This is a genomic window from Mycobacterium sp. 23 (assembly GCF_048287075.1).
In the GTDB taxonomy this organism is placed as follows: Bacteria; Actinomycetota; Actinomycetes; order Mycobacteriales; family Mycobacteriaceae; genus Mycobacterium; species Mycobacterium gordonae_B.
Genome location: NZ_JBLVUX010000005.1, coordinates 5,187,482 through 5,245,152, shown reverse-complemented (window position 1 = coordinate 5,245,152; position 57,671 = coordinate 5,187,482). Strand labels below are relative to the sequence as shown.

General features: G+C 66.8%; 49 protein-coding genes, 1 tRNA gene and 1 pseudogene (2 of these 51 running past the window's edge). 29 read left to right on the top strand and 22 right to left on the bottom strand.

Going from position 1 to position 57,671, the window contains the following annotated elements:
• A protein-coding gene (locus tag ACNQS7_RS25475) for an acetyl-CoA acetyltransferase (RefSeq protein WP_418014719.1) crosses the window boundary here: on the bottom strand, positions 1 to 1,392 show its 5' portion. The gene continues 135 nt to the left of window position 1, outside the view; only the first 1,392 of its 1,527 coding nucleotides appear in the window; the start codon lies at positions 1,390 to 1,392; the stop codon falls past the left edge of the window.
• 148 nt (positions 1,393 to 1,540) lie between these two features.
• Between ACNQS7_RS25475 and ACNQS7_RS25470 the strand changes: the two genes are divergently transcribed.
• Together ACNQS7_RS25470 and ACNQS7_RS25465 are read left to right on the top strand one after the other, a co-directional pair.
• The gene (locus ACNQS7_RS25470) at positions 1,541 to 2,965 is read left to right on the top strand and encodes a PE family protein (RefSeq protein WP_418014718.1); all 1,425 of its coding nucleotides are present in this window, start codon (positions 1,541 to 1,543) and stop codon (positions 2,963 to 2,965) included.
• Positions 2,966 to 3,097: 132 nt separating this feature from the next.
• A complete protein-coding gene (locus ACNQS7_RS25465) occupies positions 3,098 to 4,429 on the top strand; it encodes a PE family protein (protein WP_418014717.1) in 1,332 nt (443 codons plus the stop codon).
• A gap of 66 nt (positions 4,430 to 4,495) precedes the next feature.
• Here ACNQS7_RS25465 and sucD read toward each other — a convergent pair whose 3' ends face one another.
• The gene (gene sucD, locus ACNQS7_RS25460) at positions 4,496 to 5,398 is read right to left on the bottom strand and encodes a succinate--CoA ligase subunit alpha (RefSeq protein ID WP_055576947.1); all 903 of its coding nucleotides are present in this window, start codon (positions 5,396 to 5,398) and stop codon (positions 4,496 to 4,498) included.
• Positions 5,399 to 5,414: 16 nt separating this feature from the next.
• A complete protein-coding gene (gene sucC, locus ACNQS7_RS25455) occupies positions 5,415 to 6,578 on the bottom strand; it encodes an ADP-forming succinate--CoA ligase subunit beta (RefSeq protein ID WP_306245904.1) in 1,164 nt (387 codons plus the stop codon).
• 253 nt (positions 6,579 to 6,831) lie between these two features.
• Here sucC and ACNQS7_RS25450 point away from each other — a divergent pair, with 253 nt between their 5' ends.
• Both ACNQS7_RS25450 and ACNQS7_RS25445 read left to right on the top strand, forming a co-directional pair.
• Positions 6,832 to 7,923 (top strand): M23 family metallopeptidase, encoded by a 1,092-nt coding sequence (locus ACNQS7_RS25450; RefSeq protein ID WP_418014716.1) that lies wholly within the window; start codon positions 6,832 to 6,834, stop codon positions 7,921 to 7,923.
• 3 nt (positions 7,924 to 7,926) lie between these two features.
• Positions 7,927 to 8,466 carry a hypothetical protein gene (locus tag ACNQS7_RS25445; RefSeq protein WP_418014715.1) on the top strand — a complete coding sequence of 180 codons (540 nt, stop codon included), beginning with the start codon at positions 7,927 to 7,929 and terminating at the stop codon, positions 8,464 to 8,466.
• A gap of 80 nt (positions 8,467 to 8,546) precedes the next feature.
• On the opposite strand, the gene pcrA is transcribed toward ACNQS7_RS25445, so the two are convergent.
• Complete coding sequence (gene pcrA / locus ACNQS7_RS25440; RefSeq protein ID WP_418014714.1) at positions 8,547 to 10,880, bottom strand: DNA helicase PcrA; 2,334 nt, start codon at positions 10,878 to 10,880, stop codon at positions 8,547 to 8,549.
• A gap of 54 nt (positions 10,881 to 10,934) precedes the next feature.
• The gene (locus tag ACNQS7_RS25435; protein WP_418014713.1) at positions 10,935 to 12,953 is read right to left on the bottom strand and encodes a PPE family protein; all 2,019 of its coding nucleotides are present in this window, start codon (positions 12,951 to 12,953) and stop codon (positions 10,935 to 10,937) included.
• A 365-nt stretch (positions 12,954 to 13,318) separates the two neighbouring features.
• Here ACNQS7_RS25435 and ACNQS7_RS25430 point away from each other — a divergent pair, with 365 nt between their 5' ends.
• Both ACNQS7_RS25430 and pgi read left to right on the top strand, forming a co-directional pair.
• Entirely contained in the window at positions 13,319 to 13,633 is a 315-nt protein-coding gene (locus tag ACNQS7_RS25430; protein WP_418014712.1) for a chorismate mutase, read from the top strand.
• A gap of 80 nt (positions 13,634 to 13,713) precedes the next feature.
• On the top strand, positions 13,714 to 15,375 hold the full coding sequence (gene pgi / locus ACNQS7_RS25425; protein ID WP_418014711.1) for a glucose-6-phosphate isomerase: 1,662 nt from the start codon (positions 13,714 to 13,716) through the stop codon (positions 15,373 to 15,375).
• Between the two features lie 74 nt (positions 15,376 to 15,449).
• Here pgi and ACNQS7_RS25420 read toward each other — a convergent pair whose 3' ends face one another.
• The 7 genes and pseudogenes from ACNQS7_RS25420 to cobF all read right to left on the bottom strand — a co-directional run bounded on the left by ACNQS7_RS25420 (position 15,450) and on the right by cobF (position 22,288).
• Entirely contained in the window at positions 15,450 to 16,199 is a 750-nt protein-coding gene (locus ACNQS7_RS25420) for an SDR family oxidoreductase (RefSeq protein WP_418014710.1), read from the bottom strand.
• A 16-nt stretch (positions 16,200 to 16,215) separates the two neighbouring features.
• Positions 16,216 to 16,701 carry a zinc finger domain-containing protein gene (locus tag ACNQS7_RS25415; protein WP_418016145.1) on the bottom strand — a complete coding sequence of 162 codons (486 nt, stop codon included), beginning with the start codon at positions 16,699 to 16,701 and terminating at the stop codon, positions 16,216 to 16,218.
• A 183-nt stretch (positions 16,702 to 16,884) separates the two neighbouring features.
• Positions 16,885 to 17,025, bottom strand: a pseudogene (locus ACNQS7_RS25410) (Fpg/Nei family DNA glycosylase); the annotation flags it as partial.
• A gap of 78 nt (positions 17,026 to 17,103) precedes the next feature.
• Positions 17,104 to 18,594, bottom strand: coding sequence for a PE family protein (locus ACNQS7_RS25405; protein WP_418014709.1), 1,491 nt, complete (start codon positions 18,592 to 18,594; stop codon positions 17,104 to 17,106).
• 167 nt (positions 18,595 to 18,761) lie between these two features.
• The gene (locus ACNQS7_RS25400; RefSeq protein ID WP_418014708.1) at positions 18,762 to 19,637 is read right to left on the bottom strand and encodes a PE family protein; all 876 of its coding nucleotides are present in this window, start codon (positions 19,635 to 19,637) and stop codon (positions 18,762 to 18,764) included.
• Between the two features lie 124 nt (positions 19,638 to 19,761).
• Positions 19,762 to 21,456: a PE family protein gene (locus ACNQS7_RS25395; protein ID WP_418016143.1), complete on the bottom strand. Its 1,695-nt coding sequence runs from the start codon at positions 21,454 to 21,456 to the stop codon at positions 19,762 to 19,764.
• A gap of 88 nt (positions 21,457 to 21,544) precedes the next feature.
• Positions 21,545 to 22,288, bottom strand: coding sequence for a precorrin-6A synthase (deacetylating) (gene cobF / locus ACNQS7_RS25390; RefSeq protein WP_418014707.1), 744 nt, complete (start codon positions 22,286 to 22,288; stop codon positions 21,545 to 21,547).
• 126 nt (positions 22,289 to 22,414) lie between these two features.
• Between cobF and ACNQS7_RS25385 the strand changes: the two genes are divergently transcribed.
• The 4 genes from ACNQS7_RS25385 to ACNQS7_RS25370 all read left to right on the top strand — a co-directional run bounded on the left by ACNQS7_RS25385 (position 22,415) and on the right by ACNQS7_RS25370 (position 26,500).
• A complete protein-coding gene (locus tag ACNQS7_RS25385; protein ID WP_418014706.1) occupies positions 22,415 to 23,320 on the top strand; it encodes an AurF N-oxygenase family protein in 906 nt (301 codons plus the stop codon).
• A 227-nt stretch (positions 23,321 to 23,547) separates the two neighbouring features.
• Positions 23,548 to 24,480: a DUF4873 domain-containing protein gene (locus ACNQS7_RS25380; protein ID WP_418016142.1), complete on the top strand. Its 933-nt coding sequence runs from the start codon at positions 23,548 to 23,550 to the stop codon at positions 24,478 to 24,480.
• Between the two features lie 331 nt (positions 24,481 to 24,811).
• Positions 24,812 to 25,576 carry an STAS domain-containing protein gene (locus tag ACNQS7_RS25375; RefSeq protein WP_055581149.1) on the top strand — a complete coding sequence of 255 codons (765 nt, stop codon included), beginning with the start codon at positions 24,812 to 24,814 and terminating at the stop codon, positions 25,574 to 25,576.
• Between the two features lie 54 nt (positions 25,577 to 25,630).
• The gene (locus tag ACNQS7_RS25370; RefSeq protein WP_418014705.1) at positions 25,631 to 26,500 is read left to right on the top strand and encodes a TIGR03619 family F420-dependent LLM class oxidoreductase; all 870 of its coding nucleotides are present in this window, start codon (positions 25,631 to 25,633) and stop codon (positions 26,498 to 26,500) included.
• 3 nt (positions 26,501 to 26,503) lie between these two features.
• Here ACNQS7_RS25370 and ACNQS7_RS25365 read toward each other — a convergent pair whose 3' ends face one another.
• Positions 26,504 to 27,319 carry an enoyl-CoA hydratase/isomerase family protein gene (locus tag ACNQS7_RS25365; RefSeq protein ID WP_418014704.1) on the bottom strand — a complete coding sequence of 272 codons (816 nt, stop codon included), beginning with the start codon at positions 27,317 to 27,319 and terminating at the stop codon, positions 26,504 to 26,506.
• A 56-nt stretch (positions 27,320 to 27,375) separates the two neighbouring features.
• Between ACNQS7_RS25365 and ACNQS7_RS25360 the strand changes: the two genes are divergently transcribed.
• Positions 27,376 to 28,293 (top strand): class I SAM-dependent methyltransferase, encoded by a 918-nt coding sequence (locus ACNQS7_RS25360; RefSeq protein ID WP_418014703.1) that lies wholly within the window; start codon positions 27,376 to 27,378, stop codon positions 28,291 to 28,293.
• Positions 28,294 to 28,408: 115 nt separating this feature from the next.
• On the opposite strand, the gene ACNQS7_RS25355 is transcribed toward ACNQS7_RS25360, so the two are convergent.
• Positions 28,409 to 30,346 (bottom strand): fumarylacetoacetate hydrolase family protein, encoded by a 1,938-nt coding sequence (locus ACNQS7_RS25355; protein WP_418014702.1) that lies wholly within the window; start codon positions 30,344 to 30,346, stop codon positions 28,409 to 28,411.
• Entirely contained in the window at positions 30,343 to 32,619 is a 2,277-nt protein-coding gene (locus ACNQS7_RS25350) for an ATP-dependent DNA ligase (protein WP_418014701.1), read from the bottom strand. The genes ACNQS7_RS25355 and ACNQS7_RS25350 overlap by 4 nt, the downstream gene beginning before the upstream one ends.
• 24 nt (positions 32,620 to 32,643) lie before the next feature.
• On the opposite strand from ACNQS7_RS25350, the gene ACNQS7_RS25345 reads away from it, so the two are divergent.
• The 4 genes from ACNQS7_RS25345 (at position 32,644) to ACNQS7_RS25330 (ending at position 38,099) form a co-directional block, all read left to right on the top strand.
• Positions 32,644 to 33,594: a carbohydrate kinase family protein gene (locus ACNQS7_RS25345; RefSeq protein WP_418014700.1), complete on the top strand. Its 951-nt coding sequence runs from the start codon at positions 32,644 to 32,646 to the stop codon at positions 33,592 to 33,594.
• A 4-nt stretch (positions 33,595 to 33,598) separates the two neighbouring features.
• Entirely contained in the window at positions 33,599 to 34,540 is a 942-nt protein-coding gene (locus tag ACNQS7_RS25340; protein ID WP_418014699.1) for a Ku protein, read from the top strand.
• 47 nt (positions 34,541 to 34,587) lie between these two features.
• A complete protein-coding gene (gene pstS, locus ACNQS7_RS25335) occupies positions 34,588 to 35,712 on the top strand; it encodes a phosphate ABC transporter substrate-binding protein PstS (protein WP_418014698.1) in 1,125 nt (374 codons plus the stop codon).
• A gap of 263 nt (positions 35,713 to 35,975) precedes the next feature.
• Entirely contained in the window at positions 35,976 to 38,099 is a 2,124-nt protein-coding gene (locus ACNQS7_RS25330; RefSeq protein ID WP_418014697.1) for a protein kinase domain-containing protein, read from the top strand.
• A 6-nt stretch (positions 38,100 to 38,105) separates the two neighbouring features.
• Here ACNQS7_RS25330 and pstA read toward each other — a convergent pair whose 3' ends face one another.
• The 4 genes from pstA to ACNQS7_RS25310 all read right to left on the bottom strand — a co-directional run bounded on the left by pstA (position 38,106) and on the right by ACNQS7_RS25310 (position 41,558).
• On the bottom strand, positions 38,106 to 38,972 hold the full coding sequence (pstA, locus tag ACNQS7_RS25325; RefSeq protein WP_055581169.1) for a phosphate ABC transporter permease PstA: 867 nt from the start codon (positions 38,970 to 38,972) through the stop codon (positions 38,106 to 38,108).
• Positions 38,973 to 39,013: 41 nt separating this feature from the next.
• Positions 39,014 to 39,985, bottom strand: a complete 972-nt coding sequence (gene pstC, locus ACNQS7_RS25320) for a phosphate ABC transporter permease subunit PstC (RefSeq protein WP_418014696.1) — start codon at positions 39,983 to 39,985, stop codon at positions 39,014 to 39,016.
• 12 nt (positions 39,986 to 39,997) lie between these two features.
• Positions 39,998 to 41,116 carry a phosphate ABC transporter substrate-binding protein PstS gene (gene pstS / locus ACNQS7_RS25315; RefSeq protein WP_418014695.1) on the bottom strand — a complete coding sequence of 373 codons (1,119 nt, stop codon included), beginning with the start codon at positions 41,114 to 41,116 and terminating at the stop codon, positions 39,998 to 40,000.
• Between the two features lie 76 nt (positions 41,117 to 41,192).
• Positions 41,193 to 41,558, bottom strand: a complete 366-nt coding sequence (locus ACNQS7_RS25310; RefSeq protein ID WP_418014694.1) for a hypothetical protein — start codon at positions 41,556 to 41,558, stop codon at positions 41,193 to 41,195.
• Between the two features lie 585 nt (positions 41,559 to 42,143).
• Here ACNQS7_RS25310 and ACNQS7_RS25305 point away from each other — a divergent pair.
• The 9 genes from ACNQS7_RS25305 to ACNQS7_RS25265 all read left to right on the top strand — a co-directional run bounded on the left by ACNQS7_RS25305 (position 42,144) and on the right by ACNQS7_RS25265 (position 50,051).
• Positions 42,144 to 42,566, top strand: coding sequence for a PIN domain-containing protein (locus ACNQS7_RS25305; RefSeq protein ID WP_418014693.1), 423 nt, complete (start codon positions 42,144 to 42,146; stop codon positions 42,564 to 42,566).
• 107 nt (positions 42,567 to 42,673) lie between these two features.
• Positions 42,674 to 43,465 carry an SDR family oxidoreductase gene (locus tag ACNQS7_RS25300; RefSeq protein WP_418014692.1) on the top strand — a complete coding sequence of 264 codons (792 nt, stop codon included), beginning with the start codon at positions 42,674 to 42,676 and terminating at the stop codon, positions 43,463 to 43,465.
• A gap of 10 nt (positions 43,466 to 43,475) precedes the next feature.
• Entirely contained in the window at positions 43,476 to 44,555 is a 1,080-nt protein-coding gene (locus ACNQS7_RS25295) for a diacylglycerol kinase (protein WP_418014691.1), read from the top strand.
• Positions 44,556 to 44,639: 84 nt separating this feature from the next.
• Entirely contained in the window at positions 44,640 to 45,347 is a 708-nt protein-coding gene (locus ACNQS7_RS25290; protein ID WP_310773762.1) for a flavodoxin family protein, read from the top strand.
• Between the two features lie 77 nt (positions 45,348 to 45,424).
• Positions 45,425 to 46,666 (top strand): Nramp family divalent metal transporter, encoded by a 1,242-nt coding sequence (locus tag ACNQS7_RS25285; protein WP_418014690.1) that lies wholly within the window; start codon positions 45,425 to 45,427, stop codon positions 46,664 to 46,666.
• The gene (locus ACNQS7_RS25280) at positions 46,667 to 47,737 is read left to right on the top strand and encodes a poly-gamma-glutamate hydrolase family protein (RefSeq protein WP_418014689.1); all 1,071 of its coding nucleotides are present in this window, start codon (positions 46,667 to 46,669) and stop codon (positions 47,735 to 47,737) included.
• A gap of 6 nt (positions 47,738 to 47,743) precedes the next feature.
• Positions 47,744 to 48,568 (top strand): LLM class F420-dependent oxidoreductase, encoded by an 825-nt coding sequence (locus tag ACNQS7_RS25275; protein ID WP_418014688.1) that lies wholly within the window; start codon positions 47,744 to 47,746, stop codon positions 48,566 to 48,568.
• Between the two features lie 49 nt (positions 48,569 to 48,617).
• A tRNA-Arg gene (locus tag ACNQS7_RS25270) sits at positions 48,618 to 48,690 on the top strand.
• Positions 48,691 to 49,073: 383 nt separating this feature from the next.
• Positions 49,074 to 50,051, top strand: a complete 978-nt coding sequence (locus ACNQS7_RS25265; protein WP_418014687.1) for a Rieske 2Fe-2S domain-containing protein — start codon at positions 49,074 to 49,076, stop codon at positions 50,049 to 50,051.
• Positions 50,052 to 50,108: 57 nt separating this feature from the next.
• Here the strand turns inward: ACNQS7_RS25265 and ACNQS7_RS25260 are convergent, their stop codons facing one another.
• The 3 genes from ACNQS7_RS25260 to ACNQS7_RS25250 all read right to left on the bottom strand — a co-directional run bounded on the left by ACNQS7_RS25260 (position 50,109) and on the right by ACNQS7_RS25250 (position 53,263).
• Entirely contained in the window at positions 50,109 to 50,858 is a 750-nt protein-coding gene (locus ACNQS7_RS25260; RefSeq protein WP_418014686.1) for a YoaK family protein, read from the bottom strand.
• A gap of 133 nt (positions 50,859 to 50,991) precedes the next feature.
• Positions 50,992 to 52,152, bottom strand: coding sequence for a fatty acid desaturase family protein (locus tag ACNQS7_RS25255; RefSeq protein ID WP_418014685.1), 1,161 nt, complete (start codon positions 52,150 to 52,152; stop codon positions 50,992 to 50,994).
• Positions 52,153 to 52,162: 10 nt separating this feature from the next.
• Positions 52,163 to 53,263: a ferredoxin reductase gene (locus ACNQS7_RS25250; protein WP_418014684.1), complete on the bottom strand. Its 1,101-nt coding sequence runs from the start codon at positions 53,261 to 53,263 to the stop codon at positions 52,163 to 52,165.
• A 165-nt stretch (positions 53,264 to 53,428) separates the two neighbouring features.
• Here ACNQS7_RS25250 and ACNQS7_RS25245 point away from each other — a divergent pair, with 165 nt between their 5' ends.
• The 5 genes from ACNQS7_RS25245 to ACNQS7_RS25225 form a co-directional block, all read left to right on the top strand.
• Entirely contained in the window at positions 53,429 to 54,550 is a 1,122-nt protein-coding gene (locus tag ACNQS7_RS25245) for a PucR family transcriptional regulator (RefSeq protein WP_418014683.1), read from the top strand.
• A gap of 99 nt (positions 54,551 to 54,649) precedes the next feature.
• Positions 54,650 to 54,880: a hypothetical protein gene (locus ACNQS7_RS25240; protein WP_055581727.1), complete on the top strand. Its 231-nt coding sequence runs from the start codon at positions 54,650 to 54,652 to the stop codon at positions 54,878 to 54,880.
• Between the two features lie 186 nt (positions 54,881 to 55,066).
• Positions 55,067 to 55,366 (top strand): PE family protein, encoded by a 300-nt coding sequence (locus tag ACNQS7_RS25235; protein ID WP_418014682.1) that lies wholly within the window; start codon positions 55,067 to 55,069, stop codon positions 55,364 to 55,366.
• Positions 55,367 to 55,374: 8 nt separating this feature from the next.
• On the top strand, positions 55,375 to 56,604 hold the full coding sequence (locus ACNQS7_RS25230; RefSeq protein ID WP_418014681.1) for a PPE family protein: 1,230 nt from the start codon (positions 55,375 to 55,377) through the stop codon (positions 56,602 to 56,604).
• A 310-nt stretch (positions 56,605 to 56,914) separates the two neighbouring features.
• Positions 56,915 to 57,671: the 5' portion of an acetyl-CoA acetyltransferase gene (locus ACNQS7_RS25225; protein WP_418014680.1), read on the top strand. It continues 473 nt past the right edge of the window; the window shows 757 of its 1,230 coding nt (coding positions 1-757); its start codon is at positions 56,915 to 56,917; its stop codon lies off the right edge, out of view.

Genomic DNA, 57,671 nt, shown 5'->3' with positions numbered 1-57,671 from the left:
AAGCCGGCCGATGATGACGCCGGTAGGACGGCCATTATCGCGGCGCACCGTGTAGGTCTCAATGGTGGCCGGGCCGTCGGGATTTTCGGTGACCGGCACCGTAGGGCCGCTGTTGACCTGCGCCTGCAACTCGGCGCTGCGATCCGGCTTCCACTGCGCCGGCGCTGTGGAGTAGATCCCGACCGAATACTTGCTCTGGATACCGCCGTTAGCCCCGACAAGGCCGAATTGACCTGGGGCAGCACGCATTCGATCGATGGTTTCGGCGATGCCGTGCATCGAGTAGTTGTTGCCGGCGCCTCCGAAGAACGGCAACCCACCCGTCAATGTCAACCCGCGTGGGTCATCGGGTGCGATACCCAGCCCGTCGCAGATGTTGAACACCGGCACTGGGAAGCAGCTGTACAGATCGAAGGTGGCGACATCGTCGACGCCGATGCCCGCGACCTCGAGAGCCTCGCGGGCGGCCAGCACCGCCGACGGCGCGTGCCCGAGGTCCGGACGTTGCATGAACGCCTGCGCTTCCAGGTCGGCGTGGCCGCGCAGATACACCCATTTGCCCTCGGGGACACCCAGGCGACGCGCGGCCGCTACCGACATCAGCACTGCCGCCGCACCCTGGTTCACCTGATCGCGGGCTACCAGCAACCGTGGATAGGGCTCGGCGATCATCCGGTTGCTCTCGGTGACGGTAATCAGTTCCTCGACCGTCCGCTCCACCGGCGCGGCGGAGAAGGGGTTGCCCGCGGCAACCTTGCTGAACGGCGCGAACAGCTCGGCCATCCGCCGCAGATACGCGGCCGGACCCAGACCGGTTGTGGCACGCCGGGCATTCTCCATCAGGGCGTACTGCGTCGGCGCATCCACCAGTCCGTGGATCACCGTGTAGCGCGAGATGTATTTCTCGATGCCCGGTCCGCGGTCTTCCAGGTCGCCGGCGACGGTTTCGCTGAAGTCCGGCTTGTCCTCGCGACCCGCGAAATACCGCAGAGTGGACGTGGCGTCGGAGCCGAAGACCAGCGCGACCTCGGATCGCCCGGCGGCAATCTCCCCGGCCAGTTCGGTGATCAGGTGCTGGGGCCCCTGGCCGCCGACGATCTCCAGGATCGCGCGGCGCGGTTCGGCGCCGATCCGCTTGGCCACCGAGCGCGGGTAGTTGTTGGACCGGCCCAGCGGTGCGTTGGCCACCGGTCCGGAGATCTCGAACTGCCGCAGGGCCGCGATGGTGTCGATGTCAGCGGCGACCGCGGTAGCGCCGCAATCATCAAGGGCGGCCTGGGCCGCGGCAGCAGCCAGCTCGACGGGCGACATGGCCCGGTAACCGGGGTCGTCGATACGCTCGGCAGCCTGCCCGACACCCACGATCACGGGCGTCCGCGGATCAAGATTCATAGCCTTACTATCTACCGGACCTGCCGCCGGACGCCTGCAGCGGGTCCTGCGAAACCGCGCCCACCTGCAGCGTCGCCGAGATACGCTGGGCGCCTCTAGAACATGCGTCTAGCAGGGACGCCTCATTCCCCATCGGGGAGGTGACCACATGTCATTTGTCACCACGGTGCCTGACTTCGTCACGGCGGCCGCCGCCGACTTGGCCAACATCGGCTCGACGATCAGCGAGGCCAACGCGCTGGCCCTCACCCCCACCTCGGCGGTGTTGGCCGCCGGCGCGGACGAAGTGTCGGCGGCCGTCGCCGCCTTGTTCGGGGCCCACGCCCAGTCCTATCAGGCGCTGAGCACGGCCGCCGCGGCGTTTCACAACCAATTCGTGCAGCTCATGAGCGGGGGCGCCGCGCAGTACACCGCCGCCGAGGCGGCGGCCGCTTCGCCGCTGCAACTGGTGCAACAGCAGATACTCGGCGTGATCAACGCGCCTACCCAGCTGCTGCTGGGCCGCCCGCTGATCGGCAACGGGGCCAACGCCGCGCCGGCGAGCGGCGCCAACGGTGGGGACGGCGGGCTGCTGTGGGGCAACGGCGGTGCCGGTGGGAGCGGCTCGACGCTGCGCAACGGCGGAAATGGCGGCGCCGCAGGACTTTTCGGTAACGGCGGGCCCGGTGGTAACGGCGGCGACGGCGGTAACGGCGGAAACGGCGGCGCGGGCGGTCTGCTTTTCGGCGCCGGCGGCGCGGGCGGCGTCGGCGGTGGTTCCCCGGCCGGCGGCATTCCCGGCGGCACGGGCGGGGCCGGCGGCGCTGCCGGGCTGTTCGGCATCGGCGGCGCGGGTGGCATCGGCGGGACCGGCCAAGTTGCCGTCGGCGGTATCGGGGGCACCGGCGGTGCGGGTGGCGCCGGCGGGGTGCTGTTCGGCGCGGGTGGCAGCGGAGGGGCCGGTGGAACCGGCGGGGTCGTTTCAGGGGTCGCCGGTGCCGGCGGGGCCGGCGGCAATGCCGGTCTGACCGGTTTCGGGGGCAGCGGCGGAGCCGGCGGCTTCGGCCCGCTGGGCAACGGCGGAGCGGGCGGTAACGGCGGCAACGGAGGCGCCCTGCTCGGCATCGGAGGCCACGGCGGCGACGGGGGCTCCACCCCGATCGCCAACGCGGGCTTCCGCGCCGGCAACGGCGGTGCGGGTGGCAACGGTGGTTTCGTCATCGGCATGGGCGGGGCCGGTGGGGCCGGTGGTGCCAGCGACGCCGGCGGAACGGGCGGGAACGGCGGCGCCGGCGCCATCTTGTCCGGCTCGGGTGGAGCCGGCGGCGCCGGCGGGTTCGGCACCACCTTCGGGGGAGCCGGCGGCAACGGCGGTGACGGCGGCATCCTCGCCGGCGACGGCGGCGATGCCGGTGCCGGTGGCAGGAAAGCCGCCCCTGCCGGCGTCTTCGGGGCGGGAGGCACCGGCGGTTCGGCCAAGGTGATCGGCAATGGGGGTAATGGCGGCAACGCCGGTGGCACCGGCGGTGTGGTCGGTCAGGGCGGCACGGCGGGTCTGCTCCTGGGCGCCGACGGGCTCCCCGGCCGGAACTGACGCGCGATTTCCTTGGGCGAGCAGACACAAACTCACCGCGGAGCACCCACTCCTGGGCGATTTTGCGTCTGCTCGGAACTGGGCCGAAACGTGCGTACGATTGAGCTGCCCTGAAGTTGGGGAGGTGGCCACATGTCATTCGTCACCACGGCGCCCGATACGGTCGCGGCAGCCGCGTCAGATCTCGCGTCCATCCAGACGGCGATCACCCGAGCGAATTCCGCGGTCCTGCCACCGACCACCAAGCTCTTGGCCGCCGGCGCCGACGAGGTCTCAGCCGCCGTCGCTGCGCTTTTCACCCGGTATGGTCTGGGCTACCAGGCACTGAGCGAGCAAGCGGCCGCATTTCATAGTCAGTTCGTCCAGCTTCTGAGCGCGAGTGCGGGGCAGTACGCCGTCGCCGAGGCGGCCGCCGCCACGCCGCTGCAAAGCCTTGAGCAGCAGCTGCTCGACGTCATCAACTTGCCGACCCAGTTGCTGCTGCGGCGTCCGCTGATCGGAAACGGTGCCAACGGTGCGCCGGGCGCCGACGGCCAGGCCGGCGGCTTGTTGATCGGCAACGGGGGCGCAGGCGGAGCGGGTACGGCCGCTCATCCCGCCGGCGGGAACGGCGGCGCCGCCGGGCTTTTCGGCAACGGCGGGGCCGGTGGACCCGGCAAGGTCAACAGCAATGCCGCCCCGGGCGGGAGCGGTGGGGCCGGTGGCCTGCTATTCGGCACCGGCGGGGCGGGCGGCACCGGCGGGTCCGGAATCGGGGGCACCGGCGGCACGGGAGGCGCCGCCGGTCTGTTCGGCACCGGCGGTGTCGGGGGCACCGGCGGGACGTCGGTCACCGGCTCTGCCGGCGGCACTGGCGGTGCAGGAGGCGCGGGCGGAATATTCGGCACTGGCGGCGCCGGTGGTCACGGCGGTGGTTCGCCAACCGGGTTGGGGCCGGGTGGTAACGGTGGCGCGGGTGGTGCGGGTGGCGCTGGCGGCATCCTGTTCGGCTCCGGCGGGGTCGGCGGGGCCGGCGGGGACGCGACCACGGTGGCTACTACCGGCGGCGCCGGCGGCATCGGTGGTCATGGTGGATTCCTCAATGGGGCCGGCGGTGCCGGCGGCACCGGCGGATTCGGCCCGACCGGCGGGGTTGGCGGGGCCGGTGGGGCCGGCGGCACGCTGTCCGGCTCCGGCGGGGCCGGCGGGTTCGGCGGTTTCGGCGGCGGGAGCGCCGGTGGTGCCGGCGGCGCCGGGGGCGACGCGGGCCTGCTGTTTGGCGACGGCGGGGCCGGTGGCTCCGGCGGACCTACCTCCGCTGCGCAACCCGGCGGCAACGGCGGCAAGGGCGGACGCGCTGGATTCCTCATCGGTTTCGGCGGCAACGGTGGAAACGGGGCACCCGGGACGCCGAACGGAACCGGCGGCCAAGGCGGCGACGGCGGGCAACTGATCGGCGTACCCGGCGCGCCCGGCCTCCCCTGACCCGCGTGAGCAGACGCAAACGCCCCTCATTTCGGCACGAAATGGGGGCGTCTGCGTCTGCTCGCGCTACAGCGTCTTCAGGATCTCCCGAGCCAGCGCCGCAGTCTCCGACGGCGTCTTGCCCACCTTGACGCCGGCGGCTTCCAATGCGTCCTTCTTGGCGGCCGCGGTGCCCGACGAGCCGGACACAATGGCGCCCGCGTGACCCATCGTCTTGCCCTCCGGCGCAGTGAATCCCGCGACGTAGCCGACGACCGGCTTGGTGACGTTGGCCTTGATGAAGTCGGCCGCGCGCTCCTCGGCGTCACCGCCGATCTCACCGATCATCACGATGAGCTTGGTGTCGGGGTCCTTCTCGAAGGCCTCGATAGCGTCGATGTGGGTGGTCCCGATGATCGGGTCGCCGCCGATGCCGATCGAGGTGGTGAACCCGAAATCGCGCAACTCGTACATCATCTGGTAGGTCAGCGTGCCGGACTTGGACACCAGCCCGACCGGACCGGGGCCGCTGATGTTGGCCGGGGTGATTCCGACCAGCGACTGCCCGGGGCTGATGATGCCCGGGCAGTTCGGCCCGATGATGCGGGTCTTCTGGCCTTTTTGGACGTTGTAGGCCCACGCATAGGCGCTGTCCTGCACCGGGATTCCCTCGGTGATAACCACCAGCAGCGGGATCTCCGAGTCGATGGCCTCGATCATCGCGTCCTTCGCGAACACCGGCGGCACGAAGATGATCGACACGTCGGCGCCGGTCTTCTCGATCGCCTCCACGACGCTGCCGAACACCGGCAACTCGACCGGATTCCCGTCGACGTCCTTGTGCGCGACCGTGGTGCCCGCCTTGCGGGCGTTGACGCCGCCGACGATCTGGGTGCCGGCCGCCAACATCCGCGCGGTGTGCTTGGTCGCCTCCGCGCCGGTGATGCCCTGGACGACGACCTTGTTCTCAGAAGTCAGGAAGATAGCCATTGCTGTCAGGGTCCTTTCAGGCGCTCGCCAGCTCGGCGGCTTTGTCGGCACCGGCGTCCATGGTCTCGGCCTGAATCACCAGCGGGTGGTTGGCCTCGGCCAGGATGCGACGGCCCTCTTCGACGTTGTTGCCGTCCAACCGGACCACCAGGGGCTTGTTGGCCTCGTCGCCCAGGATTTCCAGGGCCTTGACGATCCCGGCCGCCACCGCGTCGCACGACGTGATGCCGCCGAAGACATTGACGAACACGCTCTTGACTTCCGGGTCGCCCAGGATCACGTCCAGGCCGGCCGCCATGATCTCGGCCGACGCGCCGCCGCCGATGTCCAGGAAGTTGGCCGGCTTCACCCCGCCGTGCTTCTCGCCGGCGTAGGCGACCACGTCCAGCGTCGACATCACCAATCCCGCGCCGTTGCCGATGATTCCGACCTCGCCGCTGAGCTTGACGTAGTTGAGGTCGTGTTCCTTGGCCTTGAGCTCGAGCGGGTCGGTAGACGCGCGATCCTCGAACTCGGCGTGCCCGGGCTGACGGAAGTCAGCGTTGGCGTCCAGGGTGACCTTGCCGTCCAGAGCCAGGATCTTGTCGTCCGGCGTGCGCACCAACGGGTTGACCTCGACCAGAGTGGCGTCCTCGCCGACGAACACGCCCCAGAGCTTCTCGATCGTCACAGCGGCCGCGTCCAGCACGTCGGCCGGCAGGTGGCCCTGTTCGGCGATGGAACGCGCGAAGGCCAGGTCGACGCCCTTGACGGCGTTCACCGGCACCTTCGCCAGCCGGTCGGGCTTGGTGGCGGCGACCTCCTCGATCTCCATGCCACCCTCGACCGAGCACATCGCCAGATAGGTGCGGTTGGCGCGGTCGAGCAGGAACGAGAGGTAGTACTCCTCGGCGATGTCACTGGCCTCGGCGACCAGCAGTTTCTTCACGATGTGGCCCTTGATGTCCAAGCCCAGGATGTTCTTGGCGTGCTCGTAGGCTTCCTCGGCGTTCGCGGCGTACTTCACGCCACCCGCCTTGCCTCGGCCACCGGTCTTGACCTGAGCCTTCACCATCACGGGCGCGCCGATCTCCTCCGCGATGGCCTTCGCGCCTTCAGCGGTATCGGTGACCCGGCCCTGCGTGCCGGGTACACCGTGCTTGGCGAACAGTTCCTTAGCTTGATACTCGAACAGATCCATGGGGCGTCACTGCCTTTGCTCGGCTTGCTTGCTAGGGCCAACAGGGTGGCGGTGCCGGTACTTGGCAACTCGCACGGAGGAACTGTATCGACCCCGGAAATCAGCCCTGCCGCCGCATCCCACAGCTGTGGCATACGTCACGCCATGGCCGGGAACATGAAACGTGACCCAGGTCACAAAAATGGCCGGATTTGATACTGAGGTTGCCAGCCACCTACGTTTGTGGATACCTTCTCAAGGTCCAGATAACGTTATGGTCACGATCCGAGGACATTTCAGCTTGTCCCAGCACCTTTTCGCTCGCTCTGCCGCCGCAGTATCTGCGCGCGCATCCCGGGAACGCTGGCCCCATCACCGCAACGAAGTCACCGAGATCATCCCGTTAGACGGGTTTGATGAACTCGATGACATGGAGCTGGCCGACCTCGACGAGTTGGATTTCGGCGAGTCCGAGTTCGCGTTCGACGACCTGCTGCTGCAGGCCCCGGAGCTCGACGACCTCGACGACACCGACGATCTGACGCCGATGTGGCTGGCGGCCCCGGCCACCGAGGTCCTGCCCCGCGTCTCCGTTGCGACAGCGCACGCGATCACCGAGGTCATTAACGTCACGCCCGTCCCGCGTCGCGGCGGCAGCCACCGCAAGCAGCCGACCAGTGCCGCCAAGGGACGTCTGCTGATCGGCGCGATGGCCGCCGGGGCGGCAGCCGCCGCGACCCACACCGCCGTCAGCCAAACCGACAACAACACCAAGATCGAGACGGTGCTCACCGCCAACGCCTCGACGCTCACCGGTGGGTCCGGTAACGCCGGCGCCAGCACAGCGCGAGGCGTGCAGGTCATCGCCGCCCAGCCGGCCAATGCGGCGTTGCACAACGAGGAACTCGCCCGTGGCGTGGCCTTCGCGCAGGAGCGCGCCCAGCGCGAGGCGCGTCTGCAGCAGCCGCTGTACGTCATGCCCACCAAGGGCATCTACACGTCGAACTTCGGCTACCGCTGGGGCGTCCTGCACGCCGGCATCGACCTGGCCAACTCGATCGGGACCCCGATCTATGCGGTTTCCGACGGTGTCGTGATCGACGCAGGCCCCACCGCGGGCTACGGAGCGTGGGTCAAGCTGCTGCACGCCGATGGCACCGTCACGCTGTACGGCCACGTGAACACCACACTGGTCAGCGTCGGCGAACGCGTGATGGCGGGCGACCAGATCGCCACCATGGGCAATCGCGGCAACTCCACCGGCCCGCACCTGCACTTTGAGGTGCTGCTGAACGGCAGTGAGCGGATCGACCCGGTGCCGTGGCTGGCCAAACGGGGATTGTCCGTCGGCAACTACGCCGGCTGACCGGTGACCGGGCCGAACGATCCCCCTACCAGCGAGAGCCCGCCTGAGCCCACCGAGTCCCGGACCCGCATCATCCGGCGGGCCCCGACCGGCCCGCTGCCCCCGATAGTCGCTCAGCCGACCACCCAAATCCCGCGTGGCACCGGCCTTCCGCCGCTGCCCGCTGTCCTCCGGCACGAGCCGAGTCCCCGGACGGCGATAGCCGCCAGCGCCGTCAGCATCGTCAGCGGATGGGCCACCTCGGTGGTGACCACCGATCTGATCGCCGGCTGGTGGCAGACCGACCGCCTGTTCTGCATCGCAGTCGGATTCCTGGCACTGGTCTTCGCGCTCACCACGGTCTCGGGCGTCATCATGCTGCTGTTGCGCCGCCCGTTCGCCCGTTACCTGATCGTGGCAGGGGCAGTTGTTGCGCTGTTGACCTACCTCGGGGTGTTCATCGCGGGAGCGCGGGTGGGATGGATCGTGCATGCGCTGCCGCTGCTGCCGATCGCCAGCTTGGTGCTGGCGCTGCTGCCGGAAACCAAGCGCTGGGCCGAATAGACCCCGCCTATGCCGAAAGTGAACTGAGGGCTGCGTTTTCGCGATTTTGCCGCCCTGAGAGCACGCTCGGCGACGCCGACTCAGAGCTTGCTGATCGGCGCGTGGTTGTGCATCAGTTTGACCCGCCCGGCACTTCCGAAGTCGATCAGCGACATCGCGGATTCGCCGACGCCGGAGACCTCCTCGACGCGCCCCAGGCCGTATTTGTCGTGCGTCACCCGATCACCCGGCTCCAGCACCACCAACGGCCGCTTGCTCGCCCCGGAACGCGTGGGTGCCGACCGTGGGGTGCCGAACCGCCCGGCGCCGCTCACCGGCGCACTGAACGACGGCTTGGGCGCGACCCGGCGCCAGTCGATGAGTTGCTGCGGAATCTCGCGCAGGAAGCGCGATTCCGGGTTCAGCATGGGCTGCCCCCAGGATGACCGGACGATGGCCCGGCTCACGTACAGCCGTTGCCGGGCCCGGGTGATGCCGACGTAAGCCAGGCGCCGTTCCTCGGACAGCTCCATCGGGTCGTCCAGCGCCCGCATGTGCGGGAACATGCCGTCCTCCCAGCCCGTCACGAACACCACCGGGAACTCCAGCCCCTTGGCGGTGTGCAAGGTCATCAGCGTGACCATTCCGGCGCCGTGCTCCGGTATCTCGTCGGAATCGGCAACCAGCGACACCCGCTCCAGAAAGGCCGCCAGCACACCGGTGTCCGGGACATCCTCGTCCTCCGGCGCGTCTTCGGCCAGGGCGGCCGCGTTCGCCAGATCGGTGCTGAATTCGTGTGCGACGCTGACTAATTCGTTGAGGTTGTCCAGCCGCGCCAATTCCTGCGGATCGGTCGACGACTCCAGCTCGCGGCGGTAGCCGGTGCGTTCCAGCACCGCCTCGACCAGCTCGCCCAGGTCGTCATCGAGATGCCCGCGCAACTCGTCGAGCAGTTCGACGAAGCCGGCAATGCACTTCTCGGCGCGGGTGTTGAGCATCGGCACCTTGCCCTCGGCGGCCGCCTGCAGGGCGTCGGCGAAGCTGGCGCCGGTGCTCTCGGCATACACCGCGACGCATGCCTCGGCACGGTCGCCGATACCGCGGCGCGGGGTGTTGAGGATGCGCCGCATGCTGACCGCGTCGCCGGGGTTGTCCAGCACCCGCAGGTAGGCCACGATGTCGCGGATCTCCTTGCGCTCGTAAAAGCGCACGCCCCCAACGACTTTGTAGGGGATGCCGGCGCGGATGAAGACCTCTTCCAGCGAGCGTGACGAGTTGTTGGTGCGGTAGAAGACGGCGACGTCGTTGTAGGTGATCTCGCCACGGTCGGCCAGCGCGTCGATCTCGTCGGCCACGAACCTGGCCTCGTCGTGCTCGTTGTCGGCGACGTACCCGACGATCAGTTCGCCTTCGCCGGCGTCGGTCCACAATCGCTTTTCGCGACGCCCGGCATTGCGGGCGATCACCGAGTTGGCCGCCGACAGGATGTTCTGCGTCGAGCGGTAATTCTGTTCCAGCAGAATCGTTGTGGCGTCCGGATAGTCGCGCTCGAAGTCTTCGATGTTGCGGATCGTGGCACCGCGGAAGGCGTAGATGGACTGGTCGGCGTCACCGACCACACACAACTCGGCCGGCGGCACCTCGTCTTCCGCATCGACAGAGCCGTGCCCGACCAGCTCCCGCACCAGCATGTACTGGGCGTGGTTGGTGTCCTGGTACTCGTCGACCAGCACATGGCGGAACCGGCGCCGGTAGTACTGGGCGATGTCGGGAAAGGTCTGCAGCACCGCGACGGTCTCGCCGATCAGGTCGTCGAAGTCCAGCGCGTTGGCCGCCCGCAGCCGGCGCTGGTATTCGCCGAAGACGGATGCGACGGTGCGGGCCAGGTCGTCGGACTCGTCGGTGAGGTTGGACACCGCCTGATGCGGGTCGATCAACTCGTTCTTGAGGTTCGAGATGGCGTTGGCAAGCAGTCGCGGAGAGTATCGCTTGATGTCGAGGCCCATATCGCGGCCGATCATCTGCAACAGCCGCCGCGAATCGTCGGCGTCGTAAATGGAGAAGTTGGAGTTGAGCCCCTCGATCAGCGACGCCTGGTTGCGCAGGATCCGCACGCAGGACGAGTGGAAGGTGGACACCCACATGTAGCGGGCTCGGTCGCCGACCAGATTGACCACCCGCTCGCGCATCTCCGCGGCGGCCTTGTTGGTGAAGGTGATGGCCAGGATCTGCCCGACGCCGACGCCGCGTTCGGCGATCAGGTAGGCGATACGGCGGGTAAGCACCGCGGTCTTACCCGAACCTGCGCCGGCGACGATCAGCAGCGGCGAACCCTCGTGCACCACCGCCTGGCGCTGTTGTGGGTTCAGCCCGTCCAGGAGTTCGTCGACCGCGCTGGGACGGGGGTACTTGGCTTGGGTTACGTGCACACTCATGTCGGTCCAAACTTACCGCCGCCGGCTGACAGCCGACCGCCGGCCGTGCGCCCGCTACAGCTCAAAACCCGACTGGTTGGTGCCCGCGTGGTTACTGCCCGAATTCCTGGTACCTGAGTTGCCCCATCCGGAGTTGAGTGTCCCAGATTGACCGAAGCCCGAATTGTCCGTCCCGACATTCATGAAGCCGACGTTGCCGGTGACGCCGCCGTTGGCATAGCCGATGGCGAAACTGCCGGTGTTGGAGAAGCCCACCGCGTTGAAGCCCGAGTTGAAGAAGCCCGTGTTGCGGCTGTTCGTGTTCTGGAACCCGGTCTGGAAATTGCCGACGTTTCCGTAGCCCTCGCTGGAGTTGCCGGTGTTCTGGAATCCCGAGGTGCTGTTCCCGTTGTTGTTGAAGCCGGACGTGCCGACGCCCGTATTGCCGAATCCTGAACTGGACGCGCCCGTGTCGGTCGCTGCGCCAAAGCCCGTGTTGACGTCACCCGCGTTACCGGCGCCGGTGTTTATGCTGCCCGAATTCCAAAAGCCGGTGTTGGTGTTGCCGGAGTTTCCGAAGCCGGTGTTACCCGAGCCGGAGTTGAAGAAGCCCACGCTGCTGGCACCGGAGTTGAGGAAGCCCACGGATCCGCTCGAGCCCGAGTTGAAGGCGCCCACCGCGAAACCGCCACCGTTGCCGACGCCGACGTTGTTGCTACCGGCATTCCAGAACCCGACGTTTCCGTGGCCCGAGTTCCCGAAGCCCACATTGGTGTTGGTGGTGTTGACCCAACCCGTGTTGTGGTGACCGGAGTTCATGATGCCGGTGTTGATGTCGCCAGAGTTCGCCAGCCCGGTGTTGAAGTCGCCGGAGTTGCCGATGCCCCAGTTCCCGTGGCCAGAGTTGAAGAAGCCGACGTTGTTGTTGCCGGAATTGAACAGGCCGATGTTGCCACTGCCGGAGTTCAACCCGTTGAAGTTGATACCCACTTGATTCTCTCCGGTGAGGCCGATACCGAAGTTGTTCTTGCCCGAGTTGCCGAAGCCGATGTTGAACTCGCCGCTATTGCCCAAGCCGATGTTGAAATTGCCGAAGTTGCCCATACCGATGTTCGAGTTGCCGGTGTTGCCGAAGCCCAGGTTGGAGTTGCCTGCTGTGGGCACCGCCCCGGGACCGCTGTTTCCGAAGCCGATATTGGAGTTACCGAAGTTTCCGCTGCCGATGTTGAGATTGCCGGTATTGCCGTTCCCCCAGTTGCCGCTGCCGCTGTTGCCGCTCCCGACATTTCCGCCGCCGGTGCTCTGGGAGTTTCCGAAGCCGATGTTCCCGTTACCCCGGTTGCCGCCACCTAGGTTCCGGCTCCCGGTGTTGCCGCCTCCGAGGTTGAACGAACCGGTGTTGCCTCCGCCGAAGTTGAGGATCCCGTTGAGGTTCCCGTCACCGAAATTGAGGTTGCCTTTGTTGCCGTTACCTAAGTTGAGGCCACCGGTGTTACCGCTGCCCAGATTCAAGTTTCCGGTGTTTCCCAAACCCAGGTTCCCGGCGCCGACGTTGCCGACGGCGGAGAAGAGCTGCGGGACTAGCTGGTCCCACGACGGCAGCGCCTCGGCCACGGCTGACGCTCCGGTGAAGTAGCCCACCATGGCCGCGACATCCTGGGCCCACATCTCCTCGTACACGGCTTCGGCGGCCGCGATCGCAGGAGCATTCTGACCGAACAGGTTCGACAGCACCAGTTGCAGGATCTGAGAACGGTTGGCCGTCACAGCGATTGGCTGAATCATCGCCGACTGTGCGGCCTCGAACACGCCGGAGATCGCTCGGGCGTGCCCCGCCGCGTCCGCGGCCTGCGCCGCCGCCGCGCTGAGCCAATTCGCATAGGGTGCGGCCGCGACCGTCATCGCCTCGGCTGCCGGGCCCTGCCAGGCCTGGCTTGCCAGGCCCGCGGTGACCGAACCGAACGATGATGCCGCCGCGCTGAGTTCTGCAGCCAACCCGTCCCAGGCCGTCGCCGCCTCCAGCATCGGCCCCGGTCCGGCGCCACTGAACATCAGCAGCGAGTTGATTTCTGGCGGCAGCACCGAAAAATTCATCAACAGTCCTTTCCGAACTGCCTGAGCGACGCCTGAGTACGGCGAGTAGAGCGTACGACCATGCAATCGCCCGCAATGGCCATTTGCGCGAATTGCGTCTCGGTACCAGTTCGCTTGCCGCGCAACGCCGGAGAACCCCGGATCGCATCGGCTCGGGGTTCAGCGCAGAAGCCGTCGGTGCCGTTGCTGAAAGGCGCTTTTTGCACACGCACACCACTTGGTGGCACACTCGGAGCGTGCTCAACACGCAGCCCCGATTTTTCTATGGGTACCGGCCAGCGGTGCCCGTGGTCTAGCTGCTTTCGCAGAGCCCCGTGGTCCGCTTCCGGATTCGGGGCTCGTTTCTTGTGTGAGGCCGAAACCGGATGAGACCAGACCCACCACCTCACGAGAACGCGGAGATTGCAGAAATGAACACAGAGACGATCGGCGCAGATCAGCTCGGCATCGACGAGTTGCGCGCCGAGATCGACCGGCTGGACGCCGAGATCCTCGCCGCGGTCAAACGGCGCGCCGAAGTGTCCCAGGCCATCGGCAAAGTCCGGATGGCCTCCGGCGGCACCCGCCTGGTGCACAGCCGCGAGATGAAGGTCATCGAGCGCTACAGCGAGCTGGGTCCCGAGGGTAAAGACCTGGCGATGCTGCTGTTGCGTCTGGGCCGGGGACGACTCGGCCACTAGGCGCGGGCAGCTCCCCCGCGATCGGTACCTGCCGGAGCGCACCACGACCAACCCCCGTCGCCCGGCACTAGGGTCGAAATATGACCTCCGAATCCATTCCCGACATCACCGGCACTTCGGCGTGGGACGCCCTGCGCAAGCATCACGATCAGATCGGAGCGACCCACCTTCGCGAACTCTTCGCCGACGACCCGAACCGCGGCCGCGACCTCACCCTTACCGTCGGTGACCTCTATATCGACTACAGCAAACATCGCGTCACCCGCGAGACGGTGCGGCTGCTGATCGACCTGGCCCGTGCGGCCAAGCTGGAAGAGCGCCGTGACGCCATGTTCGCCGGGTCGCACATCAATACCTCCGAGGACCGCGCGGTGCTGCACACCGCGCTGCGGCTGCCCCGTAACGCGGAGCTGACGGTCGACGGTCAGAACGTCGTCAAAGACGTGCACGAGGTCCTCGACGCGATGGGCGACTTCACCGACCGGCTGCGCAGCGGTGAGTGGAAAGGCGCGACCGGCGAGCGCATCAAGACCGTGGTCAACATCGGAATCGGCGGGTCGGACCTGGGTCCGGTGATGGTCTACCAGGCGTTGCGCCACTACGCCGACGCGGGCATCTCCGCACGCTTCGTCTCCAACGTGGACCCGGCCGATCTGGTCGCCACACTGGCCGATTTAGAGCCTGCGACAACACTTTTCGTCATCGCGTCGAAGACGTTCTCCACGCTGGAGACGCTGACCAACGCGACCGCCGCACGTCGCTGGCTGACCGACGCACTCGGCGACTCCGCGGTGGCCAAGCACTTCGTCGCCGTCTCCACCAATAAGCGACTGGTCGACGAATTCGGAATCAACACCAACAACATGTTCGGGTTCTGGGACTGGGTCGGCGGGCGCTACTCGGTGGACTCGGCGATCGGGCTCTCGGTGATGGCCGTGATCGGCCGGGAGGCGTTCGCCGACTTCCTTTCCGGCTTCCACATCGTCGACGAGCATTTCCGCACTGCCCCGCTCGAGTCGAATGCGCCTGCGCTGCTTGGTCTTATCGGCCTGTGGTACAACAACTTCTTCGACGCTCAATCGCGCGCGGTGTTGCCGTACTCCAATGACCTGGCCCGCTTCGCCGCATATCTGCAACAGCTGACCATGGAATCCAACGGCAAGTCGACCAGGGCCGACGGCACGCCGGTCACCACCGATACCGGTGAAATCTATTGGGGCGAGCCGGGAACCAACGGCCAGCACGCGTTCTACCAACTCCTGCACCAAGGCACGCGGCTGATACCGGCGGACTTCATCGGCTTCAGCCAGCCCCTCGACGACCTGCCGACGGCCGAGGGCACCGGCAGCATGCACGACTTGTTGATGAGCAACTTCTTCGCCCAGACCCAGGTGCTGGCCTTCGGCAAGACCGCCGAGGAGATCGCCGACGAAGGCACCCCGGCCGACGTGGTGCCGCACAAGGTGATGCCCGGAAACCGGCCGTCCACTTCAATTTTGGCCACGAGGCTCACGCCGTCGGCGCTGGGCCAACTGATCGCGCTCTACGAGCATCAGGTGTTCACCGAGGGCGTGGTGTGGGGCATCGACTCGTTCGACCAGTGGGGCGTGGAACTCGGCAAGACGCAGGCCAAGGCGCTGCTGCCGGTGCTCACCAGTGACGCTTCGCCAGAGAAGCAATCGGACAGCTCGACCGACGCGCTGGTGCGCCACTACCGCGCCGAACGGGGCCGCGCCGGCTAACTTTTCACGGCGAGCAGACGCAAAGTCCCGCGTTTCACCGGCGTGTCGGGGGATTTTGCGTCTGCTCGGCGGGTTCAGGCGAAGCGCTTGGTCAGCGGCGGTGGCAGCACCCGCATCAGCTGAACCAGCGGCGCCCACGGCCACCACGGCACAGCCGCGCGGCCGGGTTCGCGCTCGATGGCGGCGACGAGCTTCCTGACACCAGTTTCGTTGTCCACCATCAACATTGTGGTGCCCGACTTGGCGGTCATCTCCGACTCGATGTAACCCGGCTCCATCACCGACACCTTGATGGGGCCTTTGGCGTATTCGGCGCGCAGCGATTCACCCAGCGAGCTGAGTCCGGCTTTGCTTGCGGCGTAGGCGGCCTTGACACCGGGCACGCCCTTGTTGCCCAGCACCGAGGAGATAAGCACCAGATGACCGGATCCGCGCTGGTTGAACATTTCCAGCGCAGCTTCGATCTGCACCAGCGCCGCGATGAGATTGGTTTTCAGGGTCGCCTTATTCGCCCATAACTTGCCGGAGCCGAGCCGCGCCCCCTTGCCGATGCCGGCGTTGACGATGATGCGGTCGATTCCGCCCAATTCGTCGCTCAACTCCCCGAACACTTTCGGCACCTGGTCATGGTCGTTGACGTCGAGCTGAGCCACAGCGATCTTGACGGACGGATACTGTTGCGAGAGTTCTGCTTTCAGCTCTTCCAACCGGTCGGTGCGGCGGGCGCAGAGCGCCAGGTCACGGCCCTGAGCGGCGAAGGCGCGGGCCATACCGGCGCCCAGGCCGGAACTTGCTCCGGTGATGAGGATTTTCTGGCGGGTCACCCAGGCAGCATAGCTATCACTTGAGCAGCCGCGACATGCGCCGGTCGGCCAGCACCTTGCCGCCGGTCTGACACGTCGGGCAGTACTGAAAAGACTTGTCCGCGAACGACACTTCCCGCACGGTGTCCCCGCACACCGGGCACGGCAACCCGGTGCGGGCGTGCACCCGCAGCCCGGAGCGCTTTTCGCCTTTGAGTGTGGCCGCGCCCTGACCGACGGATCGACTCACCGCGTCGGTCAGCACGGAGATCATCGCGTCGTGCAGGGTGGTGAGCTGTTCGGCGGACAGTTTCGCGGCGGTGGCGAACGGCGAGAGACGCGCGACGTGCAGGATCTCGTCGCTGTAGGCGTTGCCGATGCCCGCGATCACCTTCTGGTCGGTGATGACGGTCTTGATGCGGCCGGTGTTGCCGGCCAGAACGCGGGCGAGATCGTCGGGGCCGAGTTCCAGCGCGTCCGGGCCCAGGGCGGCGATCTGCGGAACCTGCTGTGGGTCGTTCACCAGCCACACCGCCAGCCGCTTCTGGGTGCCGGCCTCGGTGAGGTCGAAGCCCGGCGCCTCGCCGGGTGTGCCCAGGTGCACGCGCAGGGCGATTGGTCCCTTGCCGGGCCGCAGCGGCGCCGCGGCCAGCTTGTCCGACCAGCGCAACCAGCCCGCGCGGGACAGATGGGTGATCAGCCACAGATCGCCGGCCTGCAAGCCCAGATATTTGCCCCACCGGACGGCGCCGACGACGGTCTGGCCGTGCAGGGCGTTGATCGGCGGAGCGAAGGTCTTGAGCACCGACAGCGCGGCGACGTCGACGCGGCCGACCGTCAGGCCCACGGCGTGCCGGCGCAGGTGGTCGGCCAGCGCTTCGATCTCGGGGAGTTCGGGCACGTGTTCAGTGTGCCGGACGTGGCGTTATAGCGCGGCGCCCGGCGTGCCGGGCGTGCCCGAGATCTGGCCCTTGGTGCCCCCGGAGCCGGGGGTTAAGCCGTCGCCGCCGTCCCCGCCGTTGCCGTAGAGGGTGGCGTTGCCGCCCGCGCCGCCGTTGCCGTTGGTACCTGACACGGGATTCGGGAGGCCGGTCCCCAGGCCAGGCGGGCCGCCGTAGCCGCCGTTGCCGCCTGCGCCGCCATTACCGGTCAGCCCAGCGGCACCGCCGGAGCCACCGGAGCCGCCCGCACCGCCATCGCCCGCGACATTGGACAGCGCGGCAACGCCCATGGTCCCCCCACGTCCGCCGTCGCCGCCGAGCCCGCCGGCACCGCCGTCGCCGAGGAGGAACCCACCGCGCCCGCCCACACCACCGAAGCCGCCCGCTCCTCCGTCGCCGCCGTCGTAGTAACGGGCGCTCCCACCGAAACCACCAAGACCGCCGTCACCGCCTGCGCCACCCCTGCCGAACAGCCCGGCGTCACCGCCGGCGCCGGCGGTCAGACCGGCCGAGCCGCCGTTGGCACCTTTGAAGACCTGCGGCCCGCCGCCGACCATTCCGCCCCCGTCCCCACTGTCGCCGCCGTTGCCCCCGTTGCCGGACAGCCAACCGGCGTGGCCGCCGTTACCACCCAGACCGCCGCGGCCACTGATGCCGACAGCGGCATCCGGTGCGGCGGTCGTGGTGCCGGTCGCCTGTCCCCCGCCACCGCCCGCCGCGCCGTTGCCGCCATCGCCTAACAGCAGGCCGCCTCGGCCGCCGACCCCGCCATTGCCGCCCGCACCGCCATTGGCGCCCGGTCCGCCGGGACCACCGGCAAGTGCACCCGCATTTCCGCCGACGCCGCCGATACCACCCGCCCCGCCGTTGCCCCAGATCCAGCCGCCGGCGCCACCAGCGCCGCCACTGCCGCCGGCCAGACCCGCCGCACCCGCGGCCCCGTTCGCACCCGCTCCTCCTGCCCCACCGGCCCCGCCGTTGCCGAACAACCCGGCCGACCCACCGTTACCGCCGTTCTGTCCGGCGGCACCAACGGCTCCACTGCCTCCGTTGCCCCACAGCAGGCCGCCGTCCTGGCCGCTGGCACCCGCGGTCGCACCGTTGGCGCCGTCACCGATCAGCGGACGGTTCAGCACGGCCTGAGTGGGCGCGTTGATCACGCCAAGCGCCTGCTGGGCGACGGTTTGCAGCGCGTTGGACGCCTCGGCGCTCGCGTACTGCGCGGCGCCTCCGCTCATCAGCGCGACGAACTGCTCATGGAACTGCGCGGCTTGGGCACTCAGCGCCTGATACGCCTGCGCGTGACCGGCGAACAGGGCGGCGATCACTGCCGACACCTCGTCGCCACCTGCCGCGACCACTGCCGACGTCGGCAACGCGGCCGCGATATTGGCTTGGCTGATCGTGGACCCGAGACTGGCCAGATCCGACGCGGCGGCAGTCACAAACTCCGGCGATGCGATCACAAAAGACACTGCCCGACCCCCCTAGGCTGGCCGCACCTCCCCAGGGCGGTACGGCCATGCTACTGCGATCAAGATCACATTTTGCTGTTTTGGAGCCGACTCCACCTGGGAGCGAATCAAATCCAACGAAGGCTACGGAGGCCGCGCCGTGAAATGGGGTTCAGCTAAACCAGGGATCAGGCCTGTGCGGCGACACCCGGCTCGCCGAGGACGCCGGAACCACCGGCTGCGCTGTGTCCGAACAATCCGGCACCGCGTCCCTCGGGAGCGAACAAGCTGTCTCCGCCGCGCAGGGTGTGACCCGCGAGGGCAGCGCCTTCGCCATGGAGCCAGCCACCGCGGTCGCCCTCGCCCGCCACGCCACTGGGTTCTGCGTGCGCCGGGTGGGCAGTGCTGGCCGGGTGCGCTTCGTTAGCGCCCTTGGCAGGCTGGGCGGCGGACGATCCATTCGCGGCGGCGGCCAGCGGGGCGCCGCCGAAGAAGCCCGGGGCGAATGCCTGCGCCGCGCCCGCCTCGGCGGCCGACGCGTCGACAGCGGGCGCACCGGCGCACAACGCGCCCACACTGCCAGCACCGCCACTGCCGAATAGTCCTGCCGTACCGCCGGCCGGTGCCAGAGCGGTAGCCGCGCGCGTGCCGAACAGCGAAGCACCGCTGCGGGCGGCGCCCACAGCGGCACCGACTCGGCCGACGTTCATCGACTGCGCGGCAGCGGCCGTGGCCATGGCCGCTTCGGTCGAGGGGGCCGCGCCCTGCTGCATCGGCGTCGCGTTGGCCGCTTCGGCACCTGCATACAGATTGGCGCCCGCGCTCATCAGTTGCACGAACTGGTCGTGGAACAGAGCCGCCTGCGCGCTGAGCTGCTGGTAGGCCTGGGCGTGCGCGCCGAACAGTGCCGCGATCACGGCCGAGACGTCGTCAGCTCCGGCTGCCATCACTGAAGATGTGGGTGCTGCTGCCGCCGCGCTGGCCGCGTTGATCGTGGAACCGATGCTCGCCAAATCCGAGGCCGCTGCGGCAACCCACTCTGGACTGGCGAACACATACGACATTCGGCAACCTTTCCCGACCGGTGCTGTGATTACTAACACGTGTTTAGCACGTGAGATGGAATCGTAGCGCGAGAATAGGTGCCCCAAGCGCACCTCTTTTGCCGACGGCCCCCTTCAGCCGCCCTCAGAGGGTCACGCCGGGGACGCCGGGCTGACCCAGAAGCCCGCCGTCGCCGCCCGGCCCGGGGTCGCCCGGACCGTGGGTGTCACCGCCATTGCCCCCGTTTCCGATGAAGGTGGCACTGCCGCCTCCGCCGCCGTCACCACCGAAGGCGCCGTTCAGACCCCCGTCACCGCCATTTCCGCCGTTGCCGAATAGCAAACCGCCGTTGCCGCCGAAACCACCCATGCCGCCCGCCTGTCCTTTGTCCGGGTCCGGGCTGACGGCGACGTTTCCCGCCTGGCCGCCGTTGCCGCCATTGCCGATCAGTTTGGCGTCAGCCCCTTGACCCGCATTGCCGCCCTGACCTGCGTAGCCGTAGCCAACGTGCGGACTGGGTTGGGCAATGTTCCCGTGGCCTGCGACTCCGCCATTACCGCCGTTGCCGCCCCCGCCGCCGTTACCGAAGATCCCCGACTCGCCTCCGGCGCCGCCCCAGCCGCCCGCTCCGCCGTTGCCGGAAGTGTTCAGGATGAACGCGTCGCCCATGTTGCCGCCGGTTCCGCCGTTGCCCGCGTTGCCCCCGGCCCCACCATCGCCCCAGATCAGGCCGCCGGTCCCACCTTGGCCGCCCCAGCCACCGCCGCCCCCGTCACCGCCGCTGTTGGAACCGGACAAGCCGTTGGCGCCCGTGCCGCCGTGACCACCCGCCCCGCCGTGGCCGAAGAACCCGGCATTGCCGCCCGTCCCGCCGGTGCCGGACGACCCGCCGTCGGCGCCACCGTATGCGGGCTGGTTGATGTAACCGCCACCGTCGCCGCTGTTGCCGCCGGCACCGCCGTTGCCGTACAGCCACCCGCCCTGGCCGCCGTCGCCGCCGTTACCGCCGAACCCACCGGCACCTTGAGTCTGGAATCCCGGATTGACGCCGATGCTGCTGGTGCCCAGTCCCCCGCCACCGCCGGTCCCGCCGATCCCACCGTCGCCGAACAGCAACCCGCCGCGGCCGCCGAAGCCCCCATTGCCGCCGGCGCCGCCGTTCTGACCCACGGCCTGGGCGCCGAACGGGATCGTCGCGCTGCCACCCAGGCCGCCCGCCGCGCCGTTTCCGCCGGTGCCCCAGATCCAGCCGCCGGCGCCGCCGTTACCGCCGTTACCGGCATTGCCACCGGCCAGGCCGGAACCCGCTGGGGTGATGCCCGCCCCGCCGGCGCCGCCGTTGCCCCCGTTGCCGAAGAAAGCCGCAGATCCGCCGTTGCCACCGTTCTGGCCCGCCGCGCCGGGTGCTCCGTTGCCGCCGTTGCCGAACAGCCAGCCTCCGTCGCCTCCGTTACCGCCGGGCGTGGTGGCGTCGGCGCCGTTGCCGATCAGCGGGCGTCCGGTGAGCGCAACGAACGGATCGGTCGTCGCAGCAGCAAGTGCCTGCAACGGCGACGTGTTGAGAGCCTCGGCAGCGCCGTATTGGCTTGCGCCCGCACTCATCAGCGCGACGAACTGCTGGTGAAACGCGGCTGCCTGGGCGCTGACGAGTTGATAGGCCTGGGCGTGCGAACCGAACAGCGTGGCTATCGCCGCCGAGATCTCGTCGGCGCCGGCGGCCAGGATCGCAGAAGTGGGCAACGCCGCCGCCGCGTTCGCCGAGCCGATTGCCGACCCGATGCCCGACAGATCGTCAGCCGCGGCCAGCACGTATTCGGGAGTTGCGAAGACCCACGACATCGTCACGGAGCACATGTTCGCAGACTGTTGGATGTATGTGCAATAAGGTGCTAGAACGCCAAAACCCCTGATAGAAGTGGGTTTTTGATCAGTCCGCCGGCCACAGCAGGTAGGTGTCCATGATCCAGCCGTGCCGTCCGCGGGCCTGCGCGCGCAGTGCCACGATCTCGGCGCCCACCGCCCCGACGGTCCCGGAGATCAGCAGCTCGTCGGCAGTGCCGAGGTAGGCGCCCCACCAGATCCGGGTGCCGGGCGGACACCTCTGGAACGAACAGTCCGCGTCGAGCATCACCACGGCCGCGCCGGACAGTCCGGCGGCGCGCAGTTGACGGCCGGTGGTGATCAGGACCGGCGCACCTATGTCGTTGAGAGGAATGCGGTGCCTGGCGGTCAATGCCTGTATCGCGGTGATGCCCGGGATCACGTCGAAGGAGAAATCCACGTCGGCGGCCACCGCCGCCAGGATGCGCAGCGTGCTGTCGTACAGCGACGGATCACCCCAGGCCAGAAACGCGCCCACGCCGTCGGGCGGCAGTTCCGCGGTGATCGCGTCCGCCCAGACCCGCGCCCGCGCGGCGTGCCAGTCGGACACCGCTTGCCGGTAGTCACCGCCGCCGGCGCGCTGCGGGTCCTCCAGTTCGACGAACCGGTAACCCGGCTCGCGGATGAACCGCGCGCAGATCTGGCGGCGCAACGCCACCAGATCGCTCTTCGCCTCCCCCTTGTCCATCGCGAAGAACACCTGCGTGTCGTTCAGCGCGTCGATCGCCTGGACGGTCACATAGTCGGGGTCGCCGGCGCCGACGCCGATGACGTGGATGTGACGGGTCATGTCGCTCAAGCTAATTGAGAGAGTGACGTTTCTACCCGGGACCGCCGGTACCCGGTACCAAGGGTATTGACTAGCCGGTGTGATCTGCCTAACGTTGGACCTACGCAATCGAAGGGACGGTCAACGATGACCACTGCGGTGCGCCCCGGCGGGCCCAGTCGTGAAGAATTCTCCGAGCGTCTACTCAAGGGCTCGGTCAAGAAGTCCTATGAACCTGTCGTGGACATCGACTGGGACGCCCCGCTGGACCCGGACAAGTTCTTCCTGCCGCCGCGGCTGGTGTCCCTGTACGGCACTCCGATGTGGGACGAAATGACCCGCGAGCAGCAGATCGAGCTGTCCCGCCAGGAGCTGGTCAACACGCTCTCGGCGGGAATCTGGTTCGAGAACATGCTCAATCAGTCGCTGTTGCGGACCATCCTGCACGAGGATCCCACCAGCCGGTCGACGCACTACAAGCTGACCGAACTGGGCGACGAAACCCGGCACATGGTCATGTTCGGCAAAGCGATCGAGCGGATCGGCGCGAAACCTGTGCAGCCGAAGCGTTTTCACCGCTACGTCATCAACGCGTTGCCGCTGGCGTTCCAGCGCGGTTCGATGCTGTGGGTGGCCGCGCTGATCGGTGAGGAGATCTTCGACTCGCTGCAACGACAGATGATGGATGACCCGGAGCTTCAGCCGATCATCCAGCGGCTCATGCGAATTCACGTCACCGAAGAAGCCCGCCACATCCAGTTCGCCCGGGACGGCGCCCGTAAGCGGGTGGCCGAAATGCCGCGCGTCAACCGCTGGTTCATGGCCAATATCAACGGCCTCGGCGGGTACTTCTTCAACTATCTGTTCAGCAACCCGGTGCCTTATGCGCGCACCGGACTGGACCCGATCCGGGCCCGGCGCGCCGCTCGCACCAGCGAGCACCGCCGCGAGATCCAGGTCGCCGGATTCGCGCCCCTGGCAGCGTTTTTGACGGAGGTGGGGCTGATGGGGCGGATTGCCCGCCGGGGCTGGAAGCGCAGCAGGTTTCTGTGAGCACGCCGCATGCGGTGGTGATCGTTGGCGCGGGAACCTACCGCCGCTGCGTGCAGGACACCCTGCAGGCGTCCGGTGTTCAGGGCATCAAGGTGTGCGACGACGTACATCGTGCGGCGTTTGACGATGACACCGACAGCTGGGTGTTACACACCGACAACGACGTCGTCCGGGCCCGGGTGGTGGTGGCCGCGGCGTCGGCGCCCGTCGTCGCCTGGACGCCAGAACTGAAGGGAATCTCGGCTTTTCGCGGTGAGTCATTTCACGCGGGCCAGTGGGACGAGAACTTTCATCCTGCCGGCAAACGAATCGCCGTGGTAGGGACCGACTCTTTCGCCGGCCACCGCCTGAGCCGGGTTCGTCAATCAGCAAGAACGCTGACCGTTTTCCCGCTCGCACCGCGGCGCGTGACCATCGAGATCCAGCGCTGGCCGACCCGCACCAGGCGCCGCATACTGCACCGAACACCCAGCGGACCGCAGGTCGCGCCCACGATCGAGGCCATCACGGCCACCGGCATCCGCACCGTCGACGGCACGGAGCACCCCGTCGACGCCATCATCTACGGCACCGGCTTGACGATTGAGAACGACCCGCCGCTCACCGGCACCGGTGGCCTGACTCTGCGCCAGGCCTGGACCGACGGCATGGAGCCGTTTTTCGGGGTCGCGGTCCGCGGTTTCCCCAACTATTTCTTCCTCGCGGGCCCGGATATCGTTGCCCAGGCCCGGTACATAGCGGCATGCGTGGCAATGATGCGCCGCAGCGGCAGCCGCCGCATCGAGGTGCGCCACAGCAGCCAGCAGGTGTACAACGAACGCGCCCAACTCGCTCCGGTTTCGCCGCCCCCGGCGGAGTCGGCATTCGACCTGTCATCCCACGCGCCGGATTACGAAGACACCTACGACGGCGAAGCGACGCTGGAGATAGGCGGGACCCGTCATCCGGTGCGCGTGCGACTGGTCGGGCACCTGGACCCGCTCGACGGTAACTATCACTGGCAAGGGACTGTCTTCGACGCGGCGGAACTCTCCCGAGAGCGGGTCGGAACGTTGTCGGTGGGCGGGCACAGCGCGCCCGCCCGCATCGTCGAGCAGACGCCCTGGGGGACCCATTCGGTGTCCGGTGTCGGAGCACCTCCCTACGCCCGCAACGGCTGACCACCGAAATTCCTGCGTCTGCACCACTCGTACTGCCCTTAGGCTGGGAATCTCGCCGATTGCAGGTTGACCGCGCGCACTGAGTGGGTAATCCCCCCTCGTGGTGCATGCCGCGGCAGGTGACCAAACGGCGAAAAACGGCATGTGCGGCGTTGTGATGGCCGGCGCATCGCGGCCGCCCGGTCCCCTCCCGGGCTTCGCCGGCGGCGCCGCACTTTCGCAAAACGGTGCGCTTGCCCGAAGATAGGTTCTCTTGGCGGCGTTTGACGACGGGGCAGAAGTTCGAGGAGCGGGACATGGAACCGGACGACACGATCGGACTGGCATCCCGATGAGCGCGGTCGCCAAGTCCTCCAGCTCGCTGGCTATGGCATCGCGGACCGAGGATTCGGTGGTTGTGCTGACGGCTGAAGGCGTGCTGGACGCCAAGAACTCCACGGAGCTGCGCGACTGCATCACCAAAGCCACGATCGACGTGCCTGCCGCCGTCATCGTCGATGTCAGCGCACTTCAGGTGCCCGACGAAGCCGCGTGGTCGGCGTTCGTGAGCGCCAGGTGGCAGCTGGACACCCGGCCGGACGTGCCGATCCTCCTGGTTTCTTCCAACCGCGCGGCCCGTGACGCGATCACCCGCAGCGGCGTGGCCCGCTTCATGCCCGTCTACCCGACCGAGAAAGGGGCGATGAAGGGCGTCGCCAAGCTCGGCCGCCGCAAGCTGCAGCACGCGCAGGCCAAACTGCCCGCCAACCTGACCAGTCTGCGTGAGTCCCGCCAGCTGGTCCGGGAGTGGCTGACCACCTGGTCCAAGCCCGGGCTGATCCCGGTCGCCCTCGTGGTGGTCAACGTCTTCATCGAGAACGTTCTGGAGCACACCGGCAGCGACCCGGTGATGCGCATCGAGTGCGAGGGGCAGACGGCGACCATCGCCGTGTCGGACACCAGCGGCGCACCGGCACTGCGATTGACGTCGCCCTCCAAGGGCATCGACGTCTCAGGGCTGGCCATCGTCGAGGCGTTGTCGCGGGCCTGGGGCAGCACCCCGACCTCGTCGGGCAAGACGGTGTGGGCGGTCATCGGACCGGAGAACCAGCTGTAACGACCCAGGTTCTAATGTCGAGGGACGCAACCCTTCGACGAAAGCAGACGTGACGTGCGGTTCAGCTACGCCGAGTCGATGACCGACCCCGCTTTCTACATCCCGCTGGCCAAAGCCGCCGAGACGGCCGGGTACCACAGCATGACCATCGCCGACAGCCTTGCCTATCCCTACGAATCCGAGTCGAAGTACCCGTACACGCCCGACGGTAACCGCGAGTTCCTCGACGGCAAGGACATGATCGAAACGTTCGTCCTGACAGCGGCTTTGGGGGCGGTGACCACAACGCTGCGGTTCAATTTCTTCGTCCTCAAGCTGCCGGTGCGACACCCGGCGCTGACGGCCAAGCAGGCCGGATCACTGGCCGCGTTGATCGGCAACCGGGTGGGCCTGGGTGTGGGAACCAGTCCGTGGCCAGAAGACTACGAACTCATGGGTCTACCGTTTGCCAAGCGGGGCAGACGAATTGATGAGTGTATCGAGATTGTCCGGGGCCTCACGACGGGTAATTACTTCGAGTTCCACGGCGAGTTTTACGACATTCCCAAGACGAAGATGAGTCCGGCTCCGTCGCAGCCGATCCCGATCCTGGTGGGTGGTCACGCCGACGCCGCGCTGCGACGGGCGGCGCGACTGGACGGCTGGATGCACGGCGGTGGCAGCGACCCGGCCGAGCTCGACCGACTTATCGCTCGGGTCAGGCAATTTCGCGAGGAGGAGGGCAAGACCGGTCCGTTCGAGATCCACGTCATCTCCGCTGACGCCTACACCGTCGACGGGATCAGGCGCCTCGAGGACAAGGGCGTCACCGATGTCATCGTCGGCTTCCGCTGGCCCTACATCAAGGGACCGGACCTCGAGCCGCTGGACGTCAAGATCCGGCACCTGGAGAAGTACGCCGACAAGGTGATGTCGAAAGTCTAGTTCTCACAGCGGGTCCCATTTCGGGGCGCGCTTCTCGCGGTGCGCCAGCGCGGCCTCGGTGGGATTATTGGTAAAGCCGGTCAGGATCTGGGTGCGGTTCTCGATCTCGATGGCGTGCCGCAGACTCGGCGCGTCCAGCGCCGCATTGAGCCCGATCTTGGTCTGCCAGACGCCGAATGCGTTGTTCGCGGCGATCTCGCGCGCCTTGTTCAGCGCGGCGGTCATGAGGTCGTCGGGTGCGACCACTTCATGAACGAGCCTGATGCGGTAGGCCTCCTCCGCGTCGATGATGCGACCGGTCAGCATCAGTTCGCGCGCGACACCGGCGCCGACGATCTTGGGCAGCAGATAACTGGTACCCATGTCCATCGACGAGAAGCCGGCCTTGATGAACACCGAGCCGAACCGCGCATTCTCGGAAGCGATCCGGATGTCGGAATGCAGCGCGAACGCCAGCCCGCCCCCGACCGCGACACCGTTCACCGCGGCGATCACCGGAATGGGCAGCTCGTACATCCGCAGGTAAAGCTCGGCCAGTCGCACTTGAGCGTCGTAGGTGACCTTGAACTGTGGCGTAGCCGGTTTGACGTCGGTCCAGGCTGCACCGGTGCCGCTCAGGTCCGCCCCCGCGCAGAACCCGCGGCCGGCTCCGGTCAGGATCGCGACCCGAAAGTCACCGTGGCTCAACGTGTTCAGCGCCTCATCGACCCCGTCGATCAGCGACCCGTCAATGGCGTTCAGCAGCCGGGGCCGGTTGAGGGTGATGCGGGCGATGCCCTCCTCGAGGGTTTCCATCGTGACTGCGGGTTCGGATGCCATACCCGAACGGTAGGCGAGTTCAGCGGACTTCCAGGTACCGGGCTTACGGTGAGTCCATGGCACGTGCCGACGACGACAGCTGGGACCTGGCCAACAGTGTGGGGGCCACGGCCACCATGGTCGCTGCCGCCCGGGCGGCGGCCAGCCGACGCCACAACATCGTCGTCAACGATCCGTTCGCCGAGCCACTGGTGCGGGCCGTCGGAGTCGAGCTGTTCGTGCGGCTCGCGGCGGGTGAGCTCGACGATGTCGACGCCGAGGGCAACCTGGGCTTTCCGCGGATGATCGACACGTTCGCCGCCCGCGCGAAATACTTCGACGACTACTTCGCCGAGGCCGGCAGTATGGGCGTGCAGCAGTTTGTGATCCTGGCTTCCGGACTGGACTGCCGCCCATACCGGCTGCCATGGCCTGGCCGCAGCAGGGTGTTCGAGATCGACCAGCCCGAAGTCATCCAGTTCAAGACTTCGACGCTGCGGGCGCTCGGTGTCACGGCCGACGTCGAACACCGCACCGTCGGCATCGACCTCCGCGACGACTGGCCGGCGGCGCTGTTGGCCGCGGGTTTCGACACAGACCAACCTACGGCGTGGCTCGCCGAGGGCTTGTTGATCGGCTTCTTGCCGCAGGAAGCCGAAGTCCGATTGCTGGACAACGTCATATCGCTCAGCGATTCAGGTAGTTGGCTCTCGGCCGACTACGGACAGGTGGCCGGCCGTTCCGCTGCCGATCAGCAGCAGGCGCAGCGGATGACCGATTCGTGGCGCGAGCTCGGGCTGGATATGGACATCGCCGGCCTGACGTATCCCGGTGAGCACACCGACGTGGCGGCTCACCTTTGGGCGAACCGGTGGAACACGATGACGTCAGACCTGGCCGAATTGTTCAGTGCTGCGGGGCTGGCCCCGTTAGGCGAGGCGGGGGCTAGTGGGCCGGCGCAGTCGATCGGTTTTGTGCGGGCGTCGTCGGGGTAGCGGGGGACCGACTTACGGCACCGAAGGCCGCAGGACGAGCAGCAGCTGACGCCAGCGGGATGGTCTCAGTCGCGTAGTCGACAGCCGACACACCCTCGATGGCTCCGCCGCGGCGTCACCCCTTCTGCCGCTTCGCCAGCCACTCCGCCTGCATCACCACCAACCCCAGCACCTCCTGTGCCGGAGTCTCCGGATCCAGCTCGCAGTACCGCTTGTACATATTGACGACGACGCGTTCACAGTCCAGCCACGACGCGTACTCACCGAGGTCAACCGCGTCAACGGCCTCCGCGAACGACAGGCCCTTCGCATAAAGAGCGTCGGTCTGCTCGGTGACGTAGACGAAATAGTCACGGACGGCGCGAATTCCGTCGGGGTCGGTGACCGGGCCGTGGCCGGGCACCACTGTTGGCGCATCTAAAGCGATCATCGCGTCGCATGCCGCAATCCAATTGGCGATCGGGCCGTTCCACACGATCGGCGTGCACCCGATGAACAACAGGTCCCCACCGAACAACACACCCGCGTCGGGCACGTGCGCCACCGAGTCGGCCGCGGTGTGCGCGGGACCCAGGTTGATCAGATCGACCCTGCGGCCGCCGACGTCGACACTGAGCTCGGTCTCGAAGGTCTGGTCGGCGTTGCGCACCTTGATGCCGCGGAAGTCGAAGTGCCCGAAGCGGTCCCGCACGAACGGCGTCGCGACCGGGCCGAGGTCGGCGACCTGGATGGTGACCAGCCGGTCCGCGGTGTCGTCGTGGGAGATCTCCTCGGCGGTGCCGGTCGCGGCGATGATGCGGACGCCCGGGTCCAGCAGCTGGTTGCCGTGCGTGTGGTCCCCGTTGGAATGCGTGATCAGCGCCTGAGTAATCGGGGCGCCGTCGGTGATGGGCCGCATCGCGTCCAGCATCTCGCGTGTCAGCGGCAGGTCGAACAGCGTGTCCACCAACAGCGACGCGCCGTCACCGGCGACCAAACCGGCGTTGCTCCAACCGAACCCGCCGTCCGGCAGCGTCCAGGCCCAGACCCGGTCGCCGACCTTGTGCAGTCCGCGCGTGTAGGGCACCTTCGCGCGTGCCGGATTAACACGCACCGCCTCAGCAGCGGCCGCCGGTTTCCGACGCGGCGCCAACGGCACCGGCGCCGGCGTGGATCGCACGGTCTGGCGGGTCTCCCCCAGCCCTTGCACCTGAAGAGTCACTACGTCTCCGTCACGCAACCAGCCCGGGAAGGACTCAGGCTCCCTCAGGTGCTCGACGAGGGTGCAGGTGGGCACGGTGCCGGACCCTATGACATCGCCGGGCCGCAACGTCACGCCACGCGAGGCGTAGGAAATGACCTCCCCGAAGGTCCAGTCCATGGTTCCGGTGGATCCTGTCCCGATGACGTGGTCATTGACCAGTGCCTTCACGTCGAGGCTGAGCTTGCCGCCCTCGCGGAAACCCGCCAGTTCGTCGGGGGTGACCAGGTACGGGCCCAGCGTGACTCCGCTGTCTTTCCCCTTGGCCTGCCCGATCCGGAGCTGACCTTCCAGCATCTGCAGGTCCCGCGCCGACCAGTCGTTGAAGATCGTGTAGCCGATGATCGCCTGCTCGGCCTGCTCGATGGTCAAGTCGCGACCGGAAACCCCGATCACCGCGGCGATCTCCAATTCGAAGTCCTGCCAGGCGCTGCCCGGTGCCGACGGCGCATCGTCGTAAGGCCCCAAGACCGTTGCCGGACAGGCGAAGTAGAAGGCCGGGATCCGGTACCACGTGTCCGCCAGCACCCGGCCGGCACCCGTCGCTTCCTGACAGTTGCGCATGTGGTCCAGGAAGCACAGGCTGTCCCGGACCGACGGCGGCCGCGGGATCGGCGCTGCCAGTGACACATCGGCCAGCGCCACCACCGCCGCCGGGGACGCTAACGCCGCCTCTCCGGCCGAACGCAGGCCATCCGGACCGCCACCGATCAGGTCGAGCAGCGTCGTTCCCGGCGGCACGGCGTAGATCTGGTCCCCGGAGAGCACCCCGGCTCGTTCGCCCTCGGGACTGCGGTAGGTAACCCATTTCATTCGCGCACCACCTCATTCGGATTCTTGTCGGGCCGCAAGCCGCGCCAGCTCGGCTGGCGGAGCCTGTTGTCTGGCGTCCACTCGCTGTAGCGCACCTCGCCGACCAGAGTTGGCCGCACAAAGGTAACTCCGCGGGCGTCCCGGGCGGGAAGTTTGGCGCTGAACGGCGATTTGTCCGTGTGCAGCGGTTCCAGCGTCTTCTTCAGGTTCGCCAGGTCGCGGTCGGTAAAGCCGGTGCCGACCCGACCGGCGAACTGCAAACCGTCCGGGCCGGGAATGCCAACCACCAGCGCGCCGATGCCACCACCGCGGCCCCCCTCGCCCTGCCGCCAGCCGCCGATGACGACTTCCTGGGTGTTCCAGTGCTTGTCCTTGATCCAGGACGCTGAGCGCCGGCCGGGCTGGTAAGTCGAGTCGCGCTTCTTGGCGACCACGCCCTCCCAGCCGCGCTCGGCTGAGTATTCCAGTGCCTGGGAACCGTCACCGGGCAGTAGATCGGGAACGATGAGATCGCCCGCTCCACGCAGGGTTTCCAGCAGCTGCCGGCGGTCGGAGTACTTGGCCCGCAGCAACGACCGGCCGTCCAGGTACAGCAGGTCGAAGGCCCAGAATTCGATGCGGGTGGCGCGCACCCGGTTCTGCATCTGGTGGAAGCTGGGGACACCGTGCTCGTCAAGCGCCACCACCTCGCCGTCGAGCACCACGTGATGATCAGCGAGACTGGCTGCGACCGAACGCAACTGGGGGAACTCGTTAGTGACGTCCCGACCGCTGCGGGAGCGTAGCGCGACGCTGCCGTGGTCGGCGTCGACCAGCAGCCGGTACCCGTCCCACTTGCCTTCGAACGCCCACGGACCCTTCTTCAGAGCGGCGACCGAACCGTGCGTCGTGAGCATGGGCGCGAGTCCGTCGAAATCGAAGACCTTCTGGTCCTTCATCCGGTGCGCCAGCCACTGATCACCATTGGTCTGAATCAGCGCGTAGCGTCCGGAAATCCGGTTGCCATGCAGAGTGACGATCACCTCTCCCTTTTCCGGGCCGTCGCGGAATTTCTCGGCCTCATAAGTTCCGGCGTCCCAGATGATGACCTTGCCCGCCCCGTACTCTCCTTTGGGGATGGTGCCCTCGAAGCCGCCGTACTCCAGCGGGTGGTCTTCGGTATGCACCGCCAGGTGATTCACCGACGTGGTCTCGGGCAGATTCTTCGGGATCGCCCAGGACACCAGCACGCCGTCACGTTCCAGCCGAAAGTCGTAGTGCAACCGTCGGGCGTGGTGTTCCTGGATGACGAACGTATTGTCATGTCCGGTCGCGGGTTTCGCCGATGGCACCGGCTCGGGAGTCTTGGACGCATCGCGCATGCTGCGGTACTTGCTCAACCGGTCCGCCACCGGTGCGTCTGCGTCGAGTTCGGTCAGCAGGTCTCCGTCGCGTGCTACCCGCTCCAGCACCTCGTCGTAGCTGAGCTGGCGCACCTCCGGGTCGTCGAGTTCCTCCCAGGTGCGCGGCGCGGCGACCGTCGGATGTTCGCGCCCGCGTAGCGAATACGGCGCGATGGTGGTCTTGGCGCCGTTGTTCTGGCTCCAGTCCACGAACACCTTGCCGGCCCGCAGGCTCTTGGCCATGGTCGAGGTGACCAGTTTCGGCATGGTCTTTTCCAGTTGTTGGGCAACGCGTTTGGCCAGCACACTGGCGCCGCGGCTACTCACCGGCTCGTCCAGCGGGCTGTAGAGGTGCAGACCTTTGCTGCCGCTGGTCAGCGGATAGGTCCGCAACCCGATGTCGGCGATCAGGTCCCGCACTTCGCGCGCCACGTCGGTCAGTTGCGCCATCGTCACGCCTTCGCCGGGGTCCAGGTCGAACACCAGCCGGGTGGCCGGGCCCGGCTTGAGGCTTTCACCGGCCCGGGTCCACTCCGCGACGAATCGCCACTGCGGGACGTGCACTTCCAGCGCCGCCTGCTGCGCGATCCACGCCAGCCCGTCGACGCTGTCGATGATCGGGTAGGTGGTGGTTCCGGAGCGGTGGCTGACGCTCGCGCGGGGCAGCCAGTCCGGCGCCGAGGAGGCCAGTTGCTTCTCGAAGAACGAATCGTGATCCACACCGTTGGGCCAGCGTTTGCGGGTGGCGGGACGTCCGGCGATGTGCGGCAGCATCACCTCGGCGATGCCGGTGTAGTAGTCGAAGATGTCGGCCTTGGTGGTCCCGGTGGCCGGATAGAGCACCTTGTCGGCGTTGGTCAGCTTGACCTGCTGCGACGACGCCGTACCCATGCTTCTCAACGTAACGTGTCAAGCATGACGCGTGGGCTGGTCATTGGTGAAGCCCTCATCGACATCGTCGACGGGCGCTCCGAGCATGTCGGTGGCAGTCCGCTGAATGTCGCCGTCGGACTGGCAAGGTTGGGCCGCGACGTCGACTTCCTGACCCACATCGGCACCGATGCCTACGGCCGCACAATCGCTGAATACCTCAAAGAGGCTGGGGTGCAACTGGTCCCGGGTAGCGCTGATGCCGGCAAGACATCGACCGCGATGGCCACCATTGGGGCGGACGGCTCGGCCACCTACGAGTTCGACCTGGACTGGCGACTCGAAGGCACCCCGCCCGTCCCGCCGCCCCTGTTCGTGCACACCGGGTCCATCGCCGCCGTGCGCGAGCCGGGTTGCCTGGCCGTCGTGGCGCTGCTGGATGCCTACCGAATTTCGGCGACCATCACCTTCGACCCCAACGTTCGGCCGTCGCTGATCGCCGACCGCGACCAGGCCCGCCAACGCATCGACAAACTGATCGCCCTCGCAGACGTCATCAAGGTCAGTGACGAAGACCTGCACTGGCTGGTGCCCGAGCGCGCGCCGTTGGACACGGCGCGCAGCTGGCTGGGCTGTGGACCGGCGATCGTGGCAGTGACGCAGGGCGCTCACGGGGCGTCGGCGTTCTGCGCGGCCGGTCACACCGCGGTGCCCGCCAAGCCGGTCGACGTCGTCGACACCGTCGGCGCCGGCGACGCGTTCATGGCCGGCCTGATCGACAGCCTCTGGGAACTCGGCCTGCTCGGCGGCGACCGGAAGAATGAGCTACGCGGCATCGGACTCGACCTGCTGACCTCAGCGCTGGATGTCGCGGCCACCGCGTCGGCGCTGACGGTCGCGCGCGGCGGAGCGGACCTACCGGATCGGGCCGCGTTGCGCGCAGGAACTCACCCTCGGGTGTCACCGGGTTACCCGGGTACACACGGGGCATACTGACAAAATGCGCTCCATCTGGAAAGGCTCGATCGCTTTCGGGCTCGTAAACGTGCCGGTCAAGGTGTACAGCGCCACCCAGGACCACGACATCAAGTTTCACCAGGTGCACGACAAGGACAACGGCCGCATCCGCTACAAGCGTGTGTGCGAGGTGTGCGGAGAGGTCGTCGAATACAGCCATATCGCGCGGGCCTTCGAATCCGACGACGGCAAGAGCGTGATCATCACCGACGACGACATCGCCACCCTGCCCGAGGAACGCAGCCGGGAGATCGAAGTACTGGAGTTCGTTCCGGCCAGCGAGGTCGACCCGATGTTGTTCGACCGCAGCTACTTTCTGGAGCCGGATTCGAAATCCTCCAAATCCTATGTGCTGCTGGCCAAGACGCTCGCCGAGACGGACCGTATGGCGATCGTGCACTTCTCGCTGCGCAACAAGACGCGGCTGGCGGCCTTGCGGGTCAAGGATTTCGGCAAGCGTGACGTCATGGTGATCCACACCCTGCTGTGGCCGGACGAGATCCGCGACCCGGATTTCCCGGTGCTCGACAAAGAGGTGGAGATCAAACCGGCCGAGCTGAAGATGGCCGGGCAGGTGGTGGAGTCGATGGCTGACGACTTCGACCCGGACCGCTACCACGACACCTATCAGGAGCAGTTGCAGGAACTGGTCGACGCCAAACTCGAAGGCGAAGAAGCGTTTACGGTCGAAGAACAACCGACCGAACTCGATGAGACCGAAGATGTCTCCGATCTACTCGCCAAGCTCGAGGCCAGCGTGAAGGCACGCTCGGGCGCCGCAAAGGAGCCGACTGACAAAGAACCGGCGAAAAAGGAACCGGCGCAGAAGGCACCCGCTAAAGCGGCGAAGAAGACGCCGGCAAAGAAGGCTCCCGCCAAGAAGTCTGCGGCCAAGAAGGCCGGCACCAAAGCCACCAGCAAATGAGCATCAGGAGTAGGCTCATCGTGCTGCCGACCCCTCGAGGAGTTGCCGTGAAGTCCACTCGATTTGGCGTCGCGCTCAGCCTGCTGGTTGTCAGCGCACTGGTGTTGTCGGGATGTGGCGGCAATTCCGGAAAATCGGCGTCGTCGTCATCGAGTGCCGCACCGGTCGTCCCGGTCAACTGCGGCGGTAAGAAGAAGATCCTGGCCGGTGGCTCGACGGCGCAGAAGAACGCGATGGAGCAGTTCGTCTACGCCTACATCCACGCCTGTCCCGGCCACACCCTGGACTATGCCGCCAACGGCTCGGGCGCCGGCATGAAAGCGTTCCTCGGCAACGAAACCGACTTCGCCGGCTCCGACTCCCCGATGAATCCCGACAAGGGCGAACCGGACCGGGCCCGCGAGCGGTGCGGCTCGGCGGCATGGGACATCCCGGTCGTCTTCGGCCCGATCGCGGTGACCTACAACATCAACGGGGTCAATTCGCTCAGCCTGGACGGACCCACCATCGCCAAGATCTTCAACGGCGCGATCACCAGGTGGGACGACCCGGCCATCAAGGCACTCAACCAGAGCACCAACCTGCCGCCGACGCCGATCCACGTCGTATTCCGCGGCGACCAGTCCGGCACCACCGACAACTTCCAGCGCTATCTCGACGCCGCCTCCAACGGCGCCTGGGGCAAAGGCACGGGACAGGCCTTCAACGGCGGCGTCGGTGAAGGTGCTGCCGGCAACGACGGTACGTCGCAGGCCATGAAACGAACCGATGGGTCAATCACCTACAACGAGTGGTCCTTCGCGGTGGGGCATCAGTTGAACATGGCCCAGGTCATCACCTCGGCCGGCCCGCAGGCGGTATCCATCAGCGCCGAGACGGTGGGCAAGACAATCGCCGGGGCTACCTTCAAACCCGGCAGCGACACCAACGACTTGATTGTCGACACGTCGTCCTTCTACAAGCCGACCCAGGCCGGCGCCTACCCGATCGTCCTGGTCACCTACGAGATCGTCTGCTCGAAGTATCCCGACAGCCCGACGGGCCAGGCGGTTAAGGCGTTCATGCAAGCCACAATTGGCGACGGCCAAATCGGTTTGGATGAGTATGGATACATCCCGCTGCCCAACTCGTTCCAATCGAAATTGGTGCCGGTCGTCAACGCCATCGCGTGACCGTCGGTGACCGGGACGCGTTGCGTCACCGCCGCTTCCACCGCGGGCAGCGACTGTCATTGGCCAGCAATGGATTTCGACGCGTACAATTAGTCGGCGGCCAGCCCCCCGCCGGGCGCGCCGTTACTCACTCGTGATTCAAAATTCACGCTGAGTCGCCGGATTTTGTTGTGTGCCTCCGCTCGGAGGATTTACCGTGTGTTAACCATCAGTTTCAGCGCGGCGGCGCCGGTGGCGTCGGCCGGGCGGAGGAGGCATCGACGGTGACCAACACCGGGTCGGAATCGCGGGTCGGGTCACTCTTTGGTCCCTATCAGTTGGTGCGCCTGATCGGCCGCGGCGGGATGGGTGAGGTCTACGAAGCCGAAGACACCCGCAAGCACCGGGTGGTGGCGCTCAAGCTCATCTCGACGCAGTTCTCCAACAACCCGGTGTTCCGATCCCGTATGCAGCGGGAGGCCGACATCGCCGGCCGGCTCAATGAGCCGCACATCGTGCCGATTCATGACTACGGCGAACTCGACGGACACTTCTTCGTGGAGATGCGCCTCATCGACGGTGTGTCACTGCGGTCCATGCTGACCCAGTTCGGGCCCCTCACCCCGGCCCGGACGGTCGCGATCATCCGGCAGGTCGCGGCGGCACTGGACGCCGCGCACGCCAGCGGCATCACGCACCGCGACGTCAAGCCGGAGAACATCCTGGTGGCCCAGAACGACTTCGCCTACCTCGTGGACTTCGGCATCGCCCGTGCGGCGCACGACCCCAACCTGACCCAGAGCGGGATGGCGGTCGGCACCTACAACTACATGGCTCCGGAACGGTTCACCGGCGACGACGTCACGTACCGGGCAGACATCTACGCGCTGGCCTGCGTGCTGGGTGAGTGCCTGACCGGGGCGCCGCCCTACCGCGCCGACAGCGTCGAGCGCCTGATCGCCTCGCACCTGATGGAACCGGTGCCGCGGCCCAGCGTCCTGCGGCCGGGCCGCGTCCCCGCGGCACTCGACCACGTGATCGCCAAGGGCATGGCCAAGAACCCCAACGACCGGTACATGACCGCCGGCGACCTCGCGATCGCCGCGCACGAGGCCCTCAGCACGCCCGAACAGCGCCAAGAAGCCACCATCCTGCGCCAGGGTGACAACGAAACGCTGATGCTTCCCGCGGTCGACCCGGGTGCGGGCGGCTGGTCCAGCCAGGGCGGCTCGGGTTCCTACCCGAGCAGTCCCGCGACCATGCGGGCCCCGGTTCCGCAGTTCCGCACCGGCGACGAGACGATGGCGCAGCCACTGCCGTCCAACACCGGCGGCTGGCGGGAGAGGCCCCAGAACAACTCGGATCAGTTCACCCAGGCCGCCCCGGTTCCGCCCGCGGGATGGGCCAGTCACCCCGGCGTCGCCAACCCCTCGGGACCGGTTCCCATGGGCCCTCCGCCCTATCAGCAGCATTCCCAGCCGCACCCGGCCGCCGCTCCGGCACCGCCACCGAAGCCGAAGAAGTCACGCAAGGCGCTGATCATCGGCGCCGCCGCCGCGGCCGTCCTGCTGGTCGTCATCGCGGCCACGGCATTCTTCCTCAGCGGCTCCGACGGCAACGGATCCTCGACGCAGAACGCGACCGGCCAACAGGTGATGCCGTTCAACGGCCTCAACTTCCGCTTCGCCCCGGGCGGGGTCGCGGTCGACCCCAGCGGCACCGTCTACGTGACCAACCAGACCATGTACGGCCGCGTCGTGACGTTGCCGGACGGATCCACCTCGCCGACGGTCAAGCCGTTCAACGGGCTGTACGAACCGCAGGGTATCGCCGTGGATGCGGCCGGCAAGATCTACGTCAGTGACTTCAACAACCGGGTGGTGGCACTCGCGGGCGGGTCGAACAACCAGGTGGTGCTGCCCTTCAACGGGCTCAACTACCCCGAGGGCGTGGCGGTAGACCCGCAGGGCAACGTCTACGTCGCCGACCGCGGCAACAACCGGGTGCTCAAGCTGGCGGCGGGCAGCAACGCGCAGACCGAGTTGCCGTTCAACGGGCTGAAGAATCCCGACGGGGTGGCCGTCGACAGCGACGGCAACATCTACGTCACCGACACCGACAACAACCGGGTACTGAAGCTGGACGCCGGAACGAGCAACCAGTCCGAGTTGCCGTTCACCGGCATGAGCGCGCCGTGGGGGATCACCGTCGACGGTGCGGGCAACGTCTACGTCACCGAGCATGACAACAACGTGGTGGCGAAGTTGCCGGCCGGCGCGACCGCCTCGGTTGAGTTGCCGTTCTCCGGCCTGAACACCCCGCTGTCGGTGGCCGTGGACAAGAAGGGCAACGTCTACGTTGCCGACCGCGGCAACGGCCGGGTGTTGCGTCTCCCGCCCGGCTCGTGAGCCCGCTCAGCGCCGCCGGGTGGCCAGGAACCGCATCCCCGCCGCCGAAAGGTTGATCACGGCGACGATGATGATCAGCGTCAGCGCCGCACCCCAGACTCGCAGGAAACCGGCGTGTTCGGGGTTGGTGAGCTCGGTGTAGATCAGTAGCGGCAGCGATGCCATGTTGCCGTTGAAGATGTCGTAGTTGATCGACCGGCTGTAGCCCACCAGCACCAGCACCGGGGCGGTCTCGCCGATCACCCGGGCGACCGCCAGCAGCACGCCGGAGATGATGCCCGGAGTCGCGATCGGGGCCACGATTCGCACGATCGTCTTCCACTTCGGAACGCCCAGTGCGTAACTGGCTTCGCGCAATTCGTCCGGCACCAGTCGCAGCATCTCCTCGGTGGAGCGCACCACCACCGGCAGCATCAGCAGCACCAGTGCCAACGACACGGCGAAGGCGCTCTGTTGCAACCCGAGCGTGGCGATCCAGAGGCTGAAGATGAACAGCGCGGCCACGATCGACGGCACCCCGGCCAACACGTCCACCATGAACGTCGTCACCCGCGCCATCCGACTGGTCCCGTATTCGACGAGATAGACCGCGGTCATCAGACCCAGCGGCACCGCGATCACCGCCGCCACACCGGCCTGCGCCACGGTCCCGTACAAGGCCTGGTACACGCCGCCGGTGAATTCCTCGGGCAACACGCCCCGCAGCGAGTGCGTCCACCAGTCCATCTGCACGACCGCGTGCCAGCCGCGCGCGATCACCACCGCCAGCAGCCAGACCAGCGGCACCAGCGCGATGAGGAACGAGGCGACGAAGAATCCCGTCGCGACGTTGTTGGTGATCCGGCGCCGCAGACTCAGGTGCCGGTACAGCATCGCCTTGACCGGCTGTTCGAGCGCGGTGGCACTGACCTGGCTCACCCGTTGACCTTCCCGCCGGCGATCGCGCGTGCCGCGGCGTTGACCATGAAGGTCAGCACGAACAGTGCGAATCCGGCCGAAATGTAGGCGCCGGTCGGCAGCGGCGCACTGAATTCCGATGCGGCAGAGGCGATTTTGGAGGCAAACGTATAGCCGCCGTCGAACAGCGACCAATTCCCGGGCTTCGCGGCCGATCTCAGGATGATCAGCACCGCCACCGTTTCGCCCAGCGCACGTCCCAGACCCAGCATGGAGGCCGCGATCACCCCGCTGCGACCGAACGGCAGCACGGTCATCCGTATTACTTCCCACTTCGTCGCGCCCAGTGCCTGCGCAGCTTCGATCTGCATCGGCGGAGTCTGGCGGAACACCTCTCGCGAAACCGAGGTGACGATCGGCAGGATCATCACCGCCAACACGATGCCTGCGGTGAAGATCGTGCCGCCGCCGGCGAGCGAGACGTTGCCACTCTTGAACAGAAACAGCCAGCCCAGGTTCTTGTTGAGGACGGTGGCAACAGGCAGCAGTTTCGGCGCCAGTACGAAAATCCCCCACAACCCGAAGATGATCGAGGGGACCGCGGCCAGCAGATCGACCATCGCCCCGAACGGCCGGGCCAGCCGCTTCGGGGCGTACTGGGTGATGAACACGGCGATACCGACGGCGATCGGTACCGCCAGCGCCAGGGCGGTGATCGAACTGAGCACGGTGACCATGAACAGATCGCGGATCCCGAAGGCCACCTTGTTGGCGGAGGTGTCGAACTGCGCGCTGGTGAAGAAGTTGGCCTGGTTCGCCTGCAATGACGGAATCGCCTTGATCAGCAGGAACACCGCGATCAGCACGATCGCTACCACGATGGTGCTCCCGGCTGCCGAAGCGACCAACTGAAACAGGCGGTCCGCCCGCCGCGCCGCGCGCGCGTCCACCTCCGCTAGCGCGTGTTTAGCCAGCGGGGCTTTGACCACGTGAACCTCAGATCAGGAGATCGCGTTGACCGCGGTCGACAGCCTCGACTTGAACGAGTCGGGAATGGGGACGTAACCGTTGTCGCCCAGCCCATTCTGGCCACCGCCGATGGTCGACTGCAGGAACGCCTTCACCGCCGTCCCGACCTGCGCGTCCGGGTACTTCGAGCAGACGATCTCGTAGGTGGCCAGCACGATCGGGTACGAACCGGGCTGCGTGGGCCGGTAGAACGAGAGCGTGTCGAGCACGAGGTCGTTGCCCTGACCGGAGATCGTGGCGCCGGCGATCGTCTTGCCGACCGAGTCGGTGCCGATGGCAACCGGCTCCGGACCGGCCGAGGTGATGATCTTGGCCATGTTCAGGCGCTGGCCCTGGGCGAACGACCACTCGTTGTAGGTGATGGACCCTTCGGTGCTCTTGATGGCCGCCGAGGTGCCGTCGTTGCCCTTGGCGCCTTCGCCGACGCCGCCCTTGAAGGCCTTACCGGCGCCCTTGCCCCACGCGCCGTTGGAGGCGGCGTCGAGGTAGCGCTGGAAGTTGTCCGTGGTCCCGGACTCGTCGCTGCGGAACACCACGTGGATCGGCGTGGCAGGCAGGTTCGTCCCCGAGTTGATGGCCGCGATCGCCGGGTCGTTCCAGGTGGTGATGGCGCCGCTGAAGATCTTGGCCAGCGTGGTCCCGTCGAGGTTCAGCGAACTGACGCCGCCGAGGTTATATGTGACCGCTATGGGGCCGAACACCACGGGCAGGTTCCAGGCCGGCGCGTCGCCGCAACGCTTCTGCGCCGCCGCCGCCTCATCCTTGCTGAGCGGCGAGTCAGAACCACCGAAATCGGTTTGGTTGCCGTTGAATTCGCTGATTCCCGCACCCGAGCCGTTGCCGGTGTAGTTCAACGTCTGGCCGGGGCAGGCCGATTCGAACGCCTTGACGAAGCGGGTCATCGCGTTGGCCTGCGCGGTGGAGCCGCTGGCCTTCAACGTCTTCTTGCCACCGCAGCTCACGCTGCCCGACGAGCCGCCCGACGTTCCCTGACCTCCCCCACCAGCGTTGTTGTCACTACCGCACGCCGACAACACCAGTGCACCCGAGGCCAGCACTCCGAGCGCGGCGCCAAATCGGTTGAGTTTCAATTCACTTCCTATCGGTAGACATGAAACATACTAACCGCCGCCCCTCCGCCACGGCTTGTCCGACCAGACCCTTTCCTCACTCCCTTGCCGCTACATTAACAACAGGTAACGGCCGGTGAAAGAGTCGACGAAAGCGACGTTGCGCCACTGCCGCCTCGCGCCGCACCGGCAGGCTCGCCGGAGCCGCGCCGGGCCGGCCTGTCCGCGTTGCCCAAAGGCGTTGCCGGTCAAAGCTTTTCATCATGGCCAGCTGAAGGCCCAGCGGGAACGAACGAAGCCGGCGAGCCGCGACGCCGGCCCGGTCCTCGGTGCCCCGATCCACGACATCGCCGTTGAGTTTCGTCGAATGACCCATTGTTTTCGTTCCCCGAAGTTCCGATTCGACGTTCCCGAGGATGCTGACGAAACCATCTGAGAATGAGCCGAATCCGGCGCAATTCATTTCCCGCACTGTATTGCTGTCCCGACATTAACCGACGCGCCGTTATTGCCCGCTTCGACCGTCCGTGCCGACCCCGCAGCGGCGCGCGCGTTACGCGATCGGATTCCAGGTATCCGACGAAACTTACTGGATCGGGCCCGATTCACACGCAGCACCGTCAGGGGCCGACAGATGGAGGCGATCCCACAGCGGTGCGGGAAGGTGAATGACCCGCGGTCGACTTTACTTTGCCAGTACTTTTGTCCAGCGTCTGTGCATCGCATTTGTGGTTCCGCGCTAATGTCCGCCGTAATGCGATGCACTCTTTTGCATATACCGTGTCCATTAGTTTTACAATGACCGGCGGTCACATAACGTTTCGATAACAAAGCCATTCTTGGCGCCGTTATTCACGCCTTCCCCGCTAGCTTGGGCGCTTACACGCTCGGCTCAAAGACGACCTGCAAGAGCCCCGCGCTCGGGTTTCTTCGCGACGCCCCGGCATTGCCCGCCGGCGCCGAGCTGTCGGCACGGGCAACCAACGATGGTCGAAAAATGCTTTTACGGAGGGGTTTTCGTGATGCGCACCGACACGGGAGGCTCAGCGTGGCGCTGGTAGGACGCTACCTCATCGACACCAGCGCCGCAGCCAGGATGTCCCACCCGGAGGTGTCACGCCGGTTGCGCGCACTGCTCGCCACCGGGGTCGTCGCCACCACCGCATCGCTGGACGCCGAAGCACTCGCCGCGGTTCTCGGACATGAGGAATACGAGGAACGGTTGGCAGACCACCGCGCAACCCGGGAATACCTGCCCACCAATGACGAGCACTGGCACACCGCCCTGGGCGCGCAGCGGGCGCTGGCGAAGACCGGCGTGCACCAAACGGTCGACATCGCCGATCTGCTGACCGCCGCGCTCGCGTCCGCTCACAAGCTCGTCGTGGTGCACTACGACGAGTGTTTCGAGACGGCCGCAACGGTATTGACGTTCCAGCACCGGTGGGTGATGCCGCGCGGCTCTCTTTAGGGGCCTGCTGCATTACGTTTCCGGGGCAGTGTGACAAACTAGAACCTGTTACAGAAATCCCCCGGGACGGCGCCACCGTTTCGGCCGTCAACTGAAACGAGGCCCTCGTGATCCTCGACAGGTTCCGTCTGGACGACAAAGTCGCAGTCATCACCGGAGGCGGTCGCGGCCTGGGTGCGGCCATGTCCGTGGCGTTCGCCGAAGCCGGTGCCGACGTCGTCATTTCGTCCCGAACCCAATCCCAGTTGGACGAAGTGGCCGAGCAGGTTCGCGCGACCGGGCGCCGCGCCCACGTCATCACCGCCGACCTGGCGCATCCAGAGGACACCGCCAAGCTGGCCGGTGCGGCCGTCGAAGCGTTCGGGAAACTAGACATCGTCGTCAACAACGTCGGCGGCACGATGCCCAACACGCTGCTGACCACGTCGACCAAGGACCTCAAGGACGCCTTCACGTTCAACGTCGCCACCGCGCACGCCCTCACCGTCGCGGCCGTGCCATTGATGCTCGAGCACTCCGGCGGCGGCAGCATCATCAACATCACCTCGGCCATCGGCCGGTTGGCCGGGCGGGGCTTCGCCGCCTATGGCACCGCCAAAGCCGCCCTGTCCCATTACACCCGGCTGACGGCGCTGGACCTGTGCCCGCGCATCCGGGTGAACGCGATCGCGCCGGGGTCGATTTTGACCTCAGCGCTCGACGTCGTGGCAGGCAACGAAGAGCTGCGTGCCCCGATGGAGAAGGCGACACCACTGCGCCGCCTCGGTGATCCGCTCGATATCGCCGCTGCCGCAGTCTATTTGGCCTCACCTGCCGGCGGCTTCCTGACCGGGAAGACGCTCGAGGTCGACGGTGGCCTCACCTACCCCAACCTCGACATCCCCGTCCCGGATCTGTAAGGAGCCGATAATGGCAATACGCGTCGCCCAACTCGGAACCGGCAACGTAGGCGTTCATTCACTCAAGGCTCTGATCAGCAACCCGGAATTCGAGCTCACCGGCGTCTGGGTGTCCTCAGATGCCAAGGCGGGCAAGGACGCAGCCGAGCTTGCCGGCCTCGACGGGTCCACCGGCATACTGGCGACCACCGATCTGGATGCGGTGCTGGCCACGCACCCGCAGTGCGCCGTCTACAACGCCATGGCCGACAACCGACTGCCCGAGGCGCTGGAAGACTACCGGCGTGTCCTGGCGGCCGGGATCAATATCGTGGGCAGCGGCCCGGTCTTCCTGCAGTACCCATGGCAGGTGCTGCCCGAGGAGTTGATCAAGCCGATCGAAGACGCTGCGCGCGAGGGCAATTCGAGCCTTTTCGTCGGCGGCATCGATCCTGGCTTCGCCAACGACTTGTTGCCCATGGCCTTGGCCGGTACCTGTCAGAGTGTCGAGCAGGTCCGTTGCATGGAGATCGTCGACTACGCCACCTACGACAGCGCCGTCGTCATGTTCGATGTGATGGGCTTCGGCAAGCCGCTCGATGAAACTCCGATCCTGCTGCAACCCGGGGTGCTGAGCCTGGCCTGGGGTTCGGTGGTCCGGCAACTTGCTGCGGGACTTGGTATTTCGCTCGACGAGGTCACCGAGAGATATGAACGGGTGCCGGCGCCCGAAGCCTTCGACATCGCGTCGGGCCACGTCCCCGAGGGCAGTGCCGCGGCGTTACGGTTCGAGGTGCTGGGCATGGTCGGTGGCCGGCCCGCGGTAGTGCTCGAACACATCACCCGATTGCGTGAGGATCTGTGCCCGGAGTGGCCGCAGCCCGCGCAGCCCGGAGGTTCCTATCGGGTCGAGATCACCGGTGAGCCGTCGTACGCCATGGACATCTGCCTGAGCAGCAGGCGCGGCGACCACAATCATGCGGGGTTGGTCGCGACCGCGATGCGGGTGGTCAACGCGATTCCCGCGGTGGTCGCTGCCGCGCCCGGCATTCGTACCACCCTGGATCTGCCGCTGATCCCGGGGCGGGGTCTCTACCTGCCGGCTGACTGATCGCCCCCGGCGGTGGCAGTTGCTGACGGCGGTATTCTCACCGCGAAAACGCCACCACCAACCCGGACGGGCAGGTAAACAACCTTGACTTCAGCAGACGGTCTCCGCGCCCTGTTCATCAACGCCACCCTCAAGCGTTCTCCCGAACTCAGCCATACCGACGGCCTGATCGAGCGTAGCGCGGGCATCATGCGTGAGCAGGGCGTCGAGGTCGACACCCTGCGCGCGATCGACCATGACATCGCCACCGGCGTGTGGCCTGACATGACCGAACATGGTTGGCAGACAGACGAATGGCCCACTCTGTACGAACGGGTGCTGGCCGCCGACATTCTGGTGCTCTGCGGACCAATCTGGCTGGGCGACAACAGCTCAGTGATGAAACGGGTGATCGAGCGTCTCTACTCGTGCTCGCATCTGCTCAACGACGCCGGGCAGTACGCCTACTACGGACGGGTCGGCGGATGTCTGATCACCGGCAATGAGGACGGCGTCAAGCATTGCGCGATGAACATCCTGTACAGCCTGCAGCACCTGGGGTACACGATCCCGCCGCAGGCCGACGCGGGGTGGATCGGGCCGGCCGGCCCGGGACCGTCCTATCTCGACCCGGGATCGGGCGGTCCAGAGAATGACTTCACCAACCGCAACACCACCTTCATGACCTACAACCTGATACACGTCGCGCGGATGCTGAAGGCCAACGGCGGCATCCCGGCCGAGGGAAACCAGCGCACGCAGTGGGACGCCGGCTGCCGCCCGACTTTCGCCAACCCGGAATACCGCAGCTAGGACGGGCGATGCCGGCGGCCAACCAGGTTTCGGTTAACCTAACTTTTTACTTCGAACAGTAGGGATAGGTCGCGACCTTGGCGCAGGAGACCACTGTCACGGACAAGGCAGGCGCGGACCGCGCGGGCTGGTATCTGCTGGGTCCTGCGTTCGTCGCCGCGATCGCCTACGTCGACCCGGGAAACGTCGCGGCCAACGTGAGCTCGGGCTCGAAGTTCGGGTATCTGCTGCTGTGGGTCATCGTCGCCGCGAATGTGATGGCCGGCCTGGTGCAGTATTTGTCGGCCAAGCTCGGGCTGGTCACCGGGCATTCGCTGCCCGAAGCGATCGGCCGGGGCATGGGCCGTCCGGCCCGGCTGGCCTACTGGGCCCAGGCCGAGATCGTAGCCATGTCAACCGATGTCGCCGAAGTGATCGGCGGGGCCATCGCGTTGCGCATCCTGTTCGGGCTGCCGCTGCCGATCGGCGGGCTGATCACCGGCGCCATCTCCCTGGTGCTGCTGCTGATCAAAGACCGGCGCGGCCAGCGCCTGTTCGAGGTGGTCATCACGGGCTTGCTGCTGGTGATCGCCCTGGGGTTCACGGCCAGCTTCTTCGTCGCCACGCCGCCGGCCGGGGAGGTGATGTCCGGCTTGGTGCCGCGCTTCCAGGGAACCGAAAGCGTCTTGCTGGCCGCCGCCATCCTGGGCGCCACCGTGATGCCGCATGCGGTCTATCTGCATTCCGGTCTGTCCCGCGACCGGCACGGGCAGCCCGAGGCGGGTGCCGCCCGGCGGCGGTTGCTGCGTGTCACCCGCTGGGACGTCGGGGTGGCGATGGTAATCGCCGGCGGGGTAAATGCCGCGATGCTGCTGGTCGCTGCCTTCAACATGCGCGGCCACGGAGACGTGGCCTCCATCGACGACGCGTACGCCGCGGTACGCGACACGATGGGGCCGATCATCGCGGTGCTGTTCGCGATCGGGTTGCTCGCCTCGGGGTTGGCGTCGTCCTCGGTGGGCGCCTACGCAGGGGCGATGATCATGCAAGGGCTGCTGCACTGGTCGGTGCCGATGGTGGTGCGCCGCCTCGTCACTTTGGGTCCGGCGATAGCGCTGCTGGCGTTGAACGTCGACCCCACGAGAACCCTGGTGCTCTCCCAGGTGGTGCTGTCGTTCGGGATCCCGTTCGCGGTGCTGCCACTGGTCCGTCTGACCGCCAACCGAAAGCTGATGGGCGGCGATGCCAATCATCCCGCCACGACGGTCGTTGGTTGGGTGGTCGCGGTGATGATTAGTCTGCTTAACGTGGCACTGATCTATCTGACGGTGACGGGCTGAATGCCGGTCCGCCGGCACCTTTACTTCGCATACGGATCCAACCTGTGCGTGCGACAGATGGCGGCACGCTGTCCCGATGCCGGTGACCCGCGCCCGGCGGTGCTGTCCGATCACGACTGGCTGATCAACGAGCGCGGCGTGGCCACGGTCGAACCGTGCCCGGGAAGCGAAGTGCACGGCGTGCTGTGGCGGCTTTCCGACCGTGACCTGACCGTCCTGGACAGCGCCGAGGGTGTGCCGGTGCGTTACCGCCGGGATCAGCTGGATGTGCACACACCATCGGGACCCTCGCCGGCGTGGGTGTACATCGACCATCGGGTGACCCCCGGACCTCCTCGGCCCGGTTACCTGTCGCGCATTATCGATGGCGCCAACCACCATGGGCTGCCGCAACGCTGGATCGACTTTCTGCACCGCTGGGATCCGACGCGGTGGCCGCATCCCTTATCTTCCAACGGGGATGGGCCGCAGTCGCTTTCAGAGTTATTGAGCGAGCCGGGCATGGTGGAGCTGAGCCGGTTGCGGTCGCGGTTCGGATTTCTCGCCATCCACGGCGGCGGTCTGGAGCAGATGACGGACGTGATCGCCGAGCGGGCCGCCCGGGACGCGGACGCGTCGGTGTACGTGCTGCGCCACCCCGACCGCTATCCGCACCACCTGCCGTCGTCGCGGTTCGATCCGGCCGAGTCTGCCCAGTTGTCGGAGTTTCTCGACCATGTCGACGTCGCCGTCTCACTGCACGGGTACGGCCGGATCGGGCGCAGCACCCAACTGTTGGCCGGCGGACACAACCGCGCGCTTGCGTCGCACGTGGCCGGGCATGTCCAGTTGTCGGGGTATGAGGTGGTCACCGATCTCGACGCCATCCCTGCGGCCCTGCGGGGCCCGCACCCGGACAACCCGGTGAACCGGGTACGGGGCGGTGGGACGCAGCTGGAACTGCCGGTTCGGGTCCGGGGTTTGAGCCCGCGCAGCCCCCTACCCGGTGCGGACGGTTGGTCACCGGTCACGGTCAGTTTGGCGCAAGGTCTGGCAGCGGCCGCCCGTTCGTGGCAGTCGTCTTCGGAGTGATGGAGGTTGTTGGTGGACAAGGATTTCCGATTCGGCTTGAGCATCCGCTACTTCAGGTCGCGGGAGGCGCTGGTGGGCATCGCCAAGCGGGCCGAGGATCTAGGATTCGACGTGCTCTGCGTGCCAGACCATCTCGGTGCGGCCGCACCGTTTCCCACGTTGACGGCGGCGGCCATGGTCACCGAACGGATCCACCTGAGCATGTACGTGCTCAACGCCGCCTTCTACAAGCCGGCGCTGTTAAGCCGCGACATCGGTGCGCTGGACATTCTCAGTGACGGACGCCTGGAGGTGGGACTCGGAACCGGTTACGTCCGTGAGGAATTCGAAGCTGCCGAGTTGCCGTACCCGAGCGCCGGAGCGCGCGTCGACTATCTGCAGCACATGACCGAATACTTGACCGAGCATCATCCGCGGGTGCCGATCATGATCGCCGGTAGCGGTGACCGAGTGATGACGCTGGCCGCCCGGCACGCCGACATCATCGGGCTCACCGGCGCGAAGGTGCGCGACGTGGAAGACCCGCTGGCCGAGCGCATCGAGTTCGTCCGCACCGCGGCGGGTGATCGCTTCAGCGCGCTCGAGCTGAACCTCGTCATCACCGCGGTGCCCGGTCCGGACGAGACCATTCCCAACCTGTCTTTGACCAGGCGCAATGCGCCCGATCGCTCCGATGAGGAGTTGCTGGCCATGCACTCGGTACTGAGCGGATCCCCTCGCGAGATGGCGGAAAAATTGGCAGGGCATCGGGAGAAATACGGCGTCACCCACTTCACCGTGCAGGACAACCACATCGACAACTTCGCCAATGTGATCGCCGAACTGCGCTGATCAGTGAGCGGTCTCCGGTCGGGGCCTCGCCCGGTAAGCTCAGCCCGTCGCCCCCGTAGCTCAGGGGATAGAGCACGGCTCTCCTAAAGCCGGTGTCGCAGGTTCGAATCCTGCCGGGGGCACTTTTTGCGTGTATGACGTCGGTTGATGCTTGACGTTTCTGTTTCGGCTGATGCTTGACAGTTGTTTCGGTTGATCCTGACGTCACGCTCGGCGAGGGGACCTATTTGCGAGGAGTCGGGGGACCGCGATGCGCCGACAACCGCGCCGAGCGTGATCTGAGGGATGAAATTCGGCCGGAAACCCACCCTCACGTCACGCTCGGCGAGGCGAGAGGAGCGGAGGGGAGGGAAAGATTCGACGATCATCGAAGGCTTCCCGCCGCCGTGGCCGCCGGGGTTACAGTGCATCCCCCTGTTGACCTGCCGGCCCTGACCGCCGGACCCCCCGGTGGCTTAATTTACTATTATAGGAAAATTGAGTCACCGGCCGGAAGGGTCCCACCATGCCGCAGCGGTTTCCCTTCGCGGACTATCCCAACGGATGGTTTCAGGTCGCCTACAGCCACGAGGTCGGCCGGGGTGACGTGATCGGCCTGCATTACTTCGGCCGCCAATTGATCTGCTACCGGGGCGACTCCGGCACCGCCTACGTCCTCGACGCATACTGCCCACATCTGGGCGCCGACATCGGGGTTGGCGGCTCGGTGCGGGAGGACTGTGTCGTATGCCCCTTCCACGGCTGGTCCTTCGACGGCGCCGGGAGCAACGTCGCCATCCCATATACCAAGCGGCCCAACCCGACTGCCAAACTCCGCAGCTGGCACACCGTTGAACGTGCCGGCATCATCTTCGTCTGGTACGCCCAGCGCGGCGGGGATCCTGAGTGGGAGTTGCCCAAGATACCCGAAAGCGACGACGCCGCTTTCGCCTTCTATGCCCCCGATGACGCGCGGTGGAGGTTTCGTTCACACCCACAGGAGGTGTTCGAAAACACCGTCGACATAGCCCATTTCGCCACGGTGCACGGGGTCTCGGCGTTCGGGGCACTCGATGTCGAGCAGGACGGGCACCTGTTTCGCGCCATCGCCGAGGTGAACTTCGAGACACCACGCGGACCGGTCTCGGGCGCGGTCGACTCCGAGCTGTTCGGGATGGGTGTCGACGTGGTGCGGCACCGCGGCCTGGGGCGCTCGTGCACCATCCTGACGGTCACGCCTGTCGACGGTGAATACGTCGAGGCGCGATACACGTTCTTCGTGGCCCTCGACCCCGATACGGGTGAAATGACCAGGATGGGAAAAGGATTCGCGCGCGACTTCTGCAAGCAGATCGAACAGGACATTCCCATCTGGGAGAACAAGATCTACCGCGACCGGCCCAAACTGGCCCAAGGCGAATCTGCGATCATGCAGTTTCGCGACTGGGCGCAGCTTTCCTACGAACCCGGCACCGAGGAAGCGCCATCACCTCGACGAACGTGAACTGACGGCGATAATTCCGGCGAAAAGTCGCCGCCAGTGCACGCTCGGCGCGCCGGGTCAGGCGTGCACGGTCTCCGCGCTCGCATCCTCCGATTCGTCGCGGCGATTACGGGTGTGCAGCAGGCAACCGGCCGCCACGGCCAGGCATGTGACAGCGGGAATCACCAGCGCCCACCCGCCCAGCCGCGAACCGACGAGCAGACCGATCACGCCCCCCGCCAGGAACAGGACGAAGGTCACCGTGAGCACCGTGCCCTTCCACTTCTCCAAGCCGTGCTCGCGACTGCGGCCGAGCATCAGGCCCAGGTCGGTGATGGTGCCGGTGAAGTGGGTGGTCCGCACGGCCATCCCGCGAAAGCTCGACGTCAACCCGTTCTGCATGCCGAGCGCCGTCGCGGCGCACACCGCCTGCAGGATGGGTTGCTCCATACCGAGCGTGGACAGGAGCGCCCTGACCGGGGTGTCTTCCAGGCCGGCCGCGGCCAGACCCAGCAGCGTCGCCTCGAAGATCAACAGCGCGGCATGCCGCGGGCCGGCCTGCGCGCGCGTCGGCGCCAGCACCGCTCCCGCGATCGCCGCCCCGAACAGGAACCCGAAGATGATGGCAGCCAGCAGGTGTCCTTCGTAGAGCCAGGGATTGGCCGTGTTCATCCCGAGCTGGGTCGTGGCTGCCGTCACATTCGCGACCGGAAACGCCAGCAACAAGATAGCCACGGCGTTGACGAACCCCGCCGTCAACGCGAGCACGGCGCTGTACCCGAGGACAACCCAGCGGGGTAGCGGCCCGCCTTCCTCGGCAGGTTCCATCCACCATTGCATTGTCGTTCAATACCCACCTGCGTTGCGGCCTAATCGCGTTCGGTCAAACAACCTTCGGTAAACGGCCCGTTAACCAAAAATCGGAATTTGGCCTGAATTAATTGACGCAGAGATGTGCCGCTCAGGCCGCTTGAGCTTCCCGACGCGGCCGGGCGAAAATCACCTCGCGGATGGCCGACGGCTGCATGGCTTCCGACGCCTTGCGTCCGAAGTCGTTGGGCAGCGACAGTCGGAAGACCTTTTTCCACGCCGAGGCGACCTGGCGCGGCAGCGAACCGGTGGTGTAGGTCAACCCGTACCGCTCGAACAACTCCTGCACCTTCGGTGCGATCTCCTGATACCGGTTGCTCGGCAGATCCGGATACAGGTGGTGCTCGATCTGAAACGAAAGGTTGCCAGTCATGAAGTGCAGGAACGTATTTCCTGAAATATTCGCCGACCCGAGCATCTGCCGCAGGTACCACTGACCGCGGGTCTCACCTTCGATAGAGGTCTTCTCGTAGGTCTGGACGCCCTCGGGGAAGTGACCGCACATGATCACCGAGTGGGTCCACAGGTTACGGACGAGGTTTGCGGTGAGGTTCGCGGTCACCGTCGTGACGGCCGAGGGACCCGATAGCAATGGGTGCAGCACGTAGTCGCGCGTCACGTGCTTGCGCACTTTGGCCAGCACCTTCTTGCCCTGCTGCCGGAATTGTTCTTTATCGCTACGGCCCTGCAAATACTTGCCGATTTCGAGATCGTATGCGGCGATTCCGTACTGAAAAAGGCAGGCGTTGATGAAATTCCACAGTGGCTGCGCCAGATAAAATGGCTTCCAGCGTTGATCTTCGTCGACCCGCATGATCCCGTACCCCAAGTCATGGTCCTTGCCGAGGACATTGGTGTAGGTGTGATGGACCTCGTTGTGCGAGTGCTTCCACATCTCCGACGGCGAGGCGTTGTCCCATTCCCAAGTGGTGGAGTGAATCTTCGGGTCCCGCATCCAGTCCCACTGGCCGTGCATCACGTTGTGGCCGATCTCCATGTTCTCCACGATCTTCGAGATCGACAGTCCGGCGGTGCCGATCAGCCACGCGGGCGGGAACAAGGAGAACAGCAGGACCGCGCGACTGGCCAGCTCCAGACGGCGCTGGCCGTCGATGACGGCGCGGATGTACGCGGCGTCGCGCTCGCCGCGGCCGGCCAGTACGTTCTCGCGGATCGCATCGAGTTCACGCCCCAGGTTCTCGATGTCCTCGTCGGACAGGTGGGCGGTCGGGTTCGGTTGTGTAGCAGTCATTTTCAGCTCCTCAGAGGTCGAGCTCGCAGGCACCCGCAGCAGCGGACACACAGGTCTGAATTTGTACGTTGTCGCCCGGGTTGGCGGTGGTGACTTCGCCGTTGCGCAGGTCGCGCACCGCGCCCTGACGCAGCGGCACGACGCACCCGAAGCAGACGCCCATCCGGCAACCCGACGGCATCAACACCCCGGCGGACTCTCCGGTGTCCAGCAGCGTCTGGGATCCGTCGGCTTCTACGACGCTGCCGCTCTTGGCGAACGTCACGGTGCCACCTTCGCCGGCGGTGATGACGGCCGGGCGGAAGCGCTCGATGTGCAGCAGGTCGGCGATGCCATCTGCGGCCCAGCTGTGTTCGATCGCGTCCAGCAGGCCGGCCGGCCCGCATGCCCACGTTTCGCGTTCGGCGAAGTCGGGGACCAGGTCGGCCAGGCGCGTCACGTCGAGCATGCCGTCGGCGTCAGTGTGCTTCTCCACCAGACGGATTCGGCCCTCCCGGGCCAGCATGCGCAGTTCCCATCCGAATATGACGTCGTCTGCGGTGGGCGCGGAGTGCACCACCACGACGTCCGTGGCCGGCCCGGCGAGACCTGCCATGTTGCGCAACATCCCCATCACCGGGGTGATGCCGCTGCCTGCCGTGACGAACAGCACCTTCGCCGGCACCTGGTCGCCGAGGGTGAACTCACCCGCGGCCTGGTCCAGCTGAATCACGGTCCCGACGGTGGCGCGGCGAACCAGGTAATTGCTGACCACGCCATCGGGGATCGCCTTCACGGTGACCGCGATGCAACCGTCCCGCCGCTGAGTCTTGGAGGTCAGCGAGTAGGCCCGCCACTGCCGGACCCCGTTGACGTCCACGCCGATGCGCACATACTGGCCCGGCACGTGTGGGCGCCAGCCCCGTCCGGGCCGGATCACCACCGTGGCGGCGTCGCGGGTCTCAGGGTGGATAGCGACGATGCGCCCGCGCAAGTCGGCGCCCGACCGCAGCGGATCGATGATGTCGAGGTAGTCGCTGGGCACCAACGGCGTCGTTACCCGCTCGGCAAACTTCAGCACGCGCTCGCGCAATGCGCCGACGACATTGGGTCGGGTAGCCACTGTAGTCATGACTCCATCGTCGTTGTCACTGGATGTAAAGTCTTGACCTGTCAGTGCAAAAATTTGGGCCCTATTTGTTCGAAAGGAATAGATTTGGCCGATTCGTCACTTCGTCTAAGCGGCTTGCAGCTCGACGAACCCGTGGTCAGGGCTTTGGAGTCCATCCTTCCGGGGATGGCGGAGCGAACAGTGACCGCGATCACGGTGGCGGTGCCGAGTTATGCCGACGCCTTCAGCGGGCGGATGGGCCAGATCATCGAGAATGCGGTGCAGACGTCGCTGGGCGTGTTCCTGCGACTGGCGACCCGGCCCAGGGACACCGATCCCGGGACGTCCCTGCTGCAGGCCGTCGACGGTGCTTATGAACTCGGGCGCGGCGAAGCGCGTCAGGGCCGGACGATCGATGCGCTGCTGGCGGCCTATCGGGTGGGAGCTCAGGTCGCCTGGCAGGAACTGTCGGCAACCGCCGTCGCAGCGGGACTCCCCGCGTCGACCATCGCGAGGTTCGCCGAGTTGGTGTTCGCCTACATCGACGAGTTGTCGGCATCCAGCGTGTCCGGCCACGCCGACGAGCTGGCCACCACGGGCCGGGTCCGGCAGCGTTACCTCGACCGGTTGAGCCAGGATCTGCTGGCCGGGGAGGCCGCGGCAACGCTGACCGCCGCGGCCGAGCAGGCCGGCTGGCAGCCGCCTGACACGCTTACCGCGGTGCTGGTGCCGTTGACGCAAACCCGGGGTTTGGCAGCGCAATTCGGGCAGTCCACGCTGCAATTGGCCGAAGATCTGCCCGGTGTGGACGCGGCGGAGGCGCTGGCAGTCCTGCTGGTCCCCGACGTCGCCGGCACCGCACGGCGCCAATTGCTGTCGACGCTGGGCGCCAGAAAGGCTCTGGTCGGCCCGGCCCGTCCGTGGATGGACGTCCGGACGTCCTACCAACGCGCTCTGCGCGCCCGGGACCTGTTGCCGGCCGAAGGCGACAGCGCCGTCGACACCGACGACCATCTCGTCGAACTCGTGCTCGGCGCCGACCGGGAGGCTGCCGCCGACCTGCGGGCCCGGGTGCTGGCGCCGCTGGCCGGCCTGCCGCCCAACACGGCCGACCGGCTCACCGAAACCCTGCGCTCGTGGGTGCTGCATCAGGGCCGGCGCGACGCCGTTGCGGCCGATCTCTTCATTCACGCTCAGACAGTCCGTTACCGGATGAGTCAGTTGCGCGACCTGTACGGCGACCGACTGGGCGAGCCCCGGACCGTACTGGAACTGACCGTCGCCCTGGGCCTCGAATCGACCGCCTGACCATCGGCACGGGCTTGCCCAGGTCCGGATGAGCGTTTATGGTGATCCGTAATACGGATATTCGGGATTCGTATTGCGAATCAACCAAGGAGAAGTGTCATGACGAGCCCAACGATCAAATACGTCGGCATCTACACCGCCTTCGCGGCGACCGCCATCGCGCTGACGGCAACCCTGGGGTTGGACTCGGGAAGCCAACAGGCGACCTCGATGAACGACACCACGTCGGCCCCCACGACCACTCTCACCCCGCTGACCACCCTCGCCCCGCCGTCGACCCTGGACGCTCCCCCGGCACTGTCGGCTCCCCCGGCCCCGCCGCTGCCCTGACCGCGTCACGTCACCGCCGGTCGATTTCTTTGAGAACATCGCGGTCAAACGTGAACCGTTAGGTCACCGAAGCAGTAACCTGCAGCTAGCACGTGCCGGCCCCCGGACTTGGTCATCACCGGTGTGATACCCAATCTTCCTGGGGCACAGGCACTTCGGTTCGGCCATCGGTCAAAGGAGACGCGGATGTCGTTTGTCGTCACCCACCCGGAGACGTTGGCGTCGGCAGCCGGCACCCTGCGGGGGATCGGGTCTGCGGTCGCCACTCAGAACAGTGCCGCCCTCGCGCCCACCACCGGAGTAGTTCCGGCTGCCGCTGACGAGGTCTCAGTGCTGACCGCCGCACGATTCAACGGGCACGCCCAGACCTACCAGGCAATGAGCGCTCAGGCCGCGATGGTCCACGAGTTTTTCATCAGCACATTGGCTGCCAGCGCCGGCTCCTACGCGGTCACCGAGGCCGCCAATGCGCTCTCGGCACGGTAGGAATCGGGTTGGGTACCGACTTCGGGCTGTTGCCACCGGAGGTTAATTCGGCCCGGATGTATATGGGTCCAGGGGCGGGTTCGATGCTGGCCGCCGCCAACGCCTGGGATGGTGTAGCCGCGGTGCTGAACTCCGCGGCGGTGTCGTACGGAACGGTGATCGCCGGCCTCGCGGTCGAGTCATGGTTCGGCCCCGCGTCGGCGTCCATGGCGGCCGCGGCCACACCTTATGCGGCTTGGCTGAGTGCGGCCGCGATGCGGGCCGAGCGAACCGCGGCCCAGGCGCGCACTGCGGCCGGGGCGTATGAGACCGCGTATGCGATGACGGTGCCGCCGCCCTTGGTCACGGCCAATCGCGAGCAGTTGACGTCGCTGGCCGCCATGAACCTGCTGGGCCAGAACAGCCCCGCGATCGAAGCGTTGCAGGCCGAATACGCCGAGATGTGGGCCCAGGATGCGGCCGCCATGTTCGCGTACGCGGCCTCGTCCGAGACGGCCTCGACGCTGCTCCCGTTCACCGCACCGGCCCAGGCCGCCGATCCGGCGGGTCCGGCGGCTGCGGCGGCCGCGGTAAGCGGGCAACCAGCGCTGGATCTGATCTCGTCGATGTCTGCGCAGACACTGCAGGGCCTGGCGGCTCTGATATCGCCGGCTTCGACCGTGACGACGGCGCCCGCGGCCGCCATCCCCACCCCGATCGGCGACCTGGACATCGCGGCCGCTTATATCGCGATCACGGCGACCGCCAGCCTGTCGCTGTCCGCCGTGAACACCGCCCGGCCGTGGATCTTCGGTTACGGCAGCACCAGCAAGACTCCGGACGACGATGCGGTAGAGCCCAACCAAGGCAACGCGCTAGGGTCGTACCGCGACGTCGGGCCGAGCGTGGGCGGGGTTGCGCCGAGCGCCGGCGTGGGTCACGCCGCCTTGGTAGGAGCGTTGACGGTCCCGCACAGCTGGACGGTGGCCGCTCCGGAGATCCGGCTGGCGGTCGAGTCACTGCCGAGCACCGGCGCCGCCGTCGGCCCCGCGCCGACGAACCTGGGCGCGGCGCCGGCGGCCATGCTGGGCGGCATGGCTCTGGCGAGCATGGCGGGCCGCGGTAGTACGGGCGCCGGTCCGGCGAGTACGGACGCCGCGGCCGAGGACGACGGGCAGCCCAAGCGCAAACCCACGGTCGTGGTGATCCAGCAGCCGCCGCCCGCCGGCCCGGGTCCGACGGGCAACCGTCCGCAATAAATCACAGCGGCAGTGTAGAAATTTTTGTCAACAATTGCTCCGCCCCAATGTTCTTCGCGTTTCAACAGTTCGGCGGAGCTTCGGCCGCGACGGGCCGGATGTTGTCAAGAAGAGATGTTTGCCATCGACCAAGGATGGCAATGTGACAACGGAGGTGGGCGTATCGGCCGGCCTATATGCCCACCCAGGTCCCGTCGGTTCAGCCCGAGAGCCGACGGGACCGCTTTATTTCGGGTCTTTTCCGGTCATGCTGGCGGCTCACCCAGATATGCCGTGATGCAACGTCCGACCTGGGAGTACCGTGCCGCGTATGGGTGGCTCGTCTGCTGGCGTCTGGATTCTGGGTGGCTATCAAAGTGACTTCGCTCGCAATCTCTCCCGGGAGGGGCGCGACTTCGCGGCCCTGACCGCCGAAGTGGTGGACGGCACGCTGGCGGCTGCCGGGGTGGACGCGGCGGCCATCGGAGTGGTCCATGTCGGCAACGCCTTCGGTGAGATGTTCGCCACACAAGGACATCTGGGGGCAATGCCGGCCACGGTCTGCGGTGACCTCTGGGATAAGCCCGCCTCACGCCACGAGGCGGCGTGCGCGTCGGGAAGTGTGGCGGCGCTGGCCGCGATGGCCGATCTGCGGTCGGGGGCCTACGACAGCGCGCTCGTCGTAGGCCTGGAACTGGAGAAGACCGTGCCCGGCGACACCGCCGCGCAGTATCTGGGGGCGGCGGCCTGGACCGGGCACGAGGGAGACGGCGCGCGCTACCTGTGGCCGTCGATGTTCGCGGAGGTCGCCGACGAGTACGACCGACGCTACGGATTGGACGACACCCATCTGCGGGCCATCGCCGCGGTCAATTACGCCAACGCGCGCCGTAACCCGAAAGCCCAGACGCGCGCCTGGACGGTGCCGGACCCCATCACCGACGACGACGAAACCAACCCGATCACCGAGGGCCGGTTGCGTCGGCTGGACTGTAGCCAGATGACCGACGGCGGTGCCGGAGTGGTCCTGGTCAACGACGCCTATCTGCGCGATCACCCCGATGCGCGACCGGTCGGTCGCATCGACG

What these genes read in the sequence shown, in the direction of transcription:
- ACNQS7_RS25245 (WP_418014683.1), top strand. Translation starts at nt 53,429, where the DNA reads ATGGCGGAGCGAACAGTGACCGCGATCACGGTGGCGGTGCCGAGTTAT.
- pgi (WP_418014711.1), top strand. Translation starts at nt 13,714, where the DNA reads ATGACCTCCGAATCCATTCCCGACATCACCGGCACTTCGGCGTGGGAC.
- ACNQS7_RS25360 (WP_418014703.1), top strand. Translation starts at nt 27,376, where the DNA reads ATGGCACGTGCCGACGACGACAGCTGGGACCTGGCCAACAGTGTGGGG.
- ACNQS7_RS25340 (WP_418014699.1), top strand. Translation starts at nt 33,599, where the DNA reads ATGCGCTCCATCTGGAAAGGCTCGATCGCTTTCGGGCTCGTAAACGTG.
- ACNQS7_RS25240 (WP_055581727.1), top strand. Translation starts at nt 54,650, where the DNA reads ATGACGAGCCCAACGATCAAATACGTCGGCATCTACACCGCCTTCGCG.
- ACNQS7_RS25375 (WP_055581149.1), top strand. Translation starts at nt 24,812, where the DNA reads ATGAGCGCGGTCGCCAAGTCCTCCAGCTCGCTGGCTATGGCATCGCGG.
- pstA (WP_055581169.1), bottom strand. Translation starts at nt 38,972, where the DNA reads ATGCTGTACCGGCACCTGAGTCTGCGGCGCCGGATCACCAACAACGTC.
- ACNQS7_RS25395 (WP_418016143.1), bottom strand. Translation starts at nt 21,456, where the DNA reads ATGTCGTGGGTCTTCGCAACTCCCGAATACGTGCTGGCCGCGGCTGAC.
- ACNQS7_RS25355 (WP_418014702.1), bottom strand. Translation starts at nt 30,346, where the DNA reads ATGAAATGGGTTACCTACCGCAGTCCCGAGGGCGAACGAGCCGGGGTG.
- ACNQS7_RS25250 (WP_418014684.1), bottom strand. Translation starts at nt 53,263, where the DNA reads ATGACTACAGTGGCTACCCGACCCAATGTCGTCGGCGCATTGCGCGAG.
- ACNQS7_RS25345 (WP_418014700.1), top strand. Translation starts at nt 32,644, where the DNA reads ATGACGCGTGGGCTGGTCATTGGTGAAGCCCTCATCGACATCGTCGAC.
- ACNQS7_RS25350 (WP_418014701.1), bottom strand. Translation starts at nt 32,619, where the DNA reads ATGGGTACGGCGTCGTCGCAGCAGGTCAAGCTGACCAACGCCGACAAG.
- ACNQS7_RS25280 (WP_418014689.1), top strand. Translation starts at nt 46,667, where the DNA reads ATGCCGGTCCGCCGGCACCTTTACTTCGCATACGGATCCAACCTGTGC.
- ACNQS7_RS25235 (WP_418014682.1), top strand. Translation starts at nt 55,067, where the DNA reads ATGTCGTTTGTCGTCACCCACCCGGAGACGTTGGCGTCGGCAGCCGGC.
- ACNQS7_RS25265 (WP_418014687.1), top strand. Translation starts at nt 49,074, where the DNA reads ATGCCGCAGCGGTTTCCCTTCGCGGACTATCCCAACGGATGGTTTCAG.
- ACNQS7_RS25295 (WP_418014691.1), top strand. Translation starts at nt 43,476, where the DNA reads ATGGCAATACGCGTCGCCCAACTCGGAACCGGCAACGTAGGCGTTCAT.
- ACNQS7_RS25400 (WP_418014708.1), bottom strand. Translation starts at nt 19,637, where the DNA reads ATGTCGTATGTGTTCGCCAGTCCAGAGTGGGTTGCCGCAGCGGCCTCG.
- ACNQS7_RS25470 (WP_418014718.1), top strand. Translation starts at nt 1,541, where the DNA reads ATGTCATTTGTCACCACGGTGCCTGACTTCGTCACGGCGGCCGCCGCC.
- sucD (WP_055576947.1), bottom strand. Translation starts at nt 5,398, where the DNA reads ATGGCTATCTTCCTGACTTCTGAGAACAAGGTCGTCGTCCAGGGCATC.
- ACNQS7_RS25365 (WP_418014704.1), bottom strand. Translation starts at nt 27,319, where the DNA reads ATGGCATCCGAACCCGCAGTCACGATGGAAACCCTCGAGGAGGGCATC.
- ACNQS7_RS25465 (WP_418014717.1), top strand. Translation starts at nt 3,098, where the DNA reads ATGTCATTCGTCACCACGGCGCCCGATACGGTCGCGGCAGCCGCGTCA.
- ACNQS7_RS25255 (WP_418014685.1), bottom strand. Translation starts at nt 52,152, where the DNA reads ATGACTGCTACACAACCGAACCCGACCGCCCACCTGTCCGACGAGGAC.
- sucC (WP_306245904.1), bottom strand. Translation starts at nt 6,578, where the DNA reads ATGGATCTGTTCGAGTATCAAGCTAAGGAACTGTTCGCCAAGCACGGT.
- ACNQS7_RS25310 (WP_418014694.1), bottom strand. Translation starts at nt 41,558, where the DNA reads ATGAATTGCGCCGGATTCGGCTCATTCTCAGATGGTTTCGTCAGCATC.
- cobF (WP_418014707.1), bottom strand. Translation starts at nt 22,288, where the DNA reads ATGACCCGTCACATCCACGTCATCGGCGTCGGCGCCGGCGACCCCGAC.
- pcrA (WP_418014714.1), bottom strand. Translation starts at nt 10,880, where the DNA reads ATGAGTGTGCACGTAACCCAAGCCAAGTACCCCCGTCCCAGCGCGGTC.
- ACNQS7_RS25450 (WP_418014716.1), top strand. Translation starts at nt 6,832, where the DNA reads ATGGTCACGATCCGAGGACATTTCAGCTTGTCCCAGCACCTTTTCGCT.
- ACNQS7_RS25260 (WP_418014686.1), bottom strand. Translation starts at nt 50,858, where the DNA reads ATGGAACCTGCCGAGGAAGGCGGGCCGCTACCCCGCTGGGTTGTCCTC.
- ACNQS7_RS25385 (WP_418014706.1), top strand. Translation starts at nt 22,415, where the DNA reads ATGACCACTGCGGTGCGCCCCGGCGGGCCCAGTCGTGAAGAATTCTCC.
- ACNQS7_RS25430 (WP_418014712.1), top strand. Translation starts at nt 13,319, where the DNA reads ATGAGACCAGACCCACCACCTCACGAGAACGCGGAGATTGCAGAAATG.
- ACNQS7_RS25435 (WP_418014713.1), bottom strand. Translation starts at nt 12,953, where the DNA reads ATGAATTTTTCGGTGCTGCCGCCAGAAATCAACTCGCTGCTGATGTTC.